This window comes from Ruegeria sp. BB1 (assembly GCF_056539465.1).
On record NZ_JBQFVB010000003.1, the window covers coordinates 1 to 55,560 of the forward strand.

Annotated in this window: 58 protein-coding genes (1 of these 58 only partly in view); 32 read left to right on the plus strand and 26 right to left on the minus strand. The window is 59.2% G+C overall.

Features of this window, described 5'->3' with window-relative positions:
* The first annotated feature begins 436 nt into the window (after positions 1-436).
* The 4 genes from ACR0AL_RS09305 to ACR0AL_RS09320 are packed head-to-tail and all read left to right on the plus strand — an operon-like array spanning position 437 to position 3,935.
* The gene (locus ACR0AL_RS09305) at positions 437-1,087 is read left to right on the plus strand and encodes a histidine phosphatase family protein (protein WP_170360664.1); all 651 of its coding nucleotides are present in this window, start codon (positions 437-439) and stop codon (positions 1,085-1,087) included.
* Positions 1,088-1,104: 17 nt separating this feature from the next.
* Complete coding sequence (locus tag ACR0AL_RS09310) at positions 1,105-1,719, plus strand: glutathione S-transferase family protein (RefSeq protein ID WP_170349853.1); 615 nt, start codon at positions 1,105-1,107, stop codon at positions 1,717-1,719.
* Between the two features lie 14 nt (positions 1,720-1,733).
* Positions 1,734-2,789: a saccharopine dehydrogenase gene (locus tag ACR0AL_RS09315; protein ID WP_170349836.1), complete on the plus strand. Its 1,056-nt coding sequence runs from the start codon at positions 1,734-1,736 to the stop codon at positions 2,787-2,789.
* A gap of 3 nt (positions 2,790-2,792) precedes the next feature.
* Positions 2,793-3,935 (plus strand): saccharopine dehydrogenase family protein, encoded by a 1,143-nt coding sequence (locus tag ACR0AL_RS09320; RefSeq protein WP_480662762.1) that lies wholly within the window; start codon positions 2,793-2,795, stop codon positions 3,933-3,935.
* Between the two features lie 99 nt (positions 3,936-4,034).
* Here the strand turns inward: ACR0AL_RS09320 and ACR0AL_RS09325 are convergent, their stop codons facing one another.
* The 5 genes from ACR0AL_RS09325 to ACR0AL_RS09345 form a co-directional block, all read right to left on the minus strand.
* Positions 4,035-4,235 carry a DUF1127 domain-containing protein gene (locus ACR0AL_RS09325; protein WP_170349834.1) on the minus strand — a complete coding sequence of 67 codons (201 nt, stop codon included), beginning with the start codon at positions 4,233-4,235 and terminating at the stop codon, positions 4,035-4,037.
* Between the two features lie 43 nt (positions 4,236-4,278).
* Positions 4,279-4,515 carry a DUF1127 domain-containing protein gene (locus ACR0AL_RS09330; protein ID WP_170349833.1) on the minus strand — a complete coding sequence of 79 codons (237 nt, stop codon included), beginning with the start codon at positions 4,513-4,515 and terminating at the stop codon, positions 4,279-4,281.
* Positions 4,516-4,674: 159 nt separating this feature from the next.
* A complete protein-coding gene (locus ACR0AL_RS09335; protein ID WP_480662764.1) occupies positions 4,675-5,754 on the minus strand; it encodes a hypothetical protein in 1,080 nt (359 codons plus the stop codon).
* A gap of 115 nt (positions 5,755-5,869) precedes the next feature.
* Positions 5,870-6,187, minus strand: coding sequence for a DUF3775 domain-containing protein (locus tag ACR0AL_RS09340; RefSeq protein WP_170326413.1), 318 nt, complete (start codon positions 6,185-6,187; stop codon positions 5,870-5,872).
* A gap of 86 nt (positions 6,188-6,273) precedes the next feature.
* Positions 6,274-7,047, minus strand: a complete 774-nt coding sequence (locus tag ACR0AL_RS09345; protein ID WP_480662766.1) for a DUF1365 domain-containing protein — start codon at positions 7,045-7,047, stop codon at positions 6,274-6,276.
* 146 nt (positions 7,048-7,193) lie between these two features.
* Between ACR0AL_RS09345 and ACR0AL_RS09350 the strand changes: the two genes are divergently transcribed.
* The 3 genes from ACR0AL_RS09350 to ACR0AL_RS09360 are packed head-to-tail and all read left to right on the plus strand — an operon-like array spanning position 7,194 to position 8,970.
* Entirely contained in the window at positions 7,194-7,850 is a 657-nt protein-coding gene (locus ACR0AL_RS09350) for a sigma-70 family RNA polymerase sigma factor (RefSeq protein ID WP_170349830.1), read from the plus strand.
* A 10-nt stretch (positions 7,851-7,860) separates the two neighbouring features.
* Positions 7,861-8,511, plus strand: a complete 651-nt coding sequence (locus ACR0AL_RS09355; RefSeq protein ID WP_170360681.1) for a ChrR family anti-sigma-E factor — start codon at positions 7,861-7,863, stop codon at positions 8,509-8,511.
* 54 nt (positions 8,512-8,565) lie between these two features.
* Complete coding sequence (locus ACR0AL_RS09360) at positions 8,566-8,970, plus strand: hypothetical protein (protein WP_170360683.1); 405 nt, start codon at positions 8,566-8,568, stop codon at positions 8,968-8,970.
* 3 nt (positions 8,971-8,973) lie between these two features.
* Here the strand turns inward: ACR0AL_RS09360 and ACR0AL_RS09365 are convergent, their stop codons facing one another.
* The 6 genes from ACR0AL_RS09365 to ACR0AL_RS09390 form a co-directional block, all read right to left on the minus strand.
* On the minus strand, positions 8,974-10,203 hold the full coding sequence (locus tag ACR0AL_RS09365; RefSeq protein ID WP_170349827.1) for a DNA recombination protein RmuC: 1,230 nt from the start codon (positions 10,201-10,203) through the stop codon (positions 8,974-8,976).
* A gap of 52 nt (positions 10,204-10,255) precedes the next feature.
* Entirely contained in the window at positions 10,256-12,115 is a 1,860-nt protein-coding gene (mutL, locus tag ACR0AL_RS09370; protein ID WP_480662768.1) for a DNA mismatch repair endonuclease MutL, read from the minus strand.
* 283 nt (positions 12,116-12,398) lie between these two features.
* A complete protein-coding gene (locus ACR0AL_RS09375) occupies positions 12,399-13,328 on the minus strand; it encodes a metal ABC transporter permease (protein WP_170349825.1) in 930 nt (309 codons plus the stop codon).
* Entirely contained in the window at positions 13,325-14,530 is a 1,206-nt protein-coding gene (locus ACR0AL_RS09380) for a metal ABC transporter permease (RefSeq protein WP_480662770.1), read from the minus strand. Before ACR0AL_RS09380 ends, ACR0AL_RS09375 begins: the two co-directional genes overlap by 4 nt.
* Positions 14,531-14,533: 3 nt before the next feature.
* On the minus strand, positions 14,534-15,337 hold the full coding sequence (locus ACR0AL_RS09385; RefSeq protein ID WP_170349852.1) for a metal ABC transporter ATP-binding protein: 804 nt from the start codon (positions 15,335-15,337) through the stop codon (positions 14,534-14,536).
* Positions 15,338-15,340: 3 nt separating this feature from the next.
* Positions 15,341-16,294 carry a metal ABC transporter solute-binding protein, Zn/Mn family gene (locus ACR0AL_RS09390; RefSeq protein ID WP_170410674.1) on the minus strand — a complete coding sequence of 318 codons (954 nt, stop codon included), beginning with the start codon at positions 16,292-16,294 and terminating at the stop codon, positions 15,341-15,343.
* Positions 16,295-16,494: 200 nt separating this feature from the next.
* On the opposite strand from ACR0AL_RS09390, the gene deoC reads away from it, so the two are divergent.
* From deoC to ACR0AL_RS09405, 3 genes are read left to right on the plus strand one after another with little or no spacing between them, the layout of a single operon-like run.
* Positions 16,495-17,493 (plus strand): deoxyribose-phosphate aldolase, encoded by a 999-nt coding sequence (gene deoC / locus ACR0AL_RS09395; RefSeq protein ID WP_170533106.1) that lies wholly within the window; start codon positions 16,495-16,497, stop codon positions 17,491-17,493.
* 10 nt (positions 17,494-17,503) lie between these two features.
* Entirely contained in the window at positions 17,504-19,837 is a 2,334-nt protein-coding gene (locus tag ACR0AL_RS09400; RefSeq protein ID WP_480662773.1) for an aldehyde dehydrogenase family protein, read from the plus strand.
* Between the two features lie 24 nt (positions 19,838-19,861).
* A complete protein-coding gene (locus ACR0AL_RS09405; RefSeq protein ID WP_170515957.1) occupies positions 19,862-20,677 on the plus strand; it encodes an SDR family oxidoreductase in 816 nt (271 codons plus the stop codon).
* Positions 20,678-20,698: 21 nt separating this feature from the next.
* Here the strand turns inward: ACR0AL_RS09405 and ACR0AL_RS09410 are convergent, their stop codons facing one another.
* From ACR0AL_RS09410 to ACR0AL_RS09440, 7 genes are all read right to left on the minus strand, one after another.
* Entirely contained in the window at positions 20,699-22,009 is a 1,311-nt protein-coding gene (locus ACR0AL_RS09410) for a M16 family metallopeptidase (protein WP_480662775.1), read from the minus strand.
* Positions 22,006-23,346, minus strand: coding sequence for a M16 family metallopeptidase (locus ACR0AL_RS09415; RefSeq protein WP_170349818.1), 1,341 nt, complete (start codon positions 23,344-23,346; stop codon positions 22,006-22,008). The genes ACR0AL_RS09410 and ACR0AL_RS09415 overlap by 4 nt, the downstream gene beginning before the upstream one ends.
* Positions 23,347-23,428: 82 nt before the next feature.
* Entirely contained in the window at positions 23,429-23,947 is a 519-nt protein-coding gene (locus tag ACR0AL_RS09420) for a DUF3035 domain-containing protein (RefSeq protein WP_170349817.1), read from the minus strand.
* Between the two features lie 50 nt (positions 23,948-23,997).
* Entirely contained in the window at positions 23,998-24,468 is a 471-nt protein-coding gene (lspA, locus tag ACR0AL_RS09425; RefSeq protein WP_170349816.1) for a signal peptidase II, read from the minus strand.
* Complete coding sequence (purH, locus tag ACR0AL_RS09430) at positions 24,468-26,057, minus strand: bifunctional phosphoribosylaminoimidazolecarboxamide formyltransferase/IMP cyclohydrolase (protein ID WP_480662778.1); 1,590 nt, start codon at positions 26,055-26,057, stop codon at positions 24,468-24,470. Before purH ends, lspA begins: the two co-directional genes overlap by 1 nt.
* Positions 26,058-26,079: 22 nt before the next feature.
* Complete coding sequence (locus ACR0AL_RS09435; RefSeq protein WP_480662780.1) at positions 26,080-27,819, minus strand: heparinase II/III family protein; 1,740 nt, start codon at positions 27,817-27,819, stop codon at positions 26,080-26,082.
* A 90-nt stretch (positions 27,820-27,909) separates the two neighbouring features.
* Positions 27,910-29,166 (minus strand): RsmB/NOP family class I SAM-dependent RNA methyltransferase, encoded by a 1,257-nt coding sequence (locus tag ACR0AL_RS09440; RefSeq protein ID WP_170349813.1) that lies wholly within the window; start codon positions 29,164-29,166, stop codon positions 27,910-27,912.
* 89 nt (positions 29,167-29,255) lie between these two features.
* On the opposite strand from ACR0AL_RS09440, the gene ACR0AL_RS09445 reads away from it, so the two are divergent.
* A complete protein-coding gene (locus ACR0AL_RS09445) occupies positions 29,256-29,450 on the plus strand; it encodes a DUF1674 domain-containing protein (RefSeq protein ID WP_170349812.1) in 195 nt (64 codons plus the stop codon).
* A 4-nt stretch (positions 29,451-29,454) separates the two neighbouring features.
* Here ACR0AL_RS09445 and ACR0AL_RS09450 read toward each other — a convergent pair whose 3' ends face one another.
* Positions 29,455-30,309, minus strand: coding sequence for a LysR family transcriptional regulator (locus tag ACR0AL_RS09450; RefSeq protein ID WP_170410700.1), 855 nt, complete (start codon positions 30,307-30,309; stop codon positions 29,455-29,457).
* A gap of 98 nt (positions 30,310-30,407) precedes the next feature.
* On the opposite strand from ACR0AL_RS09450, the gene tmpA reads away from it, so the two are divergent.
* From tmpA to ACR0AL_RS09470, 4 genes are all read left to right on the plus strand, one after another.
* On the plus strand, positions 30,408-31,544 hold the full coding sequence (gene tmpA, locus ACR0AL_RS09455) for a 2-trimethylaminoethylphosphonate dioxygenase (protein ID WP_480662782.1): 1,137 nt from the start codon (positions 30,408-30,410) through the stop codon (positions 31,542-31,544).
* Positions 31,541-32,131, plus strand: a complete 591-nt coding sequence (tmpB, locus tag ACR0AL_RS09460; protein WP_170349809.1) for a (R)-1-hydroxy-2-trimethylaminoethylphosphonate oxygenase — start codon at positions 31,541-31,543, stop codon at positions 32,129-32,131. Before tmpA ends, tmpB begins: the two co-directional genes overlap by 4 nt.
* Positions 32,128-32,796, plus strand: coding sequence for an ureidoglycolate lyase (locus ACR0AL_RS09465; protein WP_425081378.1), 669 nt, complete (start codon positions 32,128-32,130; stop codon positions 32,794-32,796). Before tmpB ends, ACR0AL_RS09465 begins: the two co-directional genes overlap by 4 nt.
* Positions 32,797-32,893: 97 nt before the next feature.
* Positions 32,894-33,751, plus strand: a complete 858-nt coding sequence (locus ACR0AL_RS09470; protein WP_170410712.1) for a hypothetical protein — start codon at positions 32,894-32,896, stop codon at positions 33,749-33,751.
* Positions 33,752-33,757: 6 nt separating this feature from the next.
* On the opposite strand, the gene dapB is transcribed toward ACR0AL_RS09470, so the two are convergent.
* The gene (gene dapB / locus ACR0AL_RS09475; RefSeq protein WP_170410715.1) at positions 33,758-34,567 is read right to left on the minus strand and encodes a 4-hydroxy-tetrahydrodipicolinate reductase; all 810 of its coding nucleotides are present in this window, start codon (positions 34,565-34,567) and stop codon (positions 33,758-33,760) included.
* Between the two features lie 91 nt (positions 34,568-34,658).
* Here dapB and rbfA point away from each other — a divergent pair, with 91 nt between their 5' ends.
* The 7 genes from rbfA (at position 34,659) to ACR0AL_RS09510 (ending at position 40,192) form a co-directional block, all read left to right on the plus strand.
* A complete protein-coding gene (gene rbfA, locus ACR0AL_RS09480; protein ID WP_170349805.1) occupies positions 34,659-35,054 on the plus strand; it encodes a 30S ribosome-binding factor RbfA in 396 nt (131 codons plus the stop codon).
* A complete protein-coding gene (locus ACR0AL_RS09485; RefSeq protein WP_170349804.1) occupies positions 35,051-35,794 on the plus strand; it encodes a phosphodiester glycosidase family protein in 744 nt (247 codons plus the stop codon). The genes rbfA and ACR0AL_RS09485 overlap by 4 nt, the downstream gene beginning before the upstream one ends.
* A gap of 54 nt (positions 35,795-35,848) precedes the next feature.
* Positions 35,849-36,754, plus strand: a complete 906-nt coding sequence (gene truB / locus ACR0AL_RS09490; protein WP_480662785.1) for a tRNA pseudouridine(55) synthase TruB — start codon at positions 35,849-35,851, stop codon at positions 36,752-36,754.
* A 21-nt stretch (positions 36,755-36,775) separates the two neighbouring features.
* A complete protein-coding gene (locus ACR0AL_RS09495; protein WP_170360724.1) occupies positions 36,776-37,279 on the plus strand; it encodes a DUF1643 domain-containing protein in 504 nt (167 codons plus the stop codon).
* 94 nt (positions 37,280-37,373) lie between these two features.
* Positions 37,374-38,402: a calcium-binding protein gene (locus ACR0AL_RS09500; protein WP_480662787.1), complete on the plus strand. Its 1,029-nt coding sequence runs from the start codon at positions 37,374-37,376 to the stop codon at positions 38,400-38,402.
* Between the two features lie 144 nt (positions 38,403-38,546).
* Positions 38,547-38,816, plus strand: a complete 270-nt coding sequence (gene rpsO, locus ACR0AL_RS09505) for a 30S ribosomal protein S15 (RefSeq protein WP_008757925.1) — start codon at positions 38,547-38,549, stop codon at positions 38,814-38,816.
* Between the two features lie 254 nt (positions 38,817-39,070).
* A complete protein-coding gene (locus ACR0AL_RS09510) occupies positions 39,071-40,192 on the plus strand; it encodes a Hint domain-containing protein (protein ID WP_480662789.1) in 1,122 nt (373 codons plus the stop codon).
* A gap of 117 nt (positions 40,193-40,309) precedes the next feature.
* On the opposite strand, the gene ACR0AL_RS09515 is transcribed toward ACR0AL_RS09510, so the two are convergent.
* Both ACR0AL_RS09515 and ACR0AL_RS09520 read right to left on the minus strand, forming a co-directional pair.
* Positions 40,310-41,911, minus strand: a complete 1,602-nt coding sequence (locus ACR0AL_RS09515) for a BCCT family transporter (RefSeq protein WP_170349799.1) — start codon at positions 41,909-41,911, stop codon at positions 40,310-40,312.
* A 196-nt stretch (positions 41,912-42,107) separates the two neighbouring features.
* Positions 42,108-42,869, minus strand: coding sequence for a DUF3299 domain-containing protein (locus ACR0AL_RS09520; protein ID WP_170349798.1), 762 nt, complete (start codon positions 42,867-42,869; stop codon positions 42,108-42,110).
* Positions 42,870-43,151: 282 nt separating this feature from the next.
* Between ACR0AL_RS09520 and pnp the strand changes: the two genes are divergently transcribed.
* Together pnp and ACR0AL_RS09530 are read left to right on the plus strand one after the other, a co-directional pair.
* Positions 43,152-45,302: a polyribonucleotide nucleotidyltransferase gene (gene pnp, locus ACR0AL_RS09525; RefSeq protein WP_170349797.1), complete on the plus strand. Its 2,151-nt coding sequence runs from the start codon at positions 43,152-43,154 to the stop codon at positions 45,300-45,302.
* A gap of 124 nt (positions 45,303-45,426) precedes the next feature.
* A complete protein-coding gene (locus tag ACR0AL_RS09530) occupies positions 45,427-45,765 on the plus strand; it encodes an NIPSNAP family protein (protein WP_170349796.1) in 339 nt (112 codons plus the stop codon).
* A 52-nt stretch (positions 45,766-45,817) separates the two neighbouring features.
* Here the strand turns inward: ACR0AL_RS09530 and ACR0AL_RS09535 are convergent, their stop codons facing one another.
* Positions 45,818-46,453 (minus strand): DUF1326 domain-containing protein, encoded by a 636-nt coding sequence (locus tag ACR0AL_RS09535; RefSeq protein ID WP_170349795.1) that lies wholly within the window; start codon positions 46,451-46,453, stop codon positions 45,818-45,820.
* A 252-nt stretch (positions 46,454-46,705) separates the two neighbouring features.
* Here ACR0AL_RS09535 and ACR0AL_RS09540 point away from each other — a divergent pair, with 252 nt between their 5' ends.
* The 4 genes from ACR0AL_RS09540 to ACR0AL_RS09555 all read left to right on the plus strand — a co-directional run bounded on the left by ACR0AL_RS09540 (position 46,706) and on the right by ACR0AL_RS09555 (position 49,153).
* A complete protein-coding gene (locus ACR0AL_RS09540) occupies positions 46,706-46,978 on the plus strand; it encodes a PepSY domain-containing protein (protein WP_170349794.1) in 273 nt (90 codons plus the stop codon).
* Positions 46,979-47,001: 23 nt separating this feature from the next.
* Positions 47,002-47,529, plus strand: coding sequence for a helix-turn-helix transcriptional regulator (locus tag ACR0AL_RS09545; protein WP_170349793.1), 528 nt, complete (start codon positions 47,002-47,004; stop codon positions 47,527-47,529).
* 131 nt (positions 47,530-47,660) lie between these two features.
* Positions 47,661-48,350 carry an outer membrane protein gene (locus tag ACR0AL_RS09550; protein ID WP_480662791.1) on the plus strand — a complete coding sequence of 230 codons (690 nt, stop codon included), beginning with the start codon at positions 47,661-47,663 and terminating at the stop codon, positions 48,348-48,350.
* Between the two features lie 71 nt (positions 48,351-48,421).
* The gene (locus tag ACR0AL_RS09555) at positions 48,422-49,153 is read left to right on the plus strand and encodes a glycosyltransferase family 25 protein (protein ID WP_480662793.1); all 732 of its coding nucleotides are present in this window, start codon (positions 48,422-48,424) and stop codon (positions 49,151-49,153) included.
* Between the two features lie 69 nt (positions 49,154-49,222).
* Here the strand turns inward: ACR0AL_RS09555 and ACR0AL_RS09560 are convergent, their stop codons facing one another.
* A complete protein-coding gene (locus ACR0AL_RS09560; RefSeq protein ID WP_170360748.1) occupies positions 49,223-49,873 on the minus strand; it encodes a peroxiredoxin in 651 nt (216 codons plus the stop codon).
* Positions 49,874-50,056: 183 nt separating this feature from the next.
* Here ACR0AL_RS09560 and ACR0AL_RS09565 point away from each other — a divergent pair, with 183 nt between their 5' ends.
* Entirely contained in the window at positions 50,057-51,496 is a 1,440-nt protein-coding gene (locus ACR0AL_RS09565) for an aldehyde dehydrogenase family protein (RefSeq protein ID WP_480662795.1), read from the plus strand.
* A 52-nt stretch (positions 51,497-51,548) separates the two neighbouring features.
* Here ACR0AL_RS09565 and ACR0AL_RS09570 read toward each other — a convergent pair whose 3' ends face one another.
* The gene (locus ACR0AL_RS09570; RefSeq protein WP_170360752.1) at positions 51,549-52,400 is read right to left on the minus strand and encodes a methylated-DNA--[protein]-cysteine S-methyltransferase; all 852 of its coding nucleotides are present in this window, start codon (positions 52,398-52,400) and stop codon (positions 51,549-51,551) included.
* A 118-nt stretch (positions 52,401-52,518) separates the two neighbouring features.
* Here ACR0AL_RS09570 and nth point away from each other — a divergent pair, with 118 nt between their 5' ends.
* The 3 genes from nth to ACR0AL_RS09585 are packed head-to-tail and all read left to right on the plus strand — an operon-like array spanning position 52,519 to position 55,029.
* Complete coding sequence (gene nth / locus ACR0AL_RS09575; protein ID WP_170349787.1) at positions 52,519-53,163, plus strand: endonuclease III; 645 nt, start codon at positions 52,519-52,521, stop codon at positions 53,161-53,163.
* A complete protein-coding gene (locus ACR0AL_RS09580; RefSeq protein ID WP_170349786.1) occupies positions 53,160-54,149 on the plus strand; it encodes an adenosine kinase in 990 nt (329 codons plus the stop codon). The genes nth and ACR0AL_RS09580 overlap by 4 nt, the downstream gene beginning before the upstream one ends.
* A gap of 28 nt (positions 54,150-54,177) precedes the next feature.
* Positions 54,178-55,029, plus strand: a complete 852-nt coding sequence (locus tag ACR0AL_RS09585) for a glycosyltransferase family 2 protein (RefSeq protein ID WP_480662798.1) — start codon at positions 54,178-54,180, stop codon at positions 55,027-55,029.
* Positions 55,030-55,042: 13 nt separating this feature from the next.
* On the opposite strand, the gene ACR0AL_RS09590 is transcribed toward ACR0AL_RS09585, so the two are convergent.
* A protein-coding gene (locus ACR0AL_RS09590; protein WP_425081364.1) for a DUF547 domain-containing protein crosses the window boundary here: on the minus strand, positions 55,043-55,560 show its 3' portion. 316 nt of this gene lie beyond the right edge of the window; the window shows 518 of its 834 coding nt (coding positions 317-834); the start codon falls outside the window, past its right edge; the stop codon is at positions 55,043-55,045.

Below are 55,560 nucleotides of genomic sequence, written 5' to 3' on the forward strand. Positions count from 1 at the left end.
CCAGCGGATACTGAACAGGCATCTCCCAACCCGCAAAATCAACCAGCTTGCCTCCCAACTCAACATGGAGATCGTAGAGAGGAGTGCGTTTCGGTTCGGTGCTCATAATCCGGGCCTTTCGAATGCCGTTTTGAAAGATCACCGTGCGGTCTGCAATGGCAACCCTTTTACAATCAACACCAAGGTTCCCGGGACGCTATTGCGAGTCAACAGGATTTGCCATGATTGCCGATACAAAGCGTATACAGCCGCATGCAGCGGCTTTGTATCGTATAGGAAACTATTTTCCGTTGGGCAACGATCACATCGCGATATCGCGGGTCTGAAAACGAACACGCAAAACCTTTGACGAAGGTCGGTTTTTGCCCGCCCCCTGGCAAACGCCTCTGGCCCCTATCCAAATCCTGCCCTAAGACTTCGCCCAAGAGGAATTGCAATGTCACATATTACACTGGTGCGTCACGGACAGGCCAACACCACCGCACGGGATGAAGAAAGCTACGACAGGCTCAGCGATCTGGGCCATCAGCAAGCCCGTTGGCTGGGGGCGCATTTGCAGGATACGCGCGCCCATTACCCGCGGGTCTATTGCGGCACGTTGCAGCGACATGTGGAAACTGCGGCCAGCATGGGCTTGCCTGACCCAATCCGGGACGCGCGCCTGAATGAGATCGAGTATTTCACCATCGCGCAGCTATATGAACAGCAGCACGGCGTGGCGATCCCCACCGACCGAGAGGGCTTTGTCGAACATCTGCCCCGCACCTTTGCCGCCTGGGCCAGGGGCGAGATCACGGATACGCCCGAAACCTTTGCGGAGTTCGAGACCCGTGTCTCGGACGCTTTGCGCGAGATTGGAACCGAGGGCGGACCGGCCATCGTTGTGACCTCGGGCGGGTTGATTTCGATGGTGGTACGGCAAGCGATGGGTCTGGATATCCCGGCGATGGCACGGGTGGCGCTGGCCATCATGAACACGTCGCTGCATCGCCTGCACCCGATCGGCGCGCAGCTAAGCCCGGTTCTGTTCAATGCGGTGCCGCACCTGGACTCGCCCGACAGGCAATACGCGCAAACCCACCTTTGACCTCGGAGGCCATTATGATGCAGCTATACTATGCCCCCCGCACAATCTCGGTCGCTGTTGCCATTGCGTTGGAAGAGGCCGGGCTAGAGTATGAAGCGATCCAACTGGATTTCGCTGGGGGAGAACAAACGAAACCAGCTTATAAACAAATCAACCCCAAGGGCCGGGTTCCGGCACTGGTGGTTGATGGCGGTATCCTGACCGAAACCGGCGCTCTGCTGGAATATGTCGCGGCCAAGGCGCCCGAAGCCGAATTGGTGCCCACCGATCCGGTCATGGCCGCCCGGATGCGCGAGGTGATGTATTACCTGGCCTCGACCATGCATGTGAACCACGCGCACAAATTGCGCGGCGCCCGCTGGGCCGACAAGAAATCCAGCTGGAAAGACATGACGGACAAGGTTCCACAGAACATGACCGCGTCCTGCGACTATATCTCTTCCAACGGGTTGCGAGGGCCGTTTGTATTGGGCGAGGCCGTCTCGCTGGCAGATGCTTATCTCTATGTGGTTTGCAGTTGGCTGGAAGTCGACGGCGTCGACGTCTCGGCCTTTCCCAAAATTCTGACCTTCCGCGCGGCGATGGAGGCACGTTCTTCGGTTCAGGCGGTGCGCGCCGCCGGAATGCTCTGACAAAAGGATAACGCATGACACATCTTTGGGTCCGGGCAGAACAACGCCCGAATGAAGAACGGGTCGGGCTGACCTCCGAAGGCGCTGCTGATCTGATCGCAGCCGGCATCCGCGTGACGGTTGAGGAAAGTTCCGTGCGCGCAATCCCGATTGATGGCTACAGAGAGGTCGGATGCGAGATCGCGCCCGAAAACTCCTGGCCCCGGGCACCACTGGATGCGATCATCTTTGGCCTCAAGGAACTGCCCGAAGACGGTACGCCCCTGCCCCACCGCCACATCATGTTCGGCCACGCCTACAAAGGCCAGCATTCAGGTCGTGCGCTGCTTGCGCGGTTCAAGGCCGGCGGCGGAACGCTCTATGATCTGGAATATCTGGTGGACGAAGCCGGCCGCCGCGTCGCCGCCTTCGGCTATTGGGCTGGATATGCGGGCGCTGCTGTGACGCTTAAGACCTGGGCAGCGCAGCAACGAGGTCAGCAATGCCCGCCGGTCGGTGTGTATGCCAGCAAAGACGCGCTGAACGCGGAGTTGCTGACTGAATTGGATGCAACGGGCGCAACTCGCCCCCGCGCCATTGTCATTGGCGCTCTGGGCCGAGTGGGCACCGGGGCTGCAGACTTATGCGAGGCCATGGGGGTCAGCGTTACCAAATGGGACATGGCCGAAACGTCTAGCGGCGGACCGTTCCCGGAAATCCTTGACCACAATCTGTTCCTGAACTGCATCTTTGCGCGCCCCGGCACCCCGGTCTTTGTACCGCGTGAGGCTTTGACCGCGCCGCGCAAGCTGACCGCTATTGGCGATGTGGCCTGCGACCCCGATAGCGATTACAATCCGGTGCCCGTTTATGACCGTGCAACCTCCTGGGACGCCCCTGCCCTGCGTGTGGCGACTGATCCGGTGATGGACGTGATGGCCATCGACAACCTTCCGTCAATGCTGCCGGTCGAAAGCTCGCAAGATTATGCCACGCAATTGCTGCCTTCGTTGCTGACCCTGACCAATCTGAACGCCGGTGTCTGGGGCCGGGCGGCGGCGACCTATAACACTCATATCGAAGGATTCTGAGCGATGACGATTCATTGGTGTGGCACCGGCCTGTCGGCCATCCCCGGCCTGCGCCGCCTTATTGAAGGCGGGCACAAGGTCACCGTCTGGAACCGGACCATCGAAAAAGCCAATGCCGAGGTCGGTGACCTGACCGACGACATCCACGCCTTTGACATCGATGCGCTGGGTGCGGTGCTGAAAAAAGGCGACGTGATCGTCTCGATGCTGCCGGGTGACTGGCACGTGCCGCTGGCCGAACTGGCCATCGCGAAACAGGCCAATTTCGTCTCGTCCTCTTATATCGCGCCCGAGATGTGTGCGCTGGACGACAAGGCCCGCGAAGCCGGTGTGGCACTGGTGAACGAGGTCGGGCTGGACCCAGGCATAGACCACCTGATGGCGCATGCACTGGTCGATGACTACCGCGCCTCGGATGCGTTCGATGCCCAGAACCACCTGAGCTTCATTTCGTATTGCGGTGGCATTCCGAAGAATCCCAACCCGTTCCGTTATAAATTCAGCTGGTCGCCGCTGGGGGTACTCAAGGCGCTGCGTTCGCCGTCCAAGTCGATCCGCGACTATGTTCCGCTGGACGTGGCCCGCCCCTGGGACGCAATCACCAGCTATATCGCGCCGCTGCCGACGCCCGAAAGCTTTGAGGTCTACCCCAATCGCGACTCGATCCCGTTCATGCAGCAGTACCACTTTGAAAAGCACTGGCCGGTCAAGGAATTTGTCCGCGGCACCCTGCGCCTGAACGGCTGGGCCGATGCGTGGTCTGATGTATTCCACGAAATCGAAACCCTGTCCGGCCCCGAAGGTGACGCGCGCTTGAAAGAGATGTCAGACCAGTTCTGGGAAGAAAACGCCTATGACAAGGGCGAACCCGACCGCGTGGTCCTGTGCGTCGGGCTGAAGGCGGAAAAAGACGGCATCCCGGTCTGGCACAAGACCTATGTGATGGACGCCTGGGGTGACGCGCGTGGCACCGCCATGGCGCGACTGGTGTCGATCCCGGTGTCGCTTGCGGTCGAGGCGGTCCTGAACCGCTCCATCCCAGCCGGCGTCCACGCCGCCCCCAGTGACCCGAAACTGGTACAGGACTGGATGGCCGAAATCGACACGCTGACTCAGCATCTTCAGATCGTAGACCAGTTGAAATGAACGGCTGACACCGCCCGTTCGAGAATGGGCCGCTTAAAGGTTAAAAAAGCCATCCCGAAATATCGGAATGGCTTTTGGTTTGTCTTGCATCGCGATCGGTCAGATGTAGCGCTCGATCACGGTGTCGATATCGCTGCGGTTGATGCCCAGTTCGGCGAGTTCGGAATCGTTCAAGCGGTTCAGATCTTGTGCGGCGCGTACGATGCTGGAACTGATCGCCTGCAACCGCATCGCCCGGTCGAACAACAACACGGAACTGGCATTTATCGACTGGTCGCGATTTGGGTTAAAATCAAACATTTTCTCCTCCAAGTAATTTACGATATTCGGCGCGGCCCGTGGATCAGTGTGCGGTGCCCGAGTAAGGCTTCTTGTGATAAACGCTCTCATAGGCGCGTTGCTTGATCTCACTGCGTGGGATGCCGATGTCTGCCAATTGACGGTCACTGAGGTTTTCCAGTGCCCGAACGGATTTGGCAAAGATATCGCGGCGAAAATGTTCGACCCGTGCTTCGGCGTAATTCGAGAACAGACCGAAGAAGAGCCCCTTTTGCGGAGTAACTGTTTGTGCGTATCCCATGACTTTCTCCTTTAACTCTGAATTGCGTTTGTCGTTGAAACAGAGAAAAGGGTTCGGGGTTAAAAGCGTCGGAGGGTTGGATTAAATCCGCTTAATCTTCGCAGGACCAGACGCCGACAACATGGCACGGTCAGGTGTAATCAGCTGAAATAAAATAATTTAATCAAAATCACTAATATCCAGCGCGTTTTGAACCAGAAACAAAACCGCGGCATCAAGGTCTTCACGCGCCAAAACTTGTTTGAACGACGCCGTCAATGCATCCGTTTCCCATGTCCGTACAGACAAGGCGATCCAGCCTGCCAGTTCCGCGCTGCGTTCAAGCTCAAGCTTGTAAATCTCCAGTATTTGTTCTTGCAATTCCGGCCATGTGGAACCGCCAACGGCAAGAACCTGAATTAGCTTCTGCTTATCTTCTGGCGACGAGTTCGCCTGCGCTAACGCCTGCCCAATCGCTTCTACTGCGTCTGCGCCGTCCACCTCGATCCCGGCCAGCGCCCAATCCGCTATGTTCCGGTCACCGGCACGCAACGCGGGCTGATACCGCTGTCGAACGAATGCCTGCGCGGCAGGATCGGATTGCATACCCAACAATCGAATGACAGCCGGCGCATAAGCAAGGCGATTTACATCGCGCAACTCCTGCAACAAAGACGCGGTTGTCACAACGTCCCGCACCTGTCGGGCAGTCGGATACGGTGCGCGATGAACCTCTGCAAGCGCGGCATTGCGCAACAGCCTGTCTTCATGCGTCAGATATTGGCTAAAAAAAGTGACGCGTGCAGGGTTAGCCGTCTTTCCGACGATCCAGTGTTTACCCTGAAAACGCACCGCTTCCAGAAAAGCTGCCCGCTCTTGCGTCATCAGAAAACCTTTTGACCAGGCGCTTGCGAAGCTGCGGCCTGACTTGTCCACAGATCCGCTGCCGTAGATCATCAAAACAACTCTTTCAGGGTCGACGCGGAAGGCTGATCGCGTCACGCTGTCAACCAGGAATGGGATATCCGGCAGGGTCTCTAGCTGCGCGGGCGCGCCTTTCAGCACGGAAACCGAGGCGTACTTAAAGGGATTGGTCGGCGACGGCGCAGCCAGAACAATCACACGCGCAGACAGAATACGGTCTGCAAGAGAGTATTCCGGCAATGTTGTACAAACCGAACAGGCGTTCGAAACGCGCGGAGCGGCCATGCTGGCCACGGCAAACACAAGTCCCACTAGAATACGCCAATCGAGTCGCATGGTTCGAGCATCCACCGGTTTACGGCCCTGCTGCAACTGTTCTTTGCGCCGCCGAATTGGCGGTCGGATTTGATGACCACCAGGCATGGGGAAAAGGCGCTCCGTTCAAACCGGCCTACATCAGATCGTTTTCCACGTCCTCGGCTGAAATCCCCAGCGCATCCAGGCCGTTTTCTAGGTGATCCGACAGGTGTGGTGTGCCGATCAGATAATCGGCGCAGGGGGTCGAGGCCTCGGATTTTGCGGTTGCGATGGCTTCGGCCAGATCCTCGGCGAAAAAGCTTTCACGTCCGATCCACATGACAGCAACCAACTCGGCCTGCTCGTCCTCACCCATACGGTCGATAAAGGCGCGCAGTTCGCCCTCGGCGCGGTTCAATTCACGCCCCATCATGGCGACCTGAGCGATTTTTCTTGCCGAGATTTCCAACATGACCCAACTCCTCGTGTTCGCGGTTTCATCCTAGCACAACCACCCCACGGCGCCTGAGTCTTTGATCTTACGCAAACTATGCCAGCTTAAGGCTCGCGAATGCGGGAAACCGGGTGGTCGGGAATGGGGGCTGTACGAAACGGGCGGAACCGGGCCTTTTTCGCCTTCAACTTCACCGCCTGCCACAGGATCAGGAAAAACGCGCGGCGCGCACCAAAAGGTCGGCGCAGCAAAGACCACAGGATCGTGCGATTGGTCAGCGGAGCCCGCCGTCCGGTCAGGGTTGCAATCAGCCCACCATCGTCGCGCCCGTAATCGATCCAGACACCCACCCGGTCCGGGCGATAGTCAAACCGGAAGGTATAAGACCCTTCGACCTTTTGAAACGGCGAGACATGCATCAGCTTGTCCGCCTCGATCCGGTCCGAGGGTCGGATCGGCGCAAAGTTGGGGGTGTGGCACAGATAGCTGTGGCGCGTGCCATAGGTGTTTGTGACCTCGGCCACCACGGCGTAAAGCTGGCCGTCAACATCAAAGCAAAACCAGAAGCTGACCGGATTGAACACATGGCCGAACACTCGCGGCTGGGTCAGCAATGTCACGTGATCCGGTTGGGTCACGCCCATCTGGTCAAACTGCTCCCGCAGCCAGGCCGCACCGCGCCCCTGCCCTGGCTCACCCCCATGGTCGCGCTCCCGCCAGTTGGTGACATTAGTCCGGTTCAGGGAAAACAGCGCCGGAGTGGCCGGATGGCTTTCCGGATCCAGCAAGATGTAGTCGACGGAATAACGAAAGGCGTTCTGAATCGCGCCCTTACGCCCGTGAAAGGTATGGCCTGCAATATGGTCGACCGTGTTCACGCAGTTTTCTCCGATCTTCGTGTAAACCGTTCCGGCGGCATTCTTTTCCTCATGTGTCTCTATCAGAGAGTACGATATTTGACGTGACCCGGATCAAAAACAGCAAATAAAGTGATCCGTCTTGGGCTGGGCCGCGTAATGTGGTTATGTTTACCGAGATCGATACCGTGACCTTGGATGAACCGGCGGCCGAAAGGCCAGCACTGAAACCTCGGCGCGCAAGCAAACGCATCAGGGGCAAGCCGGTGAACAAAGCGGATGGCAGTTGCGACACCAGAACTGAGTGGGTGAGCCACGTCAGGCGCATTCGGGACGCGCAGGATCAGGCGGCCTTTGCCGAACTGTTCCAACACTTCGCGCCACGCATCAAGGCGTTTCTGATTAAGTCAGGGTCCGACGCCGCGCTGGCCGAGGAATGCGCGCAAGAGGTGATGGCGACCTTATGGCACAAGGCGCATCTTTTCGATCCCACTCGCGCGACCGTGGCCACTTGGGTGTTCACGATTGCAAGGAACAAGCGCATCGATGTCCTGCGCAAACAACGCCGACCCGAACCCGAGGATCTGTGGTGGGGGCCTGAGGCGGAACCAGATCAGGACGACGTGGTCGCGTTGCAACAGGAAACCGCGCAGCTGCGCGACGCTATGGCGGCGTTGCCCGAGGCGCAAAGACAACTGATCGAACAGGCCTATTTTGGTGATCTGAGCCATCGAGAAATCGCATCTCAGACCGGGTTGCCCTTGGGTACGATCAAATCACGGATACGGCTGGCGCTGGACCGCTTGCGCCATGCGATGAATTGAGATGACGAAGATGAGCAACGATATCAAACATCACCTGACAGACGATCTGTTGATGGCCTACGCCGCGGGCAACCTTCCCGAAGCGTTCGACCTGATGGTGGCAACACACCTGTCCCTGTGTGACCACTGCCGCGCCCGGGCCGAAAGTTTTGACGCTGTGGGCGGATGTGTTCTGCAAGAGCAGGACAGCCCTACCAGCATGAGCGATGGGTCTCTAGCCGCAACCATGGCGCTGATCGCTCAGGGAGCCCCGATTGCAAAACCCGCACGTCCGGGATGCACGGTTCTGCCCGCGCCCTTGCAGGATTATGTCGGCGGCGATGTGAATGACATCAAATGGCGATCCATCGGCATGGGTGTAAAACAGGCGATCCTACCCACCACGAGCGAGGCCACCGCCCGCCTGCTATTCATTCCGGCCGGTGCGGCCGTGCCCGATCACAGCCATAACGGCATGGAACTGACGATGGTTCTGCAGGGCGCGTTTTCGGACGAAGTTGACCATTTCGGTCGTGGCGATGTTGAGATTGCCGATGAAAGCCTGCACCACACGCCGACCGCCGATATCACCGAAGATTGCATCTGTCTGGCCGTAACTGACGCGCCCTTGAAGTTTACCAAACTGATGCCGCGCCTGTTCCAGCCCTTCCTGCGCATCTGAAGTTCCGGGAATTTTGTGCTACTCTGACCCTTCAGTCGATTTGGGAGAAGTTTCATGAGAAATCATTTATTTCTAGGTGCGTTAATAACGAGCCTTGCAAGCGCCGTCTGGGCACAGCGTGCAGCGGAAGTGAAATTTGAACCCGGCAATTTCGGCACGATGGTGAATGGGGCAATTACCGGCAACGAGTATTTCGATTACATGTTGGGCGCGCAGGCTGGTCAGGAAATGTTCGCCGATCTTAAGGTCAGCGACACCAATGGCAATGGCGTGATTTACTTCAACATCCTGCCACCCGGCAGTGACGGCGTTGCGATCTATAACGGCTCCATCGATGGCAACACCGCCCGCATCGACCTGCCCGAAGACGGAGATTATACGATCCGCGTCTATCTGATGGGCAATGATCGGGATACTGATAAGACAGTCGGCTACAATTTGGATCTGTCGATCCAGTAAAGCCTAGCCTTCGGATTTGCCCAGCGGTACCACATTATTGTGGTCGTCCGGGGCAAGCTCTTCGAAATCGAAATTGTCCAACCGCTGTGCCCGACGCCCGGCTTTTTCGGCGCTGATCTTGATTTCCGAGATATCCTTGGCCGCCTGTCCGAAATGGCGATCAAGGTTCGAAACACGGTCCCCCAGACGCTCCACATCCTTGTGCAACAGGCCCAGTTCCTTGCGGATTGCCCCCGCCTGTTCTCGCATACGCGCGTCTTTCAAGATCGCTCTCATCGTGTTCAGCGTCGCCATGCAGGTGGTGGGGGAAACGATCCAGACTCGCTTGCTGAAACTCTCCTGCACCAGTTCCGGGAATTTGGCGTGCAACTCGGCATAGACGGCCTCAGACGGCAGGAACATCAGCGCGCCATCGGCGGTTTCGCCGTCCAGAATGTACTTCTCGGCAATATCGTTGATGTGCTTGCGCACCGTACTGCGGAACATCTGCACTGCCGCTTTCAGCTCGGCATCATTGGTCGAAGCGATCAACGCCTCATACGCCTCCAATGGGAATTTGCTGTCGATCACAATCGGTCCGGGAGGGTTTGGCAGGTGGATCAGGCAGTCCGCACGGCGCCCGTTCGACAAAGTCGCCTGCAATTGGAAGCTGTCCGACGGCAATGCCTTCGAGACGATATCGTTCAACTGAATTTCCCCAAACGCGCCGCGTGTCTGCTTGTTCGACAAGATATCCTGCAACGACAGCACATCGCCCGACAGCTTGGTGATATTGTCCTGCGCCTTGTCGATGGCGGCCAGACGTTCCTGCAATTGTGTCAGAGACGTCGCGGTCTGTTTCGACGAGCCATGCAGCGATTCCTTCATTCGCTCCTGCATCTCGGCCAAAGCCCGAGCGGATTTCATCGCATTGTCTGCCAACCGGTCATTCATCTGCTGCTGCACCGACGACAAGCGGGATTCAACCGTCTGGATCACCTGCACCTGCGCATTGGCTTGCGTGTCCGAAACATGTTGTAGGCCCCCGCGCAGTTGTTCCTGACCCTGCCCCAATTGCTGCACGTGCTGGCCCAGATGCGCCATCTGCCGCGCCAGTGGTTCTGCCATTCGGGCGGAACGGTTGGCTGCCCGCAAGGACAGGAATAGCAGCAGCAGAATCAATGCCACCACTCCACCCGCGATCAGCACCACAGGGTCGTTCAAAGCCATTTCTGTGCCAGCAATCTCGATCATGTCGCCTCGGATGTTCTTGTTTTATTCTTCATAACCCGGCGAAGCGCCGGGATCAACTGCGCCCGAACAGGCGTTCGATGTCGCTCAGCTTCAGTTCCACATAAGTGGGTCGCCCGTGATTGCACTGGCCGGAATGGGGAGTCGCCTCCATCTCGCGCAACAGGGCATTCATTTCCTCGGCCCGCATCCGGCGGCCAGACCGGACCGAGCCATGACAGGCCACCCGGCTGAGGATTGCTTCGATCCGCGCCTGCACCGTTTGGCTTTCGCCCTGATCGGCCAGTTCATCCAGAATATCCAGGATCATTGCACGGGCATCCACTTCGCCCAGAATGGCAGGTGTTTCGCGCACGGCGATGGCGCCGCCGCCAAAGGGTTCCAACGTCAGCCCAAGGCGCGACAGGTCATCCGCAACAGCCATCAGACGCGCGCAGTCGCCTTCGGACAGCTCGACGATTTCCGGGATTAGCAATGCCTGCGCGGCGACGCCGTTTTCGGTCATCTGGGTTTTTAGCTTTTCATAAACCAGCCGTTCATGCGCGGCGTGCTGATCGACAATCACCATACCATCAGCGGTCTGGCTAATGATGTAGTTCTCATGTACTTGCCCGCGCGCCGCACCCAAGGGCAGGTCCTGCATCGGGGGCTCTTCTTCTGTGGTCGAAACTGGCGGAGCCGCCTCCACGATGCTACCGCTATAATCGCGGGACAGTTCGGCAAAACCCGGCGCCTGCGCGTGAAACGCGGCCAGCCGGGCTGCGGGCGAAGGACGATCCATCTGATACACCCGGGCGGGAGTGGGCTGTGCCGGTTCGGGCCGCATCGCGCCCAGCGTTGCATTTGCCACGGTCGAGGACGCTCGGTGCCCCGCCTCGGCCAACGCATGCCGCAAGGCCGAGACGATTAGCCCCCGCGCCACGCCGGGATCGCGGAACCGAACCTCAGACTTTGCCGGGTGAACATTTACATCCACCAGCATCGGGTCACAGTCGATAAACAATGCGGCCGCCGGATGCCGGTCACGGCTGAGGAAATCGAAATAGGCCGCCCGCAGCGCACCGGTCAGCATCTTGTCACGCACGGGACGGCCGTTGACGAAGAGATACTGCGCCACCGCTGCGCCACGCGAATAGGTCGGCAAGGCAGCATAGCCATACAAGCGAATACCCTCACGAGTCGCATCGATCTGCAGTGCGTTCTCGGCAAACTCGCGCCCGATCACGCGGGCCAGACGGGCGTGCAACGCATCGAACAGATCGCCATTTTCGCGATCAGCGCGAAAGGTCACGCGACCTTCACCCCCGCCCGAGACATCGCGCAGCGTAAAAGTGATGGCGGGCTCGGCCATGGCCAGACGTTTGACCGTATCAGTGATCGCCTGCGCCTCGGCCCGGTCGGTGCGCATGAATTTCAGCCGAGCGGGCGTGGCAAAGAACAGATCCCTCAGCTCGACCACCGTGCCTGCACGCAAGGCGGCGGGTTTCACCGCCTCCATCTTGCCACCAGATACAGATATCTGGGCCGCATCTGACCCCGGCACCCGACTGGTTATGTTCAGCCGCCCAACCGCACCCAGCGACGGCAGCGCCTCGCCCCGGAAGCCGAACGTGTGAATGTTCAGCAGATCCGACCCGTCGATCTTGGATGTCGCGTGGCGCGAAAGGGCCAGTGGCAGATCGTCCGCCGAAATCCCGCACCCATCATCCGTGACGCGAATCAACGTCTTGCCACCATCAGCGATATCGATGGCGATCCGGGTCGATCCGGCGTCGATGGCGTTTTCCACCAGTTCTTTGACAGCCGAGGAGGGACGTTCCACCACCTCACCCGCAGCGATGCGGTTGATTGCGGCATCGTCAAGTTGACGGATTACGGGGCGGATTTCGCTGATATTGGGGTTTGCCTGCACCATACCACCAGACCTAGCATATGCGCGCACGATTCTGCCACTGATTTGGCAGTCCTATTTTTAGGAGGGAGGGGGCGTTCGAACAATCGCGCTGTGCCGATGTCAACAGACGGCAAACCTTGCCACGATTGTCCGAACGATCCAAGTGAGTGGTGGTCATTCAGAAATTTATTGCGGCGGGCCTAACACGAAACGCGGCGCGACAATCATTAACTCTGTCCTCGCTGGGCGTCTGGGCGAATTTCAGCCGACCCCTCGCATTGACCAACAGCGGGAAAGCGCCGTGTCAAGTGGCTTGGGGCGCTCCGGCACGGGAGCGGCACGGGCCCCACAATGCGGCGCAGGCCAGGATCAGGCCGGACATGGTTGCGATCATCCCTGCCGCGCTGACCGCATCCGTACTGCCCAACCAAAGCGGCCCGTAGCCCGCCAGCACATAGCCCGATATTGCCGACACGCTGGCGAAAATGACGCTCCAGGCGATTTGGGTTTCCAGCCGATTTGTCATCATCCGCGCCGCCGCCGGGGGGCAAATGAACATGGCGATCACGATAATTGACCCCACTGCATCAAACGCGGCCACGGCCGATATTGCAGCCACGATCACCAACGCCATACCCAGCGCGCCGGTGCGAATGCCGATGGTGCGTGCGAAGCCTTCGTCGAAGGTCGAAATTTTCAACGGACGCCAGAACAGCCAGATGAACAGGACCACCCCGACCAGCGTCAGCGCAATCCGCGGCAGCTCCGGCGGCAGCCCGGCCAAAGCCGTCAGGTCCAACAGCGATGACCAGCCCACAGCATCCAGCCAGATCAGGCTTTCCAGATTGCCATACAGCGCATGTTCCACGTCCAGATGCACGGTCGAGGTATCGGTCTGCTCCAGCAGCAGCACACCGCCTGCGAACATGGTGGTGAACACCACGCCCATCGCAGCACCGGGTTCAATCTGGCCCAGCCGCCGGATCGCCTCGATCATCACAACGGCAACAATGGCTGCACCCGCCGCGCCCAGCATCATGGGCCAGGTCGAGATCGCTCCGGTCAGCAGAAAGGCCACAACGATGCCGGGCAGCACCACGTGGCTGATTGCGTCCCCAATTAGGGCTTGTTTGCGAAGTACAAGAAAATTCCCCGGCAGGGCGCAGGCGATGGCGGCGAAGATCCCGATCAACAGAGGCGTCAGGGACAGGGGGACAAATTCTTCACCGCTCATGGCTGGACCTCCTGCGGACCACCGATCAGGCAGTCGATATCCGCGATCTGATCGCGGGTCAGCACCGTTTCGATATCGCGCAGCCCGTCATAAAGCGCCGCCGTCGCCTCATGCGCCTGATCCGCGCGTACGATTTCCCACCGTTTTTCGTCGCGCAGCGCCTTGGCGGCACGGGCTTTACCAGCCTCGGTAGCAACGCCATCGGCGCGGGCAAAGCCAGCGCGTTTCAACAAGCGCAGAGTCAGCGGTTCATAGATTTTCTGACCTTGCGCCAGCGCCAGCAATCCTTGGCGGATATGCACCCGACGCTGGAATCTCAGATGTTGCAACACCGCCGCCAGAACACCGCGAACAGGTGCAAACAGTAGGGACAGCGCGAAAAAGCCAAAACTGACCAGCACAATGATCGGACCGGTTGGCAAGTTCGGCGCCGAGGCCGACAGGGCCGCGCCCAGATACCCGGCCAACCCACCCGCCAAACCAGCGAGCAAAACAACTCGGTCCGAGCGGTCGGTCCAGAACCGCGCGGTCACGGGCGGTATGATCAGCAATGCCACAATCAGGATCAGCCCGACGATCTTCAACCCGACAACGGTGACGGCCATCACCAATCCCATCATCGCCAGATCAATCCGATGCACAGGCAGACCCCGTGCGGCGGCATATTCCGGGTCAAACGCCACCATGGTCATCGGTCGGCGGATGATCATCACCAGAACAAGCGTAGCGGCCCCGCCAATCGCAATGATCAGCGCATCCGCCCACAACATCCCGGCAGTGGAGCCCAGCAAGAACCCTTCGAGCCCCGCCTGACGACCAACGCCCATGGTTTGAATCACGGTCAGCAGTACGATGCCAAATCCGAAGAAAACGGACAGCACCGCGCCGATGGCAGCATCTTCGGCCAGCCGCGTGCCCCGGGTCAGCCAATTCATACACAGCAGACCAATCCAGGCCGAGATCGCCGATCCGGCAAGCAGACCGATCAGATTGCGTCCATCGCCGCCAAAAGCGACCAGCACCATGAAGGCCAGGCACACGCCGGGCAGGGTCGCATGGCTGATCGCATCGCTGACCAGCGCGCGTTTGCGCAGAAACAGGAAAGTGCCGGTCACCCCGGCGGATACGCCCAGCAAGGTCGCACCAATAGCAACCAGCGTGGCGTTATAGCCAAGCTGCAGGCTCAGAGCATCCCAAAGCATGATTTACCCCAGCGCGCGTGAGATCTGGTCGATCTGCGCGGTGGCCAGACGGCCCCCATAGGCCGATTGCAGGGTTTCGGCGGTAAAGGCCTCGGCCACTGTTCCCTCGGCCACCTTACGGGTGTTGATCAGGAAGACGTGGTCGAAATAATCGGTAACGGTGGCCAGATCGTGATGCACGACAACGACGGTCTTGCCCGCCTCTTTCAGCGATTTCAAAACCGCGATGATGGCCTTTTCTGTGGCCGCATCGACCCCGGCAAAAGGTTCGTCCAACAGGTAAAGATCAGCCTCTTGCGCCAATGCGCGGGCTAGAAAAACCCGTTGCTGCTGACCGCCGGAAAGCTGGCCAATCTGACGATCCGCGAAGTCGCGCATGCCAACCCGGTTCAGGCAATCCATGGCCTGCGACATATGTCGGGCTCGAATGCGGCCCAACAGGCCCAACTGCCGCGACAGGCCCATCAGAACCACGTCGATCACGCGAGTCGGGAAATCCCAGTCCACACTGGCGCGCTGCGGGACATAGGCGATGCGGGCACGCTGCTGCTCCAGCGGTTTGCCAAAGACAGTGACCTGCCCGGAGAGCGGCGATACGATCCCCAATGCGGCTTTGAGAAGGGTCGATTTCCCCGCGCCATTAGGTCCGATGATCGCCGTCATCGCACCGGTCTGCACGGTCATATCCACCGAGAACACCGCAGGTTTCTGGCCATAGGAAACGGTCAATCCGCGAATGGCCAGAGGGCTCTCGTCCAAACTGTGCCCGGTAATTGAAACACCCTGATCAGCGGCCAGTTCCAGCATCATTCAAAACCCCGCCGATAGTTTGCCGTTCATACCCCGATCAGGCACATCCGCGCCCAGCGCCCCGGCGATGACAGTGATGTTGTGATCCAACATGCCAACATAAGTGCCTTCATACGTGCCAGGCTCTCCCATGGCGTCGGAATACAGCTCGCCGCCCACACCCACGTCGTGACCTTTGGCAGCAGCTCCTTCGATCAGCGCCCGCATCGACCGGTCAGAGACCGAGCTTTCAACGAACACCGCTGTCAGCTGCTGATCGACCAACGTATCCACCAGCTCTCCGATCCGGTTCAGCCCGGCCTCAGATTGGGTCGAGATGCCCTGAATGCCCATCACCTCATAGCCGTAAGCCGCGCCGAAATAGCCAAAGGCGTCATGCGCGGTGACCAGCACGCGGTTGTTTTCGGGAACAGCTGCAAGCGCCTGATTGGCATAGGTGGTCAGCGCATCAAGCTCGGCCAAATGCGCTTCCGCATTAGCGGCAAAAATATCCGCCGTTTCGGGGCGCGCTGCGGTCAGGGCCTCTTGCACCTCAACCACCACATCACGCCACAGGGCCGGGCTCATCCACACATGCGGGTCGTATTTGTCGGCATAATCGTCATGCCCACGCAGTTTGGACTTGTCGATCCCTTCAGCCACGGCCACCACAGTGCGTTTGCGGCCGAGGTCATGGAAGAAATCTTCCATCTGCGCTTCCAGATACAGACCGTGCCACAGGATCAGGTCCGCACGGGTCATCGCAACGATATCACTGCGGGTCTGGCGATAGGCATGCGGATCGACTCCTGGACCCATCAGGCCCTTCACCTCGACGTGGTCCCCGCCCACCTGACGCGCGGCGTCAGCAATCATACCAGTAGTTGCAACCACTTTCAGTGGTGTCTCGGCCCAAGCCGTCAGAGGCAAAGCAGCCGCAAATGCCAGCGCTGCAAGAAAGCTGCGACGAATCATAGTCAGATCCCGATTTGGTGTCCTGTTGAGAATGAATATGCGAACCATTCGCAACTAAGTCAACGCTATTGCGAATTATTCGCAAGAAAATGCCTATTTTTGTCCATTTGGTCAAAAAATTTGCAGATCGAACCTTGCTGCACCTTCCCTTTACGTGCGGCTCGTGCGATTTTGGCGCAAACCTCCCAAAGGACGTGACTATGGATACGCAGAGCTCAGAAAGCCCCGTGCGCACCGCGCATCTGCCGCAAGTGACCGAACCCAGAAACCCCGGCATGGATCTTGATCTGGATTGGGTACGCGCCGTGCAGGCCAATACCTCGGCCATCGAACGCCGGGCCGCGACGCTGCCCGGTCGCCGCTCGGTTAAAAAAGAGTATCAGGCCGCGTGGCTGTTGAAGGCGATCACCATGATCGACCTGACCACCTTGTCCGGCGATGACACCGTGGGCCGGGTGCGGCGCCTGTGCGCCAAGGCGCGTCAACCGGTGGCACCTTCGGTATTGCAGGCGCTGGACATGCCGCCGATCACCACCGGGGCTGTCTGCGTCTACCACGACATGATCGGCACGGCGGTTGAGGCGCTGAAAGGCACCGGCATTCCTGTTGCGGCTGTGTCAACCGGTTTCCCGGCGGGCCTTTCGCCGTTCCACTTGCGTGTAGCCGAAATCGAAGAAAGCGTAAAAGCTGGCGCCGAAGAGATCGACATCGTCATCTCGCGCCGCCACGTGTTGTCCGGAGATTGGCAGGCGCTGTATGATGAGATGAAAGCCTTTCGCGTGGCTTGCGGTGATGCGCATGTAAAGGCCATCCTTGCCACCGGAGAGCTGGGCAGCCTGCGCAACGTCGCGCGCGCCTCGCTGGTCTGCATGATGGCCGGGGCGGACTTCATCAAGACCTCGACCGGCAAGGAAAGCGTCAACGCCACCCTGCCCGTGTCGCTGGTGATGATCCGCGCGATCCGCGACTATTATGACCGCACCGGGTATCGCGTTGGCTATAAGCCTGCGGGTGGCATCTCGAAAGCAAAGGACGCGCTGGTTTACCTGTCGCTGATCAAGGATGAGCTGGGCGACCGCTGGTTGCAACCGGACCTGTACCGCTTTGGCGCGTCGTCCTTGTTGGGCGATATCGAACGGCAATTGGAACACTATGTGACCGGAGCCTATTCGGCCGGTTACCGTCACTCGATGGGCTGAGGACAGAACAATGACAGTCAAAGAGATTTTCGAGACCATGGACTACGGCCCCGCCCCCGAAAGCGCCGCCGAGGCACTGGCCTGGCTGGTCGATCAGGGTGATAAGTTCGGTCACTATATCGACGGTGCATTCACCAAGCCCGGCAAAGGGTTCGAAAGCCGCAACCCCGCGACCGGAGAGGTGCTGGCCAAGCTGACCCAAGCCAAACAGGCCGATGTGGACGCAGCCGTTGCCGCCGCCCGCAAGGCGCAACCGAAATGGGAAAAGCTGGGCGGTGCGGGCCGTGCGCGATACCTCTATGCCATTGCGCGGCTGTTGCAGAAACACGCGCGCCTGTTTGCCGTGCTGGAAAGCCTCGACAACGGCAAGCCGATCCGGGAATCGCGCGACATCGACATCCCGTTGGCGCAGCGGCACTTCTACTACCACGCGGGCATGGCGCAGCTGATGGAAAGCGAGTTGCCCGATGCGCAGGCGTTGGGTGTGTGCGGGCAGATCATTCCGTGGAACTTCCCGCTGCTGATGTTGGCATGGAAAATCGCCCCTGCGATCGCGATGGGCAACACCGTGGTTCTGAAACCGGCTGAATACACCTCGCTGACCGCGCTGCTGTTCGCTGATATCTGCTCCCAGGCCGGTTTGCCGAAAGGCGTGGTCAACATCGTCACCGGCGACGGTGCCGTGGGCGAAATGATCGTTTCCGCAGACGTGGACAAGATCGCCTTTACCGGCTCGACCGTTGTGGGCCGTCGCATCCGCGAAGCCACTGCGGGCTCAGGCAAAGAACTGACTCTGGAGCTGGGTGGCAAGTCTGCTTACGTCGTCTTTGACGACGCCGATATCGATTCAGCCATTGAAGGTCTGGTCGACGCGATCTGGTTCAACCAAGGCCAAGTCTGCTGCGCAGGCTCGCGCCTGTTGGTGCAGGAAGGCATCGCCGACCGCTTCCACGAGAAACTGCGCGCGCGGATGGACAAGCTGCGCATTGGCGACCCGCTAGACAAATGTATCGACGTGGGCGCGGTGGTGGACCCGGTTCAGTTGCAGACCATCAAGAGCATGGTCGAAAGCAACACCGCCGGTCACGTTCATCAGGCGGCCTGCGACCTGCCCGCCAATGGGTGCTATTACCCGCCGACGCTGATCTCGGGGCTCGAAACCTCGGACCCGCTGATGCAGGAAGAAATCTTTGGCCCGGTACTGGTATCGTCCACCTTCCGCACTCCGGAAGAGGCGGTCGAGCTGGCCAACAACACCCGCTACGGGCTGGCCGCGACGGTCTGGACCGAGAATGTGAACCTTGCACTGGATATTGCGCCCAAACTGGTCGCGGGCGTGGTCTGGGTCAATGCCACCAACCTGTTCGATGCTGCCGCCGGATTCGGCGGTGTGCGCGAAAGCGGCTTTGGCCGTGAAGGCGGTTGGGAAGGTCTGGCGGCCTATACCAAGCCCAAGGGCAAGGTCAAACCGCTGGCCAAGGTTGAGGCGACCCTGGGCGAAGGTGCTCCGGTTGATCCCATCGACCGCACCGCCAAGATGTATGTCGGCGGCAAGCAGGCAAGACCCGATAGTGGCTATTCCAAGCCTGTCTGGGGTAAATCCGGCCTGTTGGGCCATGTGGGCCTGGCCAACCGCAAAGACGTCCGCAACGCGGTTGAGGCTGCGGCGGGCGCCAAGGGCTGGTCTAAAACCACCGGCCATCTGCGGGCGCAGATCTTGTATTTTATTGGTGAAAACCTGTCGGCTCGTGCTGATGAATTCGCGGCTCGTCTCGATGCCATGACCGGTAAGAAGGACGGTGCGAAAGATGTCGAGGCCTCGATCCAGCGCCTGTTCACCGCTGCCGCCTGGGCGGACAAATATGACGGTCAAGTGCATGGCGTTCCGATCCGGGGCGTTGCCATTGCCATGAAAGAGTCCGTTGGTGTCATCGGCGCGCTGTGCGCGGATGAGGCACCTTTGCTGGGTCTGGTCTCGGCCATGGCCCCGGCGATCGCTATGGGTAACCGGACAGTTCTGGTTGCGTCCGAGCCCTATCCGCTGGCAGCAACCGACTTCTACCAGATTCTTGAGACGTCCGACGTGCCCGCAGGTGTGGTCAACATCCTGACCGGCAGCCACGTGGAACTGGCGAAACCGCTGGCCTCACACCTGAACGTCGATGCGGTCTGGTCGTTCTCGTCCACTGATCTTTCACAAGAGATCGAGGTCGTTTCGGCCGGAAATTTGAAACGGACCTGGGTCAATAACGCGACGGCATTTGATTGGGGCGTGGACCATTCGCGCCGCTTCCTGCAGGCTGCAACCGAAGTGAAAAACATCTGGGTGCCCTACGGCGAGTAGGGCTCCCGTTTTAGGGAGGCCTACATGGATTTTTCAGGACAGACCGTCATTGTCATTGGCGGCACCAGCGGCATCAACCGCGGCATTGCCGAGGCGTTTGCGGCCTCGGGGGCCAAACTGGCCGTTGCCAGCCGGTCGCAGGACAAGGTCGATGACACGCTTGCCGCGCTAAAAGAGGCCGGCGCAGCCGAAGTAGTTGGCGCAGCCTTTGATGTGCGCGATGCGCAGGCAGTGGCGGACGGGCTGAAACAATTCCATGACGCCTTGGGTGATTTCGACGTTCTGGTCTCTGGCGCGGCGGGGAATTTCCCGGCCCTGACCTCCGAGATGTCGGTCAATGCGTTCAAGACCGTGGTGGATATCGACCTGATGGGCACCGTTCATGTGATGAAGGGGGCCTATCCTTACCTCAAACGCCCCGGCGCCAGCATCATCAATATCTCGGCCCCACAGGCGTTTCTGCCCTACGAAGGGCAAGCCCATGTTTGCGCGGCCAAAGCCGGGGTCGATCAGATCACTCGCACCCTGTCGATGGAATGGGGGGTCGAAGGCATCCGCGTGAACTCGGTGGTGCCAGGATTTATTGAAGGAACTGAAGGCGCACGGCGTCTGGCACCAACGGAAAACGCCCACGAGGAACTGCGCCGCGATGTGCCGCTGGGGCGTTGGGGAAATACACAGGATGTAGCCAATGCCTGCCTGTTCCTCAGCTCGGACATGGCCAGCTATATCAGTGGCACAGTTCTGTCCGTTGATGGCGCGCTGTATCAGCGCGGGTCCGGCAAGTTCGGGCAGATGATGGGGCAGATGCTGCGCAGCGCAGCGGGGAAAAAGGGCTGAGCGTTGCTCAGCCCCCTTTGATCAGTTTGTGGTTTCCAAACCTTCGGGTTTGCCGACAACAGTGAAATGTAGCCCCTCGGGGTCCAGCAATTCACTGGCCACGCGGTTCACCTCGTCCAACGTCACCGCGTTCACCTTGTCGTTGCGGGTGGCGATATAGTCGATGGGCAGGTTTTCCATCTGCATACCGACCATGATCCCGGCGATCGGGCCATTGCCATCAAACCGTAACGGATAGGCTCCGGTCAAATAGGTCTTGGCGTCGTCCAACTCTTTTTGAGTCACACCTTCGGTCGCGGCACGCGCCCACTGGTCGCGGATCACCTCGACCGCTTCGGCGATGCGGTCATTGGCCGAGGACACCGAGCCCAGATAGACCGAAGCCAGATCCTTGGGTACCAGATAGGTCGCGACGCCATAGGTCAGGCCACGCTTTTCGCGCACTTCCTGCATCAGGCGGCTCTCAAAACCACCGCCACCCAGAATGTGGTTCAGAACAAAAGCGGCAAAGAAATCCGGATCGTCCCGGTCGATCCCCGCGTGGCCGAACAGGGCCACGGATTGCGGCGTATCGAACTCGACCACGCTGACGCCACCGGGGATGTCCACGTCAGCACGGCCCGGAATGGGTTTGCCCGCCTCGGGCAGATCCGCCAGCATCGTGTCCAGTAACGCGCCCAGCTCATCGGGGGTGATATCGCCCACCGCACCTACATAGAGCCGGTCCTTGGCGAACACATTGTCATAGGCGGTGACCACATCATCACGGTTCAATGCGCTGACGCTTTCGATCGTGCCTTTGCCCTCGGACCCATAGGGGTGATCGCCATATGCCATCTGTGCAAAATTGCGCCCGGCAATGTCATTGGGGTCAGTCTGGTCCGAGCGCAGCCCGGACAGAATCTGCGCCTTCACCCGCTCAACCGCGTCTTCATCGAACCGAGGCTCGTGGATCGTGGTGCGTAACAGGTCGATGACTTCGCCCCGGTTCTCAGTCAGAAATTGCGCCGAAATCGAAACGGAATCATCCGACGCATTGTACCGGAACGAGGCCGCTAGTGATTCCAACTCGCGCGCATAGGTGCGGGCGTCCATGTCACCTGCGCCTTCCTCGATCAGACCGCTCATCAGATAGATGGCGCCGCGTTTGCCGGGCTCATCCAGCGAGGTACCACCGCGAAAACGTAGTTCCAGCGCGGTGAAGGGGATCGAGTGATCCTCGACCAGCCATGCGGTGATACCGCCGGGTGAGGTGACCTCTTCGATCTCGATCTCGGCCCATGCGGGCAGCGCGATGACAACGGCGATCAGGGTTGCAAAAATCCGTTTCATTGCGTCACCTCATCGTCGCGCATCAGCCATCCGGTGACCGACGCCTCGGGCTGTAGAACCTCACGGGCGGCGGCGATGATTTCTTCCCCGGTCACGGCCTGCAGGATATCGGGCCACGCCTGTACATCCTCGACCGTCAAGCCGCTGGTCAGGGCGCGGCCATAGCGGTTGCCGATCCCGTCCACATTATCGCGCGCATAAGTCTGGGCGGCGCGCAGCTGCATCTTGATCCGGTCAAGGTCTTCTTCGTTCACACCTTCAGCGATGAAGTCGGCGACGGCTTGATCCATGGCTTCTTCGGCTTCTTGCAGCGACACGCCTTGGGCCGGGACGACCAGCAGATCAAAGGTCGTGTCGTCCAGCGAGACGCCGCGATAGAAGGCACCCGTGTAAACGACCTTTTGCTGTTCGAATTGCAGTTTTTCGTTCAGGTAGGACGTGGTGCTGCCCCCCAGCAATTCGGCCAGCAGGAACAGCGCGGCGGCTTTTTCCTGCGCACCGGCATCCCGTTCGGGCGCGAGATAGCTGCGCTGGACATAAGGCTGCGAAACACGCGCGTCCTTGAAGGTCAGGCGACGTTCGGCCGATTGTGGCGGTTCCTGCGAACGTACGCGTTCAGGCAAGTCCGGGTTGGCGGGGATAACGCCATAATACTGTTCGGCCAGAGTTTTGACCTCATCCGGCTCCACATCGCCGGTCACCACCAGAATGGCGTTATTGGGCGCGTAATGGGTCTGATAGAAGGACAGCGCATCCTCCATGTCCAGCGTCTCCATCTCGTGCTTCCAGCCGATGATCGGCACGCCGTAACGATGGTTAAGGTACTGAGACGCGCTCATCTGCTCGCCAAAAAGCGCCCGCGGGCTGTTTTCGGTACGCTGGTTGCGTTCTTCAAGGATCACGTCACGCTCGGTTGCGATATCCTCTTCGCTCAGGCGGATATTGCGCATCCGGTCCGCCTCCATCCGCATCATCAACTCCAACCGGTCGGCAGCTACGCGCTGAAAATAGGCAGTGTAGTCATAGGAGGTGAAAGCATTGTCATTGCCACCATTGGCGGCGACGGTAGCGGAGAACTCGCCCGGTGCCAGCGTATCGGTGCCCTTGAACAGCAGATGCTCCAGGAAATGCGCCACGCCGGACGAACCAACAGGCTCATCCGCAGATCCGGCGCGATACCAGACCATGTGCTGCACGACCGGGGCGCGGTGATCTTCGATCACAACGACATCCATGCCGTTATCCAGCGTGAAAGTGGTAACCGCCTCGTGCCCTTCCTTGGCAAGCAAAGGGGTGGCGGCGAACAGGGCGGCAGATAATGCCAGGGCCCGAACCATGGGGCGTCCTCCGTTTCGTTTGATGGTGTTCAAACTACGGTTGTGGTGCGCAGGTTCAAGGGTGATGACGGAAAGTTAAGATTTATTCATCAGCCGGTGGGGCCGAAGGAGTCTCAATCCCGGCCTGACGCGCTGCTTCGTTCTGCCGATTGGCATCAAGTGCTTCGCGACTGTAAACCTGCGAATAGCGGTCTATCTTGAACAGGCGCAGACGGGTCAAGCGGCCCTGCTTTCTGCGAAACTCGGCGTCTTCGGTGTCGACGACCTGACGCGTGTTGGATGGCACGCCATAGCGGCTTGAGGCCGTCACCAGCGCGCCATCAGATGCAGGAATTGCGGCATTCGGGTTCAACGCCGCTTCGCTGCCGCCCAGCGCCACCACGGCATCCGCCTTGGGGTTTGGGTCGGTCAGGTTGGAACCGCCCGGTGTGGGCGCAGGCAGGAACTTATAGTCCTTGGGCTGGGTCAGCGGTTTGACCGGCATGACCGAAAACTCATCCGGTCCGTCCCCCGGTGCCTCAAGATGGCGCAAACCGATATCCGAGCACCCGGCAACCGCAAAGGCCAATGTCACAGCAAAAATGGAACGCGGCAACCGCATCAGAGTCTCCAGCCAGTTTCAGGCGCTTTTATCGCATATCACCCGGCGCGTCACGAGGGCTTTTTGCCATCGAACAACACAAGTCCGAAAGCACCCGCAAAGATGAACACATCGGCCAGATTGAAAACAAACGGATTGTTGAGGCCGCAACAGGACATGTTCAGGAAATCCAGAACATAGCCGTACAGCACCCGATCCACCACATTCCCAAGCGCGCCACCAATCAGCAACCCGCCGCAAAACAACATCAGCTTGGACGGGGTTGTCCGCATCAGCCAGATCAGCACGCCAATCGCAACAGCCAGCGAGATGCCGATCAGCACCCAACGGGCGGTGTCGCTGTCGCCTTGGAACAGGCCGAAATTGATGCCCCGATTCTCACCGTATTTGAACACCAAGAGCGGCGGCAGCACGTCGATATTGCCCTCGGCCACACGCATCACGTGAACGACCAGATACTTACTGATCTGGTCGATCGCAAACGCGGCCAGCGCGGCCCAGAGCAGAATACGAGAACGCATCAGTGGCGGAAGTGGCGCATGCCGGTGAAGACCATGGCCAATCCGGCCTCATCCGCGGCCGCGATCACCTCGTCATCACGCATTGAACCGCCCGGCTGGATGACACAGGTCGCACCAGCCTCAGCGGCTTCCATCAGCCCGTCAGGGAAGGGGAAGAATGCATCAGACGCAACGGCCGAGCCGATGGTGAGCGGCTGCGGCAAGCCGAGCGCGTCGGCCATGCGTTCGGCCTTCTTGGCGGCAATCATGGCAGAGTCCAAGCGGCTCATCTGGCCTGCACCAACGCCAACAGTCGCACCGTCCTTCACGTAAACGATTGCGTTGGATTTAACGTGTTTCGCCACTTTCCAGGCAAACAGCAGGTCGCGCATCTGCTCTTCGGTCGGCGCCTTTTTGGTGACGACCTTCAGATCGTCCATGCCGACAAAACCATTGTCCTTGTCCTGCACCAACAGGCCACCCGCTACCTGACGCACGGTCTTGCCGCCTGCGGTCACGTCCGGCAGGGCTTCGGTAGTTAGAAGGCGCAGGTTCTTCTTGGCCGCGAAGATTGCTTTGGCCTCATCCGATGCACCGGGGGCGATCACGACTTCGGTGAAAATCCCGGTGATTTCCTGTGCGGTTTCCGCGTCGAGCGGTTGGTTCAGTGCCACGATCCCACCAAAGGCCGAAGTACGATCGCAATCGAACGCCGACTTATACGCGTCCAGCAAGGTCGCGCCTGTGGCAACACCGCAAGGGTTGGCGTGTTTGATGATCGCACATGCCGCACCTTTTGTAGGATCGAACTCGGCCACCAGTTCAAACGCTGCGTCGGTGTCGTTGATGTTGTTATAGCTCAGCTCCTTGCCCTGGTGCTGAACGGCGGTCGCCACACCCGGACGGTTGGTTCCATCAGTGTAGAAAGCCGCCTGTTGATGACTGTTCTCACCATAGCGCAGGGTCTGTTTCAGTTCACCGGCAAAGGCGCGGCGCTTGGGCGCATCAAGCTGCAGTGCGTCGGCCATCCAATTCGAAACCGCGGTGTCGTACGCTGCGGTCCGGGCGTAAGCCTTTTGCGCCAGCCACTGGCGGAAACCGTAGGATGTCTTGCCGTAATTCTCTTCCAACTGATCCAGGAGCGAAGAGTAATCCTCGACATCCACAACTACGTTCACAAAGGCATGGTTCTTCGAGGCCGCACGGATCATCGCAGGGCCGCCAATATCGATGTTCTCGATGCACTCGTCATAACCTGCGCCTTTGGCCACCGTCGCCTCGAACGGATAGAGGTTCACAACCAGCAAGTCGATCGCGCTAATACCATGTTCATTCATCGCAGCCACGTGGCCGTCGTTGTCGCGCAGCGCCAGCAGGCCGCCATGCACCATCGGGTGCAGAGTCTTGACCCGACCATCCATCATTTCGGGGAAACCGGTGATCTCGCTGACATCCTTCACCTCAAGCCCTGCATCACGCAGCGCCTTGGCTGTACCGCCGGTCGACAGGAGCTCGACCCCGCGCTCGGCCAGCGCCTTACCCAGCTCGATCAGCCCGGTCTTGTCGGAAACGGAAAGCAACGCGCGGCGCACGGGGTGAAGATCGGTCATGGGTCCAAAGGTCCTTTTGGCGTCAGTCAAACTCGGGCTCGTCCCGGTGCAGATCGCGCACGGCATAGGCTGTATCCTGAGCCTTACTCAGCGTCCACCGGGTGCGGGTCGCATACTCCATTGCGCGCCCGGATAGAACGATCTGTTTTGTCGCGCGTGGCTTTAAACGGCCTTTTTCAAGGTAAACGCTTGGTTCAACAGATAATTTTCCAACGCCATCATGGCGGAAAATCCAAATTTCACCGCTTTTGAGCGCCATCGACACCGCCGCGCCGCCCAAATCAATGGCCGCATCCACGTCTGGATGCAGGTGAAACCGGATATCAAACCCGATCCCGTTCAGGCCCGAAGCGTCCAGCGCCCGGTCAAACTGCCGCTTGGCCTTGTCGGTAGCAGTCAGCAGAATATCCTCGCCCGTCAGTTCTCGCCCATCAAATCGCAGCTCGAACGTACGCGCATGGGTCAGACCGAACACTTTGGTATAGCCGTCATGCCCGACCATAAAGCGGGTGCCTTCGAATGCCTCTTCGAAATCAATCGGCACGTCTTGCGGTGCATCGACCAATGCCTCTCGTTCACCTCCATTCCCCGCTGGTGCCAAACGCGCGCTAGAATAGCCATCCAGGCACAGGGTCGAATGCGAAGGTGTTGCGCGCCCAGCTCGCCGCCATTCCGTTCCGAAACTTTCGCCTGATCCGCAGTTCACAATCAGTGGGCGCCGCCCCGAAGTTAGCTCAAACGCTAGTGTCGAGGCATGGGCATTATAAGATGCAGCCCCCTTGGGCGGCACGTTAGCATCGACGATCACGCTGGTCCGGGCCGCGTAAAGCCGTGCAAACCCCATCGCCAACCCAGTTGCGTGTTGCGGGCGAACCCCGCTTTGAGCCAACGCCTGATCCAGCCGCCCTTCGATCCCGCGCCCGCCGCCATGAAAGCGGGCCAATGCGCCGTCTGAATGGCGCAGGCTGCGCAGGGTCGGCGCCATACGTTTGATCGCATCGGCCTGCGCGCCGGGGGTGCCCCGCCCCTGATCGCTCAGCGCGGCCGAGGTCCAGGACAGCAGGGTAAACACCTCAAGCAACTCTTCAGGGTTGCGGGTGGAAATACCGCCCTGCGCGTCGATCTGCCGTTCGCATTCCTTTGCCAGCGCACGTAGCGCTGGATCGGCCATCTGCTCCAACCCTTTCAGCGCCAGTCCGGCCTGAACCAGACCGGCCAGAGCCTCGAACCGGGGCAGGCCCGGTGTGGCCGCTTTCCAGCGTTTGGACAGGAACCAGGTTTGCTGCGCCAGTGCGCGAAAGAACACAGCGCTCTGCTGGTCATCCATTCCACGCAGAAGGAAGACGGCGTGGTTGATCCAGCGCATCACCCGCCGCCCGGTCAGATCGGGTGCCCAGCCAGGCCCTTGCCCGCGGCCATGCGCGTCGATCCAACCCCACACCCAACGCTGCGCCTTTTCCCGCGCCCGCATATCGCCGACGGCGGCCAGATCATCCAGCCAGGCAAAACCGTGGCGCTCATTGTCAAAGCCGGTGCTGGGCGCGGTCACGTCCCACAAGCCGGTATCCTGTGCCTCGACCAGAAACCCGGCAAACAGCAGATTTCCGGCGACCAGCTGCCGCCCCCGGGCAAATGAACCTACGGTGCGCGGTTCAGGCTCGGTGACGAAGCCGGCAGCGGCCTTGCGCCGCTGACTGAGCCGCGCATACAGACGGTTCTGAAACCGCGTCCACCGATTTGTCATGGTATCTGAGTTTGACATGACGCTCGTTACTCTGCCTCTCACGCTCTGCTGGCGCCTGAGACCCAACGATAGACCGGTGTGATCGTCAAGTCATCGAAAAGCGTGCCATCAGGCGGATTTGTTCAGGCAGGCGATATAGAACCCGTCCATGCCACCGCGATCCGCCCAATAATCGGGCCGCAGACGCAGGCCACCTTCTTCGGTGATCCAGCTTTGATCCACCCCGGTCACGTCCAGCGCGGTGCGGTCGATGCTCATGTCAGGATATTGTTCCAGCGCCTCTTCGATCTGCACCTCGCCTTCGTCAGGCAACAGGGAGCAGGTGCAATAGACCAACCGTCCGCCGGGTTTCAGCAGGGTCCAGGCATGGGCCAGCATCTGCGCCTGCAATTCAATCAACCCGCCGAAGTCCGAGCCGTCCTTGGCAAAGGGCAGGTCCGGGTGGCGCCGAATGGTTCCGGTGGCCGAACAGGGTGCGTCCAACAGGATCGCGTCATACTGGCCCTGATGCTCCAACGCGTCACCAGCGATGACTTGCGCTTGTAAGCCAGTGCGTTTGAGGTTCTCGCGTACTCGCTCCAGTCGGGGCTCCGAAATATCCAGAGCCGTCACCTTGGCCCCGGCTGCCGCCATTTGCAGCGTCTTGCCGCCGGGTGCAGCACACAGATCCAGCACGGATTCCCCGGGCTTTGGTGCCAATACACACACCGGCAAAGCCGCCGCCGCGTCCTGCACCCACCAGTCGCCCCGATCAAACCCCGGCAGGTTTGAGACCTGCCCCGCATCCTGCATACGCATCGACCCGGTCGGTAGTGCCTCACCCGGTCCAGTGGCCCCCGGTTTCAGTGAGAGGTCCAGCGGTGCGCCAGTGAAATGCGCCTGCTCCATGCCTGCAACGGCATCAGTGCCCCAGGCCATGATCAGCGGCTCGCGCAGCCAGTCCGGCAGGCGCGGCACCCGCATCTTGGGCCAGGCTTCCGGCCCTTCGGCGGCAACCTTGCGCAGCACAGCGTTGACCAACCCCTTGAGTCGGCCATGTTTGCGCGACCGCCCCACAATTTCGACCATCGAGTTCACGACACCATGCGCGGCCTCACCCTGGCACAGCTCAACCGCGCCCAGGCGCAGCGCGTTATTGACGGTCAGAGCAGGCGTCCTGTTAAGGTGATTGTCCAGAAGACGGTCAGCTCGTTCCAAACCGCGCAGGGTTTGCAAGGTCAAACGCTGCGCCCGCGCGCGATCCTCGGGGGCCAGTCGATCCAACGCGCCTGCGGCCAGGCATTCGGACAACAGCCGCCCCTCACCCAATATCTGATCCAACAGATAGATCGCGCTGCGTCGCGCCGCTGTTGCGTTGTCGGACATGAAACCGCCTTTGATGTGACTCTCGTCCGCATTGCCAAAGGCGGACGGGGGCGTATATCAAGCCCGTGCCCGGAAAGGAACCCGATGTCATGCCCGACACCACGAATGACGACCACAAAGACCTGCCCCCAGCCGCCCAGCGCGCCCTGGCCGAGGCGGAAGAACGCCGCAGCAAGGCCGAGGCAGAAGCAAAAGAGATGCCCAAGGAACTGGGCGGGCGCGACGGCCCTGATCCGGCCCGCTATGGCGATTGGGAAAAAAAGGGCATCGCCGTCGATTTCTGATTGATCAGCCCTGAAGTGCCTGCAGAAAATCGGCAATCAGGGCACGCTGCTTTTTCGATTTGACCCGCTCTTCGGGCCAAGTCAGCCAATAGCCGTCTTTGGTCTGCAAATCGGGCAGATCCAGCCGACACAGCCGACCGGCCTGCAAATCCGCGCTGGCCAGAGGCACCGAGCCCAGCACCACCCCAATCCCCTGCCGGGCCGCCGAAATGGCATGTTCCATCGAATCGAAACTGATCTGTGACGGCGGCATCTCGCCATGCCCCGTCTTACGCGCCCAGTCCCGCCACGCCGGGCGCTCGCCACGCAGCTCAATCAGCGGCACCCCCCATTTTACACCGGGCGCGGCCATCGGCACCAGAACCTCGCGGGCGATCAGGGCCGCATCCCGACCGGGCCAGGCCCCACGCCCATAGCGGATTTGCAACCAGGTCCGCTCCTCATCCAAGGACGACCGGCGCGCCACCGAGTCGGTCATCACCCGCACATTGGGTCGCGTTTCCTGAAACCGAGCAAGCCCAGGCAGAACCAGAGCGTGGATGTTCGAAGACAGGCCCGCGACGCGCAGCTCTTGCGGGGATTTGCCGAACAAATCTTCGGTGTTGCGCTCCAACGCCTGCAAACTCTCTTGCACCAGCGGCAGATAGCTTTCGCCTTCAACCGTCAGTGACACGCCTCGTGCCTCGCGCACGAACAGGGACCGGCCCAGCCAAGCCTCCAGGTTACCGATCCGCTGACTGACGGCTGCCTGTGTCAGCCCAAACTCTCGGGCGGCGGCGGAAAAACCACCCAACCGACCGGCGGCCTCGAACACGCGCAGCCAATCCAGCGGCGGCAATCCGATTTTTTTCTTTGCCATAAGATTTTCCAAGCCTCAGCCGAAAGAAGGATTAATTGTGTTAATGCCACAAGAGGCGTATCTGCTCAATCAAAGCCCGCGCTGAACAGGAGACCCCCATGCTGCGCACTGCCAATCACGATACTTCGGTTGTGACTGTTGAATTTGACACCGGAACTCAGGCCCGTTTCCACGCGATCTGGCTGCGCGATAATGCGCTGGATCCGGAGACACGCGCGCCCGGAAACGGTCAGCGTCTGATCACCATCAGCGACATTCCCGTCGATATTTCAGTCAGCTCCGCCGAGATCAGCAATGGCGATCTAACGGTCACTTTCCAGCCCGAAGACAAGACCGTGACCTTCCCCGCCGCTTGGCTGTCCGATCACGTCTATGATTGCGCCCGGTCCTTAGAAACAGGCCGTGTCGCACATGGCATCACCACGTGGGAACGCGGCATCGAAGCGCCAAGTGCTGATTGGAGTGAAGTCCACGCCAATCCCGCCGCCAAGCGCGGCTGGCTGGCTGCGGTGGCTAAGTTCGGTTTTGCCAAGCTGACCGGCGGCCCGACTGAGCCGGAATCACTGCTGAAGGTGGCCGATCTGTTCGGCTACGTCCGCGAAACCAACTATGGCCCCTATTTTGAGGTTCGGACCGAGGTAAACCCGACCAACCTAGCCTATACTGGCCTTGGTCTTCAGGCGCATACCGACAACCCCTATCGTGACCCGGTGCCGACGCTGCAAATCCTCTATTGTCTGGAAAACAGTGCCGAAGGTGGCGATTCCATTGTAGTCGATGGTTTCCGTGCCGCCGAAAAACTGCGCGATCAGAACCCCGAAGGCTTCACCCTGCTGGCAGGCTACCCCGCGCGATTTGAATACAAAGGTTCGGACGGCATCTGCCTGCGGTCTCGCCGCCCAATGATCGAGTTGTCGCCGGACGGTGAGCTAGTCGGCATCCGCTTCAACAATCGGTCTTCCGCCCCGTTTGTTGACGTGCCATTCGATCAGATGGAAGCCTACTATGCTGCCTATCGCCAACTTGGCGAGATCATCGACGATCCGGCCATGGGCGTGTCGTTCAAGCTGGAACCGGGTGAAAGTTTCATCGTCGACAACACCCGCGTCCTACACGCGCGGCTGGGCTATTCCGGCGCAGGATCGCGTTGGCTACAAGGCTGCTATGCCGACAAGGATGGATTGCTGTCGACGCTCGCAGCGATGGACATGGCGCAACCGGAGGCAGCGGAATGAAACCCGATTTCTCAACCCTCAACCGCGACAACATCGTGGCCTTTATCGGGGATATCTTCGACCGTCGTGGTGGCGAGGAATATCTGGGTGAACCGGTCACGATGGCAGAACACATGCTGCAAGGTGCCACAATTGCCGAACAGAACGGCCAGTCCGAGGAAATCATCGTTGGCGCGCTGCTGCACGATATCGGCCATTTCACATCCGAGTTCGGCACCTATCACCCCGACGATACCGAGGATCGCCACCACGAGGATGCGGGGGCCGAAGTTCTGGAACAGTTCTTCCCGTCAGTCATCACCGATTGCTGCCGCTATCATGTGGCGGCCAAACGGTATCTCTGTGCCACCAAGCCTGAATATTTCAACCGCCTATCCACAGCTTCGGTTCACACTTTGGAGCTGCAGGGTGGTCCGATGAGCGCCGAGGAAGTCGCGGAATTCGAGGCCAACCCGAACCTGAAAGAAATCATTCAGGTCCGCTATCTGGACGAGGCAGGCAAGCGTGCGGATATGAAGACGCCGGATTTCACCCATTTCGCGCCGATGGTGCAACGCATGGTCGACAAACATCTGGGGGCGGCATGAACGCCCCCGAATATATCTTTGAGGCCAGTTCAAAGCCGTCCCTGCCCTGGCATGAGGTACCCCTGATCCGGGCCACAGACGCGTCGGTCAAGGGCTATGGCTGTCTGGTCGATGACCCGGACGGCTTCGAGATCGAAATCTCTCGCTGGCCCCAACAGGGCTGGCGCCCCATCGACGAAGGCACCGGCGATGAAGGTGGCTGGGTTGAGGGTACGTTTAAATGCGACTGGCAGGGCGACGTGCTGTATGGTGAGAACGAGGCGGTAAAAGGCCACTATGTTCTGGGCTGGTCCGTCGACCCGCAACAGGCACAGACCGACCAGAAAACCGCGCCGCGTGATCAGGTGCTGCTGTGGCATATGAACTATCACCCAGACGGCGGACAGATGTTCTGGCCGTTGGACAACAAGCCCTTCATCGTTCCCGCTGCGCTGCCCGGGGACAATTTGACCCCCGAAAAGGTGGTCGCGTTCTGGTGTGACGGCTCGCGAGGCCTCTATATCCACCCCGGCATCTGGCATGAGGGGATTTTCCCCGTCGAAGACAATCAACGGTTCCTCGACCGCCAGGGCCGGGTCCACGCCCGTGTCAGCGCCGATATTGGCAAAGAATTCGGCGTTTATCTGGCCTGCCCGCTGCGTGATGAAAAGGTGAAGGATCTGTAACTGCACCTCAGGAAGCCTGTCTTCAGAAACCCTTAACCCTTAGCCGAAACATCTGTGATACTCTGATGCCACGTCCAACAGGCACGGGAGGTATCCGATGGGATGGAACAGGCGCAAAGTTGTCCAGCTGGGAACCGCAGCAACGGTCGGAACCTTGTTGCCGCGCGTGGCAACAGCAGCGGAAGACCAGAATGCGGCGTTCGAACAGGAATTCAGCACGACGCTCGATCATCTGAGAAAAACATTCTTGGGGCTTGGGTTCAACGAAGCGGCGCCACTGTCCATTGCTTCCGGGCGCGATGACTATAACGAGGGGCTGCGGCACGATTTTGACCAATCCGCGCTCCCCTCGAACGCTTTTGTCATTCAACCGTTGGCTCGGGTTGCCGATGTCAGTGAGAAATCTCGTGCGGACGTGTTGCCACTATTTCATGAGGTCGGCTGCCATCCCGCAGACGCAGACGGTCAAGCCACGACGCGTCTGATGATGCGCATTTTGACCGAAGCCTTCGATCTTGACCCCGCCCGCATTGCCTTTGTCAGCGTGCCGCAGTCCGAGGATATGCGCACGGTGCTGGACGAGATGGCCCTGCCCTTTACCGAAAAAGTGCTGCTGCGCGATGAGGTTGAGGCCCTGGCCGCCCGCGATGCCTCGGGCTTTTTCTTTCCTGATCCGTTTGGCGATGCCTACATCGTGACGATGGGCGTCTATTACCGCGTCGGTGATACGGATGAACTCGCCCCCACGGCCTATCCCCCGTCCGCCAACTGGACCGAGATCGGCGAAATCGTGATCGGAGGTGAGGCCGCGCCCCTTGGCATTTCCATCGGGGCCGAGCGCCTGACCTATGCCCGGACCGGCCGGTACCCGACATGGGATCAACGATTGGGGCTGCTCTTTGCAACGGCAGAACAGGATGGTGCAGAACCGCCCGGTCTGGCCGCATTCCGCTAAACGGGGTTACAACCCCAGCACATCCACCATGTCATACTGGCCGGGGGCCTTGCCCTGCCCCCATAGCGCTGCCTTTAGGGCACCGCGAGCAAAGATGACGCGGTCGGTGGCCAGATGGCGCAGAACGATGCGTTCTCCGGGGGCGGCGAACAGCACGTCATGCTCGCCGACGATGTCGCCACCGCGAATGGCGTGGAATCCGATGTCTCCGCGTTTACGGGCCCCAGTGATCCCGTCGCGGCCCCGGTCGGACACGTCGGCCAGATTGACACCGCGCCCTTCGGCGGCGGCCTCACCCAGCATCAGCGCAGTGCCCGAGGGCGCATCGACCTTGTGGTGATGGTGCCCTTCAATCACTTCGATGTCGAAATCCTCATCCAGCGCGGCGGCAACTTTCTTGGTCAGTTGCACCAGCAAATTGACCCCAAGGCTCATGTTCCCGGCCCGCACGATAACGGCATGGCGCGAAGCTGGCTCCAGCGCTGCGATCTGCTCATCCGACATGCCGGTGGTGCCGATCACGTGCACGCAGCGCGCCTGCGCGGCCAGCGCCGCAAATTCCAGCGTCGCTTCGGGTGCTGTGAAATCGATCACCGCCTGCGCCTGCGCAAACGCCTCAAGCGGGTCATCGGTCACGGTGACGCCCAGCGCTTGACCGCCCATGGCCGTGCCCACGTCCTGACCGATCCAATCATGGCCTGTACGCTCGACCACACCGACCAAACGCGCCTGATCGCTGTCGGTGACGGTCTTGATCAGCATCTGCCCCATACGGCCCGAAGCCCCTGTGATGACGATCCCCGGAATATGGGTCATTGCGCTGGTCCCTTTCATAAAGTCGGCTCAAAGCCTCCTACCCCGTTCGCGCCCGCTTGGCAAAGCCCTGCTTTGGGCTTAGATCGGGGATATGGCAAAGAACAAATTTCACGATGGCCCCGGCCCCTCCCAACGACAGCTGCGCGTCGGCGAACTGATCCGACGCACCCTGTCCGAGGTTCTGGCGCGCGGAGATGTCCACGACCCCGACCTGAACCGCATGTCGATCACTGTAGGTGAGGTGCGCACCTCGCCCGATCTGAAGATCGCCACCGCCTATGTGCTGCCCCTTGGAGGCAAAGGGCAGGAAGATGTGATCGAACTGCTCGCTCGCAACAAGGGCGAGTTGCGGCGCGTGATCGGCAAAAAGCTCAACCTTAAGTTTTCGCCCGATCTGCGGTTCCGTCTGGATGATACTTTCGATCGTCTGGACGACACCCGCCGCATGTTCAATCAGGACGCGGTGCGCCGCGATCTGGACGAGTGATCCGCACACTGGTCACGTTGGGCGCGGTTTTCTGGGCCGCGCAGGCCGGCGCGGTCACCTGCGAAAAGCTGACCCACGAGAATAAGCGGTATACTGTTTGCGAGGTGGACGCCGCCAATGAAGACCTGCGCCTGTTTCTGAACGACGAAAATGACGACCTGCTGGGGCATTTCTCATCGGTGAACGAGGCGCTTGAACCCAGTGGAAAGCGTCTGGCCTTTGGGATGAACGCCGGTATGTATCACGACGACCGCTCGCCCGTCGGCCACTATGTCGAAGAGGGCGAAGAGGTCATGCGCGTGATCCCGAATCCCGGCCCCGGCAATTTCGGCCTGCTGCCCAACGGCGTGTTCTGCATCCGCGACGGTCGTGCCGATGTGTTCGAGACGTTGGATTTCGTCGAACAGGCCCCCGACTGCCGGTTTGCCACCCAATCCGGCCCGATGCTGGTGATCGACGGAGAGCTGCATCCGCGCTTTCTGCCTGACTCGACCTCGCTCTATGTGCGCAACGGGGTGGGCACTAGCGCCGATGGCACGCGGGCGGTGTTCGCAATCTCGGATGACTACGTCACTTTTCATGAATTCGGCAGCCTTTTCCGCAACGTGCTGGAAACGCCGAATGCGCTGTTCTTCGATGGCAATATCTCACGCATGTACGACCGGGCCAGCAACCGCTCGGATGTTGGCTTTTCGCTGGGGCCAATCGTGGGTGTGGTCGAAGACACACCGGGAAATTGACAGGACCCGGGTGATCCGTTAGGTCGCGCGCCTCAGCAAAGGGCAAGGTGCAAGATGGGACGTAAACGCAAGGGTCGAGACATTTCCGGCTGGCTGGTGGTGGACAAACCCGCGGGCATGACCTCGACCGCGGTGGTCAACAAGGTACGCTGGGCGATGGACGCGAAAAAAGCGGGCCATGCAGGCACGCTGGACCCCGAAGCGACCGGTGTTCTGGCCGTGGCATTGGGGGAGGCGACCAAGACCGTTCCCTACATCACCGACGCGCTGAAAGCCTACACATTCACTGTGCGTCTGGGTCAGGCCACCAATACCGACGATGCCGAGGGCGAAGTGATTGCACAAAGCGATGCGCGCCCCTCGGATGAGGATATCAAACAGGCGCTGGCCCCTTTTTTGGGTGAGATCATGCAGGTTCCGCCCAAGTTCTCGGCAGTGAAAATTGACGGCCAGCGCGCTTATAAGCTGGCCCGCGATGGCGAGGACGTGGAACTGACCGCCCGCCCCCTATGGGTTGAGGAACTGGTCCTCGTCGACCGTCCCGATGAAGATCACGTCGTACTGGAAATGACCTGTGGCAAAGGCGGTTATGTCCGCTCGATCGCCCGCGATCTGGGGGCGGCACTGGGATGCCACGGCCACGTCAAGGTCCTCCGCCGCATCTGGTCCGGCCCGTTTGAGGCCGAGGACGGTTTGAGCATCGAACAGATCGACGAAATGGCCAAGACAACCGCGTTGGACGAGTATCTGCATCCGCTGGAAACCGGTCTGTCGGATCTGCCCGAACTGAAATGTACCCCCGAAGGGGCCAATCGCCTGCGCAACGGCAACCCGGGTATGGTGCTGGCCTCGGACGTGGAATACGGCGACGAGGCCTGGGCCTCGCTGGACGGCAAGGCCGTTGCTGTAGGTATCTACAAATCCGGCGAATTGCATCCCAACCGGGTGTTCGTCGATTAAACGGCGTGTTAGGCGAATGGCATGATCACCCGAACGCATACCAAGGGCGATGCGCCCTCGACCGCCATTTATTCCGATTGCGAGAAGTATCGCTATAGCCTGACCCGCATCTGGGACCCGGAGGGATGCAAGGCGCTGTTCGTGATGCTGAACCCCTCAACCGCGACCGAGGTGCAGAACGACCCCACCGTCGAACGCTGTGAACGGCGGGCGCGGGCGTTGGGGTTCGGGGCGTTTCAGGTCACCAACATCTTTGCCTGGCGCGACACCGACCCGCGCAAGATGCGCGCCGCCACCGATCCAGTGGGGCCTGCGAATGACGCGGCGATTCTGGACGGCGTCGAATGGGCCGATCAGGTCATTGCCGCCTGGGGCACCCATGGTGCGCATCTGGATCGCGGCCCGGCGGTGGAAACCTTGCTGCGCGGCACCGGCCAACCACTGTTTCACCTGGGGCTGACCAAGGGCGGACACCCGAAACACCCGCTCTATATCGCCTATACTCAACAACCCGAACCGTGGTGACAAAAGGTTAACCACGAGATCAGCTTGGCTTTGACCAAGTGCTTGACCGCATGAGACATTTACCCTCGGGGCAGTACGTTTACGGAGGGTTCCCATGTTTCTGATCGGATTTCTAAGTCTGGCCGCTGTCGGTGGCGCAGCCTTTGCCATGAGCGACGCGTTTGTCCCCGAAGACACGCCCGAAGATGATGACAGCATTGACGATCAGCCTGATGAGGTCTCTGACGGCCAGTACCTTGAGATCAATGAAACCGACGAAGACCCGACCACGTCCCAAGACACCGCGGAAGAACAGGAACCATCGACCGGAACCATCCTGTCCGAATTTGAAGGCGATCTGGTCATTGCCGGAACCGAAGAGGCGGATGTGCTGACCGGTCAGGACGGGGACGACCAAGTCAATGGATATAGTGGGGATGACACCATCGACGGTGGTGAAGGCGATGACGTGCTGTTCGCCGGTGAAGGGGCGGATTTCGTGTCAGGAGGCGCGGGCGACGATATTCTGCATGGCGAGGATGAGGATGACCTGCTGACCGGGGGTGAAGACGATGACATGCTTTATGGTCATTCCGGCGCAGATCAGCTGGAGGGGGGCGAGGGTGAAGATGCGCTCTATGGCGGGCAGGACGATGACACGTTGGACGGTGGTGAAGGCGATGATGCACTGCACGGCGGGTATGGCGACGACATACTGGACGGCGGCACGGGTGAGGATGTTCTTTTTGGCGGCGACGGCGACGACATATTGAACGGCGAAGAAGAAGTAGACGCTGTCGATTTCCTGAACGGCGGCGCTGGCGAGGATACGATTCTGGCCGATAGCGGCGACATCGTCACCGGCGGCGACGGCGCGGATGAGATTATCCTGACCCCCGAAGCCGAGGATGAAGCGGTGACCGTGATGGATTTCCAACCCGGTCAGGACAAGCTGTTTGTATCATGGGATGGTCAGGAAGACCCCGACATTCAGATCGAAACTGACGCTGAAAACGAGAATCTCACACATGTGCTGATCGACGGGCAGGATGTGGCGCAGCTGCTGGGGGCCGAAGGGTTGACGGCCGACGACATTCAGCTGATCTCTGAGATCGATCTGGCACAGCTGGTCGCATTGGGCTGAGCCCGAAGAATCCTTTTGCCATTCGCCAAAATTACGCTTATACGCGCGCATCCGCATCGGAATCGGTGCGGTCTTCTCCATGGGCCTGTGCTGGACGACATCCCGGCCTGCGCCATCAACTCTAACCTTTTAAAGGAGACCCCGATGTCGATTACTGCCGCTGAAAAAGCACGCGTTATGAAAGAATTCGCAACCAAGGACGGCGACACCGGTTCGCCAGAAGTCCAAGTTGCCATCCTGACCTCGCGCATCACCACCCTGACCGAGCACTTCAAGACCCATAAGAAAGACAACCACGGTCGTCGCGGTCTGCTGAAAATGGTCGCCCAGCGCCGTAAGCTGTTGGACTACCTGAAGGGCAAGGAAGAAGCACGCTATCAGGACCTGATCAAAAAGCTGGGCATCCGCCGTTAAGATCGGACTGTACAGCTGGTACAATTCAGACGCCCGCCTTTTTGGCGGGCGTTTTTTTGTTTTACTCTTGCCAGTGATGGTAAAGCGCATGAATCGCGAACGTGCTGAAACGAATACAGTTTTTCTTTACACTTCGCCAACCTTAGCGTCGGAACACACTTTCCCGATGCCGCGAAATGACCTAATTGCGGCCTTGATTGAACCCCCGCACATGGATTTTGTGTCCGCGTAAGATTTGGGACCGAAGAAATTAAATGACAGACTTCAGCATCAGTGGTGGTGGCTCCACCGACTTTACAGATACGTCCCCTGGTGGCGGATTCGTTATTGACTTCGATAGTCTGGACAACAGTTTCAGTCTTCAGATCAATGACGTCGATCTGTTTGTCGGCGGGCCTGCCGGAGCCCCAAATGAGCTTCAATTTCAGATACCTGGAACCGCGGGCCAAACGGTTCAGTTTGCTGACGGTGACAGGTATGAGATCGACACACCTGCCGTTTGGCAGCTGGGAAACACGAATGGGGAGCCCGTCGTCCGGTTAGAGGTAAATCCGGACGGAACCATCGCGCTGTTTGGTGTGAAGGTGAACAATGGGCCGCTGGAACCGCTGGCGCTGTTCAATGGATTGACCGTAAACACCGATGCAATTGCTGCGGCTTGGAATGATAGCGGGCAAAACGAAATTGACATCAACCAGTCACAAACGGGCCCAACAAACGCAAGCGGCGAGTTTGTGGACGTGCTATGCTTTGCGTCCGGAACCCTTATTGAAACGCTTCAGGGTCCAAGGCGGGTCGAGGACCTGCAAGTGTCAGATCAGGTTCTGACTTATGATCATGGCCATAAACCTATCCGATGGATCGGGTCACGCTGTCTCAGCAACGCTGAACTGGAGGCCCAGCCGAGACTTAAACCGATTCTGATCCGCGCCGGTGCCTTGGGGGCAGGATACCCCAAGCAGGATCTTGTCGTCTCACCACAGCATCGTGTTCTTGTTTCCTCAACGGTCGCTCTGCGCATGTTTGATTGTAAGGATATCTTGATCCCGGCGAACAAGCTTCTTCCGCTTGACGGCGTTGAGACACTGGAAAACACATCAGACGGGGTGGTGTATTTCCATCTTCTGTTCGATACGCATGAAATCATCTGGTCCAACGGCACACCAACGGAAAGCCTTTTTACAGGGCCAGAAGCCATAAAATCAGTCTCGGAAGAGGCCCGGCAAGAGATAATGGATTTGTTTCCCGGATGCGGCGACCCGCAGGTTCGGGCGCTGTCGGCACGTTATATTCCCCAAAAGGGCAAACAAATGCGAAAGCTTGTCCAGCGGCATCAGAGCAATCAAAAACCTCTGTTCGGCGAATTCCCCGCTTAGAATTCTTCTGTTTGATAGCAAAACAAAGCTTTAAGATTTTAGGCCGAGGACCGACCTAAGGCGCAACAAAAAAACGCCCGCCTGATGGCGAGCGCTTCCGTTGTGTCAGGGATTACCTCACATCTTCGCCTTCTCTGATTTCAGTGCCAGCCATAGGCAATAGCACATGATCAGAACCACCAGCGTGAAGGGGATACCTGTCGACACCGCCGCGCCTTGCAAGGCGGCAAGGCCACCGCCCAGCAGCAATGCGATGGCGACCAGACCTTCGAGCGTACACCAGAACACACGCTGGATGACGGGGGCGTCCATCTTGCCGCCCGCCGTGATAGTGTCGATCACCAGCGAACCCGAGTCCGACGAGGTCACAAAGAACACCACGATCAGGACCAGCGCAATTGGGGCCACGATGCTATACAGTGGCAGCTCTTTCAGGAAGCCGAACAGCGCGCCTTCGGGGGCATAACTGTCGATCACCGTGGCACGAACACCTTCCGCTCCGCCCGCATTCAGCATATCGATGGCTGCACCGCCAAATGTCGACATCCACAGGGCGCAAACCGCTGTCGGCGCAAGCAGGGCGCAGATGACGAATTCTCGTACCGTGCGGCCCTTCGAGATACGGGCAATAAACATGCCCACAAACGGTGACCATGCGATCCACCACGCCCAGTAGAAGGTGGTCCAGCCATGGAAGTAGCTGGTATCCTCACGTCCGAATGGGTTGGACAGCGCTGGCAGGTGCAGCACATAATCCGTCATCACGTTGAAATACCGTGAGATGGCTGTGCCAATTCCGGTGACAACAATGACGAAAATGAACAGCCCTACGGCCATGATCATGTTGATCTCACTCAGCCGTTTGACGCCTGCATCCATACCCATCAGGACCGAGCCCAGTGCAATCATGGTGATGCCAATAATAAGCAGGACAACGACGGTCGGGCTGGATTCGATGCCGAACACTTCGTACAGCCCCGCCGCAACCTGCTGCGCGCCCAGACCCAATGATGTGGTCAGGCCGAAAAGGGTGGCAAAGACGGCCAACGTATCGATGAAATGGCCCCACCAGCCCCAGACTCGCTCACCCAGGATCGGGTAGAACGCAGACCGAAGGGTCAACGGTAGGCCCAAATTGTAACTGAAGATTGCAAGGCTAAGGCCAACCGCGGCGTACACCGCCCAACCTTCAAGGCCCCAGTGGTGGATGGTGCCGACGATACCGGCATATTCGTTGCCCGGCACTGCGATATCAATGCCTAGTGGCACGGCATTACCGTCCTCGGCAAAGTTGTAATAGACCGGCTCCATCACTCCAAAGAACAGCAGACCGATGCCGATGCCGGCGGCGAACATCATCGCGATCCAGCCTGCGTAGGAATAATCGGGCTTGGCGTCTTTGCCGCCAATCCGAACCTTGCCCACGGGCAGGATGATCAGCACCAGGCAGAACAGCGTGATCGCATCCACGGACAGGACCAGGAACCAATCAAACGTGCTTGTCAGCCAGGGCCGGAGCCAGCCAAAGAACGTCGCTGCGGCCTCTTGGTTGGCTAAGGCGATCAGAACAAAGGCAAAGATCAGGATACTAGAGATCAGAAAGACCGGGTTGTGGATATCCAGCCCGAAAGGCCTGACATTATCCTGGCCCAGCTCATATTCGGTCTCAAAATCATAGATCCGTGGATCTGGATCCAGCATTTTCTTGGTTTGTGCCATTCGACTTTCCCTCAGTTTGCTGCGTGCAAACGCCAAGGTCTTCGGTCGGTGGACGGCAAGTTTTCTGGTTTTCCCTTGGCGCGTTTCCCGTCATGTCGACCGCGAGTCTTCTGGTAAGAGCTTACACGATCATCAAAATTTCGCAAAATCCGCGCAATTTTCGGGGTTTTACTGCCAAAAACGGAAAAACGGGTAATTAATCCTGTAACGGCGCCCCACGGGTTTTACGACTGCCCGCCGCGCGCAACCGGTCCCTTAGGGATGGCGTCCAGGTGGATTGACCCTCTTGATTTTCCAGCGTCTCGACAAGGTCGACATCCATTCGGAATGTGGCACGCATCGGCATTAGCCCGTCAACGACGTTCATCTCATGGTCCGAAGGATCGATTAACAGTTGCCCAGTCAGGCGCACCGGCTCATGCGTATAGGCCGGTGTCCAGCCGTTGCGCAATTTCAACCGGATCATCTGGTTCGGCGCGGGTGGTGGCAGGTGACTGCACATGCCGGGCATAGGCACCAGATAAGCCACCGATTGGCCATCTTCATCCGATGGCGCAGGAATGGCATAACCCATCAGGGTCACCGTCTGACCGTCAAGACCGGGATTGCCGCTTGTGTTGGCCCTGTTTCGGCGCTCGGACACGTATTCGCGCTGGGACAGCAGCCAGTCGACGTCAATCTGGTCGGCGGCAAGGGCATCTTCGGTTTCCATCAGAAGTGATTGCCATTTCTGGCGGTCTTCCGCGCTGCCGACGTCTTGCTGCAATCTGCTGCGCAGGCGGACCGCGAATAACAGATCATCAAATTGCTCGGGGGTAAGCGCGCGAAAAGGGTCGTCATAGGTCTGGACCGACGGGTCCGGCAGCGCGGCCCAATCTAACGCAGCACCTGGCGCGGCCGAAACCGGGCCGATGAAACCCAGCAATGCCAGCGGTATAATCCTTAGCCAGGCCGTCATCTGCATTCTCCGCCCGAAACCCGAAATGCCCCCGTACCTTAGCGGCCTGTACCACCCCAGGTCCATGCCGGCATCATCACGAATTCAGCAGGGCGGCAGACCGCCAACCCGGTTCGGTTTCGCTTTCCTTTGAGCGCAATCTCATGTATGCGCGCGATATCTGAGACGTTGTGCCCTGACCCTGGCACTCAGACGAAAGTTAAAATGGGGTCGGCGGCAATGGGGCCGCCATGCAAACGGGAGACCCGGAGGGCCGGGAGCGCTCCCATCTAGGATACGCATATGTTTGATGTAACAAAGAAATCTATGCAGTGGGGCGAAGAGACGCTGACACTGGAAACCGGCAAAGTTGCCCGTCAGGCGGACGGCAGCGTGATTGCCACGCTGGGCGAAACCAGCGTCATGGCAAACGTGACCTTTGCGCGGGCACAAAAACCCGGTCAGGACTTTTTCCCGCTGACCGTGCATTATCAGGAAAAATACTATGCCGCCGGTAAGGTTCCGGGTGGCTTCTTCAAGCGCGAGGCGCGCCCGACCGAGAAAGAGACGCTGACCGCGCGTCTGATCGACCGTCCGATCCGCCCGCTGTTCGTTGACGGCTTCAAGAACGAAGTTCTGGTGATGTGTACCGTCCTCAGCCACGATCTCGTCAACGACCCCGACATCGTCGCGATGATCGCTGCGTCGGCTGCGTTGACCATTTCCGGTGCGCCGTTCCGTGGCCCGATCGCCGGTGCCCGTGTTGGGTTTGAGGATGGCGAATACGTCCTGAACCCGACCGTCGACGATATGCAGGACCTGCGCCTGAACCCCGAACAGCGTCTGGATCTGGTTGTTGCTGGCACCAAAGACGCCGTGATGATGGTGGAATCGGAAGCCTACGAGCTGTCCGAGGCGGAAATGCTGGGCGCGGTCAACTTTGCGCATGAGCAGATTCAGCCGGTCATCGACCTGATCATCTCGCTGGCCGAAGAAGCCGCGAAAGAGCCGTTCGATTTCCAGGCGCCGGATTACTCCGAACTGTCAGCTGCCGTTAAGGCCGCCGGTGAAGAGCAGATGCGCGCCGCCTTCGCAATCACCGACAAGCAGGAGCGCACCGCCGCTGTTGCCGCTGCCCGTGAAGCGATCAAGGAAGCGTTGACCGAAGAGCAGTTGGAAGACGGCAACCTCGGTTCGGCAATGAAAAAGCTGGAAGCAGGTATTCTGCGCGGCGACGTCGTCAAAGGCGGCAAGCGGATCGATGGTCGCTCGACCACCGATATCCGCTCGATCGTTGCAGAAACCTCGATGCTGCCGCGTACGCACGGTTCCGCGCTGTTCACCCGTGGTGAAACACAGGCGCTGGCCGTGACCACACTGGGCACCGGCGACGACGAACAGTTCATCGACGCGCTGCACGGCAACTTCAAATCGAACTTCCTGCTGCACTACAACTTTCCTCCGTATTCGGTAGGTGAAGTTGGCCGCGTTGGTGGCCCCGGCCGTCGTGAGATTGGCCACGGCAAGCTGGCATGGCGCGCTTTGCAGGCGGTTCTGCCTGCGGCGACCGACTTCCCCTACACGATCCGCATCGTGTCGGAGATCACCGAATCCAACGGCTCCAGCTCGATGGCGTCGGTCTGCGGCGGCTCGCTGTCGATGATGGATGCGGGCGTTCCGCTGAAAGCACCGGTTGCCGGTGTGGCCATGGGTCTGATCCTGGAAGATGACGGCAACTATGCCATCCTGTCGGACATTCTGGGTGACGAAGACCACCTGGGCGACATGGACTTCAAAGTGGCGGGTACCGAAAACGGCATCACCTCGCTGCAGATGGACATCAAGGTTGCGGGCATCACACCCGAGATCATGGAAAAAGCCCTGGCGCAAGCCAAGGACGGCCGGATGCACATCCTGGGCGAGATGGGCAAAGCCCTGTCCGAAACCAACGAATTCTCGGTCCACGCACCGCGCATCGAGACCATGAACATCCCGACCGACAAGATCCGTGAAGTGATCGGCTCGGGCGGTAAGGTCATCCGCGAAATCGTCGAAGTGTCGGGTGCTAAGGTCGACATCAACGACGACGGCGTGATCAAGATCGCCTCGCCCGACGGTGAATCGATCAAGAAGGCCTATGAGATGATCCACTCGATCGTCGCAGAACCCGAAGAGGGCCAGATCTATACCGGTAAAGTGGTCAAGATCGTCGACTTCGGTGCCTTTGTGAATTTCTTTGGCAAGCGCGACGGTCTGGTCCACGTGTCCCAAATCGAAAACCGCCGCCTGAACCATCCGTCAGATGTTCTGAAGGAAGGTCAGGAAGTGAAAGTCAAGCTGCTGGGCTTTGACGATCGCGGCAAGGTGCGCCTGTCGATGAAAGTGGTCGATCAGGAAACCGGTGAAGAGATCGTTCCCGAGAAGAAAGAAAAGAAAGAGGAAAGCGCAGAGTAATCTGCCTTTCTATTTCGAACAGGAAAGACCCCGGTTTCAGCCGGGGTCTTTTTTTGTTTGGGCTGCCCTTGAAACGTCCTCGAACCATGGCGACAGTTAAAGAGTTCTTCTGTGAGGCAATGCAATGATCCTGGAAATTCGTCATTACACGCTGAAACCCGGCCTCCGGGAGGAATTTATTGCGTTTTTTGAAAAGCATAACCGCTCTGCTCTGCGCGATGCAGGCATGCTTGTTTTTGGGCCACTCCGCGATCTGGAGGATGCCAACAAAGTACACTGGATGCGCGCTTTCCCCTCTTTGGAAGCAAGAGAGCGGTTAAAGAATGACTTCTACGAAGGGCCAGTCTGGCACGAGCAGATCGAGCCCATCGCAATGTCAATGATTGCCCATTACGAGGCAGAACTGACCGAGACAACCAACGGGTTCGAGACATTCAAAGGCGCTCGAACACTCGATATGTAGTGGGAACTGCGCCGCAATTCGGGTTTTGGACAAATGCGGCGCTGCTCAACAATCAGTGCGCCACCCCTGACGGCCCGTGCTTCATGATATGCCATTGGCCGTAGCTGTCGTTCAGGTCCAGTTTGATCGCCGCGTCTGCCTTGGTCGACGCGCTGCCGATCTCGGCCAGGGTGAATTCGATACCGCCGGGGATATCGATCCGTACGCGATGCGGGCCACCGCCATGCGGTGCCTGAATCGGTTCGCCGGTAGATTTCAGCACATCCCCGATGGTGACCTGGGCCGTACGCCCGTCCATGTCCATCTCAAAATCAATCGGCACATACAGAGTCTCATGAACGTTGTCGCACATCGTACGGAAAACATGCCAGTGGGTCGCCATTTCCTCGGTCTCTTCGCCGTGAAAGACCTTTTCCAATGCGGCGCGTTGGGCGTCCGAGGCACTTGGATCGATGATCACCTGCATCTCACCGCCGCCCTCGAAAATGGGACCCGGCCAGGCATAGATAAGAGCAGCCTTCGTACCACTTAGATCCGTGTCGCCAAAATGCCCCTTTGAAACTTCCAACACTTCAAACCCGCGGCAATGGCCATGGGTTGGCAATTCTTCGAACTGGCAAGGGCATGCATACCCGCAGTTGCAGTTCCCAAAAGCATCGCCTTCAATGTACCAATCAGTAAAACCCATCGTCTTCTCCTGTTATGCACAGTCTGAAAATCCCGACGTCGTTGGTCGCATGCCTGTAGATTATTCCCCCGACAACACCCTACCACAAATTGGTTGCGTTCAGAACCGTAAGGCCTAAATGCCCCTGTTTCGTTGAAATTGCGGCGTAAACCTTGGTTTAAACCCGCCAGTTTCAACCAAAATCCAATCGCAGCAGCCGGGGGCCATCCCCAGTTCGATCGCATCGACGCAATGCACAAAAGGAGATGCGATATGGAAACCTTCAAGATGCTGACACTGACCGGCCTGATCGTAACTGCCCCGGCCCTGGCTCTGGCCAACGTAGGGCTTGGCGACAAACTGGGAACCAGCGAGGCCGAAATCCGGTCGACCCTAGAGGCGCAGGGGTACCAGATCGAAGAGATCGAATTCGAAGATGGTGAGATCGAGGTTGAACTCAGCAAGGATGGCGTGGAAACTGAACTGGTCCTGACCGAAACGGATGGCGAGGTGACCGCCATCGAAATCGAAAAAGACGACGACTGACCGCGCGATATCAAAGGAGCGCCATGAAGCTCTCACAGACGTCTTTACTCTGGCTCCTTCTGGTGGTGCAGGCCCTCTGCGCCGCCTTTTTCTTGACCGACGCAGTCCTGGATTGGACCGGAGGCGAAAGTGCCGGGTTCCGCCATCTGCACGGGTTTGAACTGGTCCTGTCGCTGGCGCTGATGGGGGGACTGGCCGCAACCATTACCCTGATACGCACGCAAAATCGGCGCGTGCGCGAAATGCAGCGTCAGCTTGGCGTGGCGCAGGGTGCCTTTGCCCAAATCATCGACAACCAGTTCAGCGAATGGCAACTCAGCGACGCTGAACGTGATGTCGCGCTGCTGTCCATCAAAGGGCTGTCCATCGCAGAAATCGCCGAACTCAGGCAGACCAAAGAAGGGACGATCAAGGCACAAAGCGCAGCGATTTATCGTAAGGCAGATGTCACGGGGCGGCTTCAACTGCTCAGTTTCTTTGTCGAAGAGCTTTTGACCGCCCCCCTGATGAACGAGGCCAAAGCGCCCAAGCCCAGAAAAGATCAAATCTGAAATTCAAGGCGGATTTATTCACTCACACCGTGCAAATAACCTGTGACTCAACGTGAAGGTCCCGCGCCTTCTTTTCGCGTCTCAATTGCCCACATGTGCCTTGTACCCAATTCGGAACAAAGGACATGGTTATGGTTTCTCGTCTCATTCTCGCCTCGGCGGCCCTGACGGTCAGCGCGTCGGCACTGGCTGCCCAAAGCCTGACTGATGGCCTTTATATTCAAGGCTTCGCAGGCTACAGCCAATTGCAAGACAGCGACTTCGGCGGCACGGTCAACGGATCGGCACAATCCGTGGACACCGATTTTGACGCGGGCTATGGGTTGGGTATCGCCGTTGGCAAGGAAATTCCACAATGGTCTAATGACCGCATCGGCACCCGGGTCGAACTGGAATTGTCCTACCGCGACAACGACGTGGACGGCGTCAACTTCTCGGGCAACGGCCCCGGAAATGAGGGGAATACATCGGGCGATATCACGCAGACCTCGCTGTTTGGCAATGTGCTATTCGACATCAAGCAAAGCAGCGCTTTCACACCCTATGTGGGTCTGGGTCTTGGCGTAACCTATTCCGATATCGACATCTCTTACGGGCCGGGCGTGCGGCTGGACGACAGTGAGACGAACTTTGCAGCCCAAGTCATCGCCGGCGTGGCTTATGAGGTCAACGAAACCACTGCATTAACCCTCGATACCCGCTATTCTCGCGCCTTCGACGTCTCAACCAACCGCGTGGCACCCAACGGAGCCTCCACCGGCTCTGTCGAAGACGATATCGACACGTTCAGTGTCAATGTCGGCCTGCGTTACGGGTTCTGAGTGCGCACGGGGGCAGAGTTTCTATCCGGTTCCTCTTCCCCCGCATGGTCCCGTGTTCTATGCACGGGATCATGCGATCTTTTATCATCCATATGTCCTCTAGCACCGCCCGGCGACCCAATGCCGACAAGCTGTGCGCCGATCTGCCAAATGCCGAACTGTTCGAGGCCGTGAATGGCCGTGATCCTGACCAGATCGCCGGTGTTCAGCTTCATCCCGGCAATCTGCACCGCCCGCATTACCCCTTTGCTTTGCGTCCGGCTGAAATCGGCGTGTTCGAAAGCCATCGCCGCATCTGGCGCAAGCTGGTCGATGAAGAAATTGATCTGGCCATCATCACCGAAGATGACCTACGTATCGACCCCGCCCGCATGGCCGAGACGCTCAAGGTTTTGGCCCCGATCGCCACACCCGACCATTATATCCGCATTCCGGTAAAGCAGCGCGAGGTCCCGGTTCAGACTCTGGCCGAACAGAACGGGCTTCGGCTGATCCTGCCCAAGGTGATCGGGTTGCAATGCGTCTGTCAGATGGTGGGTCGGCACGCGGCCAAACGATTGCTTGCCGCCACCGAACAGATTGACCGCCCGGTAGATACCTTCATGCAAATGCACTGGCTGACCGGCCAACCCATCCACGCCCTGCTGGGCAGTGGTAATCAAGAGGTGGCGCGCGAAATCGGTGGGTCGACCATCCAAACCAAACCACCGCTGTCGGATAAACTGACCCGCGAATTCAAACGCGCAGCTTATCGGGCAAAGCTGCACCTGCACCCGCAGCGCCCGCGTACTTCATCTGGCTGAAGATACCTTCGGGAGAAGTACGCCGTTAGGCGCGAGGGGGGCAGACAGCCCCCCGGACCCGGTGCCGCCTTACGACGGTGCCTTGGTCTTGCGCAGATAGGGAAAGATCGTTTCGAACTCACCGAACTTTTCTTTCGCTTCGTCGTTGGACACGGCAGGCGGGATGATCACGTCTTCACCCGGCACCCAGTTGGCAGGCGTCGCAACGCCCTTGGCCGACATCTGCAATCCGTCCAGCGCGCGCAGAATCTCGGCAAAGTTCCGGCCCACGGTCATCGGATAGGTCATCGAAAGTTTCAGCTGCTTGTCCGGCCCGATTATAAAGACCGAGCGCACCGTGGCGCTGTCTGCAGGCGTGCGACCGTCGGGCAGATACGCCTCGGCTGGCAGCATGTCGAACGCCTTGGACACCGCCAGCCCGTCATCGGCGATGATCGGAAAGCCGGGGTTGGCGTTGCCGTAAGCCTCGATGTCTTTTTTCCACTTCTTGTGATCCTCCACCCCGTCGACCGACACGCCCAGAACCTTGGTATTGCGGGCCGCCCATTCGTCATTCAGCTGCGCCACAGCCGAAAACTCGGTGGTGCAAACAGGAGTAAAATCTTTGGGGTGCGAAAACAGGATCGCCCAGCTGTCACCGATCCAATCATGGAACTGAATGGTGCCCTGATCCGTCTCTGCAGTGAAGTTCGGAACCGTATCATTGATGCGCAAACCCATGGCGAATCTCCTTTATTGTGAAAAACCCGAGTCGGTTGCCGTAAACCTAAACACTTTGCGCGATTGTTAAACCACATAAGGGCGTCAAATAATTTGATCAAATTTTTCCTTGCCGTGCCCTTGCCCCGGTGACAGAGTGGCCGCGATTCCCGGCTTCGGGCTGTTGGCACAGGAGGATGCGCCATGATCGAAAAACGCGATTTCTATATCAACGGTCAGTGGGTCGCCCCCTCGGCGGCCAATGACTTTCACGTGATCAACCCCTCGTCAGAGGAACCCTGCGCGGTGATCTCGTTGGGCGCGCAGGCCGATACGGATGCCGCCGTCGCTGCGGCCAAGGCGGCTCTGCCCAGCTGGATGGCCACTCCGGTTGCGGAACGGATCGCGCTGATGGAGAAGCTCGTTGAGGTCTACCAGACCCGCTCGGAAGATCTGGCGCAGGCTATGTCGCTTGAGATGGGCGCGCCGCTGGATATGTCACGCAGTTCGCAAGCGGGTGCGGGCATCTATCACCTCAAGAACTTCATCCGCGCCGCAAAGGATTTCCCGTTCGAACGCCCGTTGGGCGATCATGCCCCCAATGACCGCATCATTCACGAGGCCGTCGGCGTTGCGGCCCTGATCACACCGTGGAACTGGCCGATGAACCAGATCACGCTCAAAGTCGGTGCTGCGGCGATTGCGGGTTGCACAATGGTGCTGAAGCCATCCGAGCAAAGCCCGCTGAACGCGATGATCTTTGCCGAGATGATGGACGCCGCAGGCTTTCCGCCCGGCGTGTTCAACCTGGTGAACGGCGATGGGGTGGGCGTGGGCTCGCAACTTTCGGCACACCCAGATGTGGATATGGTCAGCTTTACCGGATCGACCCGTGCCGGAACCGCGATTTCCAAGGCTGCGGCCGAAACGCTGAAGAAAGTGCATCTGGAACTGGGCGGCAAAGGCGCGAACGTGATCTTTGCCGATGCCGATGAAAAGGCCGTTAAACGCGGTGTGCTGCACATGATGAACAACACCGGCCAAAGCTGCAACGCGCCCAGCCGCATGCTGGTCCAGCGCCCGATCTATGATCAGGCGGTGGAGATTGCGGCAGAGGTAGCCAACAAAGTCACCGTTGGTCCCGCGCTTGAGGAAGGTCGCCATATCGGCCCTGTGGTGAACGAGGTGCAATGGACCAAGATCCAGGACCTGATCCAACAGGGCATTGATGAGGGCGCGCGTCTGGTTGCTGGCGGCACCGGACGGCCCGAGGGTTTGAACAAGGGCTACTATGTCCGCCCCACCGTCTTTGCCGACGCCAATAATCAGATGACTATCGCGCGTGAAGAAATCTTTGGCCCGGTCCTGACCATGATGCCCTTCGACACCGAAGAAGATGCCGTCGAGATCGCCAATGACACGCCTTATGGTCTGACCAACTATGTCCAGACACAAGACCCCGCGCGCGCCAATCGTATGGCGCGGGTGCTGCGGTCGGGCATGGTTGAAATGAATGGCCAGTCACGCGGTGCCGGATCACCGTTTGGTGGGATGAAGCAATCCGGCAACGGACGCGAAGGCGGCGTTTGGGGCTTGGAGGACTTTTTGGAAGTCAAATCCGTCGGTGGCTGGGCCGCAGAGTAATCAAGTTTGATTAATCCAATTGTGAGGCACCTTACGGTGCCTCGCTCTGTTATCAGGCTTCCGCCTGTGCAGCTTCATAGGCCAGCATGGCGCGTTTGACCGGCAGGCCCCAATGGTAGCCGCCCAAACCGCCAGATTTCCGCAGCGCCCGGTGGCAGGGGATCAGCCAGCTGACCGGGTTGCGCCCGACAGCCGTGCCAACCGCACGCACCGCTTGCGGGGACCCTACCCGCTGCGCGATCTCGGAATAAGTGGTGACCTGGCCCGAGGGTATATGCATCAGTGCCTCCCACACCTTGATCTGCAGGGGTGAGCCGATCAGGTATAGGGGCGTCGGCTCCAAGCGGTCGCTGACCGACCCAAACGCGCTCAGCACCCACGGGCGCAGGCGCATCGGGTCCTCGACAAAGTCCGCCTGCGGCCAGCGCGACAGCATATCCTCCATCGCGTCTTCTTCACCGGTCTCGGCGCCGAAGGCCATGCCGCAGATACCTTTGTCGGTACCCATCACCAACGCCGGGCCAAAGGGGCTTTCGAACCAGCCCCAATAAATCGTCAGCCCTGCGCCTTTGCGGGCGTATTCGCCGGGGCTCATGGATTCCCATTTCAGGAACAAATCGTGCAGGCGGCCAGAGCCGGACAGGCCCACATTGTGGGCGGTCTCCAGCGTCGTGAACCGTTCGCGCAACAGAGCCTTAGCGTGACCCAAAGTCAGGTATTGCTGGTACCGTTTCGGTGACACGCCGGTCCAGCGCGAGAACAGGCGCTGGAAATGCGCTGGGCTCATGTCCATTTGGCGGGCCAACTCATCCAGGCTGAGGGGCTCACCGCCCTGATCAATCAACTCGATCGCGCGTCGCATGACGTTGTAGTGATAGCCGCTTTCAGGAGTCTGGACGTTCATGTCTTTCACCTCATTATCTGGGATAAACCATAGCGCGCAGGCCACGTCCAAGCGACCCGGAACTTGCGCATTGGCTTTGGGCTTGTGTCACGGGCCAGCGGGCGGCATTAAGGCCCGGATGGCAAAACAACTCGACTATCACACGATCCGCGAGATCTTTACGCGTTTCCATGACGCCGACCCCGAACCCAAGGGCGAGCTGGAGCATGTGAACGTCTACACCTTGGTCGTGGCCGTAGCGCTGTCTGCGCAGGCGACGGACGCGGGCGTCAACAAAGCCACACGCGCGTTGTTCAAGGTTGCCGACACCCCGCAAAAGATGCTGGATCTGGGCGAAGACGGCCTGATCGAACACATCAAAACCATCGGTCTTTTTCGACAAAAGGCCAAGAACGTCATCAAGCTCAGCCGTATTCTGGTCGAAGACTATGGCGGCGAAGTACCCAATTCCCGTGCGGCACTGCAATCGCTGCCGGGGGTGGGGCGCAAGACGGCGAATGTGGTGCTGAACATGTGGTGGCGCTATCCGGCGCAGGCGGTGGACACCCATATCTTTCGTGTCGGCAATCGCAGCGGCATCTGCCCGGGCAAAAACGTGGACGCGGTCGAGCGTGCCATCGAAGACAACATTCCAACCGATTTCCAGCTGCATGCACATCACTGGCTGATCCTGCATGGCCGCTATCACTGTAAGGCGCGCAAACCCATGTGCGGCACCTGTATCATCCGCGATCTCTGCGAATTTGAGGACAAGAACCTATGAAAACCTACCAGCTTGTTGGCATCGGAAACGCCGTTGTGGACGTGATTTCCCAGGCCGATGACAGTTTCCTGGAACTGATGGGCATCGAAAAAGGCATCATGCAGCTGATCGAACAGGAACGCGGCGAGGTGCTGTATGCCTCGATGGAAGGTCGGGTTCAGACGCCGGGCGGGTCTGTGGCAAATACCATCGCCGGGGCCGGCGCACTGGGGCTGGATGCCGCGTTTATCGGGCGGGTGCATGATGACGCGCTGGGCCGGTTCTATGCAGATGCGATGAACGAGGATGGCGTAGATTTCGTGAACCCACCGGTGCCGGGTGGCGAACTGCCGACCTCGCGCTCAATGATCTTTGTCTCGCCCGATGGGGAACGGTCGATGAACACCTATTTGGGGATTTCGTCCGAGTTGTCCTCGGCGGACGTCTCTGCTGACGTGGCAGGCAACAGCCAGCTTATGTTCCTTGAGGGGTATCTGTTCGACAAGGAAAAGGGCAAGGCGGCGTTTCTTGAGGCTGCGCGAAACTGTCACAAAGGCGGCGGAATGGCGGGCATCGCTATTTCGGACCCGTTCTGCGTGGAACGTCACCGCGTCGATTTCCTGCTGCTGATCGAGAACGAGCTGGATTTCGTCATCGGCAACGAGGCCGAGATCAAGTCGCTGTTCGAAACCGACGATCTGGAAGAGGCGCTGGCAAAGACCGCCGCGATCTGCCCTCTGGTCGTGTGTACCCGGTCGGGTGACGGGGTAACGGTTCTGTATGACGGCCAACGCACCGATGTTCCGGTGGAAAAGGTGGTGCCGGTGGACGCGACCGGCGCGGGCGACCAGTTTGCCGCCGGATTCCTGTATGGCATGGCCACCGGTCGCGATTATGAGACCTGCGCCCGCATCGGCAATGTCTGCGCCCGTGAAGTGATCAGCCATATCGGCCCAAGGCCCGAAGCAAATATGCAGGAACTGCTGCGCGCCGCAGGCTTGCTGTAAAAAGTCAGGGCCGGACAGAGGGCATCGCATGAAAATAGCTGCGCTGACGATGGTGTACCGCGACTATGAAATGCTGGCGCGCTGGTGCGATTATTACGGCGACATGCTGGGCCGCGAAAACCTTTTTATCGTCTCTCATGGTGCCGACCCACGGCACCGTGAGATTGCCCAAGGGTGCAACTGCATCACTGTCCCAAGGGAGCCCGTTGCGAATTTCGACACGTGGCGGTTCGAAATGCTGCATCGCTTCGTTCAATTCCTGTCCAGTTCCTATGAATGGGTCATTCGCACGGATTCGGATGAGTTCATTGTCGCGGACAGGACATATGGAACCGTGCCCGAGATCCTGCAGCGTCAGGAGGTTCCGTTCGCCTTTGCCCTCGGTCTTGAGGTTTTCCAACACGAAAGCGAAAAGGAACTGACGCCAGACCCTATCACCACCCAGCGGCGCTATGGTCTGGTTCTTGCCAGGTATTCCAAGGCGTTTGCGGTACGAAATGGCATGCGGCTGGAAAACCATGGGGTTCACATAAACCCTCAAGGGTCATCTTCCTACACTGTAAACATGCCTGAAGGGCTGTATCTGCTGCACATGCGGATGTGTTCGAACGCCGTGCATCAGGCCCATCGTGACCGAAAGATCATGATGAAGAACGCGCCGCGCTCGTGGAAGAATCTGGACAAGTGGGAACGGATTATTCTTGACCACATTGCTTTGGGTCAGGTCGATGATAGCGATGCTCATCTAAGTCACGTCCGGAACGTTCAAAGCAATCGCCACAGACCGGCCTGGTATCGGCGCGGTATCCTTGTGCCTGTTGCGACACCCGACATGAACCGCGTCGTGGAACTCCCGCGGGGTATTCTCGGCCAGGTGTGATCGGAAGATCGTGCTATGAACCGGCCGCGTCGTTCAGCCGCCAATCGTAATCATACGCCCTGACCCGCTGTGTTTGCTGCAATCGGGCCCGCAAGTCGGGATCGGCGGCCGTTCGAATATAGGACAGCACGGCCTGTTCATTTGGTCCAAAATCTTCGCGGAACCAGATGTAGATTTTTGACAGGACAGGCCTCCCGTGATCATTGAACCGCACCCCGCGCGGATCATTGACATAGGCACGCTCGGCCGCGGCAAAGTCCTGCTCCAAGGTCTCGGCCTGCCAAGCGCGGCTCATCAGATTGGGACAACCCACGGCCGCGCAGTTCAACGCATAGTGGATGCGGGGCTCATCATATGTGGGTCGGATGATGCGATGCTCGATATCGTTCAGGGTTAGCGTCTGCCCCGCCACCTCAACCAGAGGCCGGTTCCAGGGGCCGATCGACAGCGGCCCGTCTTTGATGTCGCGGATCGAGGCGACGGGATAGTTATCAAGAACCACATCCACCGTCACCGCATTATAGAGATTGA

Coding starts and splice junctions, on each gene's coding strand:
- ACR0AL_RS09390 (WP_170410674.1), bottom strand. CDS start 16,294: ATGATTCGTCGCAGCTTTCTTGCAGCGCTGGCATTTGCGGCTGCTTTG.
- ACR0AL_RS09420 (WP_170349817.1), bottom strand. CDS start 23,947: ATGCGGTTGCCGCGTTCCATTTTTGCTGTGACATTGGCCTTTGCGGTT.
- ACR0AL_RS09445 (WP_170349812.1), top strand. CDS start 29,256: ATGCCCGACACCACGAATGACGACCACAAAGACCTGCCCCCAGCCGCC.
- ACR0AL_RS09310 (WP_170349853.1), top strand. CDS start 1,105: ATGCAGCTATACTATGCCCCCCGCACAATCTCGGTCGCTGTTGCCATT.
- ACR0AL_RS09380 (WP_480662770.1), bottom strand. CDS start 14,530: ATGCTTTGGGATGCTCTGAGCCTGCAGCTTGGCTATAACGCCACGCTG.
- ACR0AL_RS09410 (WP_480662775.1), bottom strand. CDS start 22,009: ATGAAACGGATTTTTGCAACCCTGATCGCCGTTGTCATCGCGCTGCCC.
- ACR0AL_RS09365 (WP_170349827.1), bottom strand. CDS start 10,203: ATGATCGAGATTGCTGGCACAGAAATGGCTTTGAACGACCCTGTGGTG.
- ACR0AL_RS09335 (WP_480662764.1), bottom strand. CDS start 5,754: ATGCGACTCGATTGGCGTATTCTAGTGGGACTTGTGTTTGCCGTGGCC.
- rpsO (WP_008757925.1), top strand. CDS start 38,547: ATGTCGATTACTGCCGCTGAAAAAGCACGCGTTATGAAAGAATTCGCA.
- tmpB (WP_170349809.1), top strand. CDS start 31,541: ATGAAACCCGATTTCTCAACCCTCAACCGCGACAACATCGTGGCCTTT.
- ACR0AL_RS09585 (WP_480662798.1), top strand. CDS start 54,178: ATGAAAATAGCTGCGCTGACGATGGTGTACCGCGACTATGAAATGCTG.
- ACR0AL_RS09555 (WP_480662793.1), top strand. CDS start 48,422: ATGCGATCTTTTATCATCCATATGTCCTCTAGCACCGCCCGGCGACCC.
- ACR0AL_RS09550 (WP_480662791.1), top strand. CDS start 47,661: ATGGTTTCTCGTCTCATTCTCGCCTCGGCGGCCCTGACGGTCAGCGCG.
- ACR0AL_RS09375 (WP_170349825.1), bottom strand. CDS start 13,328: ATGAGCGGTGAAGAATTTGTCCCCCTGTCCCTGACGCCTCTGTTGATC.
- ACR0AL_RS09450 (WP_170410700.1), bottom strand. CDS start 30,309: ATGGCAAAGAAAAAAATCGGATTGCCGCCGCTGGATTGGCTGCGCGTG.
- purH (WP_480662778.1), bottom strand. CDS start 26,057: ATGACCGATCTTCACCCCGTGCGCCGCGCGTTGCTTTCCGTTTCCGAC.
- ACR0AL_RS09495 (WP_170360724.1), top strand. CDS start 36,776: ATGATCACCCGAACGCATACCAAGGGCGATGCGCCCTCGACCGCCATT.
- ACR0AL_RS09565 (WP_480662795.1), top strand. CDS start 50,057: ATGATCGAAAAACGCGATTTCTATATCAACGGTCAGTGGGTCGCCCCC.
- ACR0AL_RS09305 (WP_170360664.1), top strand. CDS start 437: ATGTCACATATTACACTGGTGCGTCACGGACAGGCCAACACCACCGCA.
- ACR0AL_RS09320 (WP_480662762.1), top strand. CDS start 2,793: ATGACGATTCATTGGTGTGGCACCGGCCTGTCGGCCATCCCCGGCCTG.
- ACR0AL_RS09470 (WP_170410712.1), top strand. CDS start 32,894: ATGGGATGGAACAGGCGCAAAGTTGTCCAGCTGGGAACCGCAGCAACG.
- ACR0AL_RS09405 (WP_170515957.1), top strand. CDS start 19,862: ATGGATTTTTCAGGACAGACCGTCATTGTCATTGGCGGCACCAGCGGC.
- ACR0AL_RS09315 (WP_170349836.1), top strand. CDS start 1,734: ATGACACATCTTTGGGTCCGGGCAGAACAACGCCCGAATGAAGAACGG.
- ACR0AL_RS09350 (WP_170349830.1), top strand. CDS start 7,194: ATGTTTACCGAGATCGATACCGTGACCTTGGATGAACCGGCGGCCGAA.
- mutL (WP_480662768.1), bottom strand. CDS start 12,115: ATGGTGCAGGCAAACCCCAATATCAGCGAAATCCGCCCCGTAATCCGT.
- ACR0AL_RS09385 (WP_170349852.1), bottom strand. CDS start 15,337: ATGCTGGAACTGGCCGCTGATCAGGGTGTTTCAATTACCGGGCACAGT.
- ACR0AL_RS09580 (WP_170349786.1), top strand. CDS start 53,160: ATGAAAACCTACCAGCTTGTTGGCATCGGAAACGCCGTTGTGGACGTG.
- ACR0AL_RS09500 (WP_480662787.1), top strand. CDS start 37,374: ATGTTTCTGATCGGATTTCTAAGTCTGGCCGCTGTCGGTGGCGCAGCC.
- ACR0AL_RS09530 (WP_170349796.1), top strand. CDS start 45,427: ATGATCCTGGAAATTCGTCATTACACGCTGAAACCCGGCCTCCGGGAG.
- ACR0AL_RS09415 (WP_170349818.1), bottom strand. CDS start 23,346: ATGGTTCGGGCCCTGGCATTATCTGCCGCCCTGTTCGCCGCCACCCCT.
- dapB (WP_170410715.1), bottom strand. CDS start 34,567: ATGACCCATATTCCGGGGATCGTCATCACAGGGGCTTCGGGCCGTATG.
- ACR0AL_RS09545 (WP_170349793.1), top strand. CDS start 47,002: ATGAAGCTCTCACAGACGTCTTTACTCTGGCTCCTTCTGGTGGTGCAG.
- ACR0AL_RS09440 (WP_170349813.1), bottom strand. CDS start 29,166: ATGTCCGACAACGCAACAGCGGCGCGACGCAGCGCGATCTATCTGTTG.
- ACR0AL_RS09510 (WP_480662789.1), top strand. CDS start 39,071: ATGACAGACTTCAGCATCAGTGGTGGTGGCTCCACCGACTTTACAGAT.
- ACR0AL_RS09535 (WP_170349795.1), bottom strand. CDS start 46,453: ATGGGTTTTACTGATTGGTACATTGAAGGCGATGCTTTTGGGAACTGC.
- ACR0AL_RS09360 (WP_170360683.1), top strand. CDS start 8,566: ATGAGAAATCATTTATTTCTAGGTGCGTTAATAACGAGCCTTGCAAGC.
- nth (WP_170349787.1), top strand. CDS start 52,519: ATGGCAAAACAACTCGACTATCACACGATCCGCGAGATCTTTACGCGT.
- pnp (WP_170349797.1), top strand. CDS start 43,152: ATGTTTGATGTAACAAAGAAATCTATGCAGTGGGGCGAAGAGACGCTG.
- rbfA (WP_170349805.1), top strand. CDS start 34,659: ATGGCAAAGAACAAATTTCACGATGGCCCCGGCCCCTCCCAACGACAG.
- tmpA (WP_480662782.1), top strand. CDS start 30,408: ATGCTGCGCACTGCCAATCACGATACTTCGGTTGTGACTGTTGAATTT.
- ACR0AL_RS09340 (WP_170326413.1), bottom strand. CDS start 6,187: ATGTTGGAAATCTCGGCAAGAAAAATCGCTCAGGTCGCCATGATGGGG.
- truB (WP_480662785.1), top strand. CDS start 35,849: ATGGGACGTAAACGCAAGGGTCGAGACATTTCCGGCTGGCTGGTGGTG.
- ACR0AL_RS09400 (WP_480662773.1), top strand. CDS start 17,504: ATGACAGTCAAAGAGATTTTCGAGACCATGGACTACGGCCCCGCCCCC.
- ACR0AL_RS09435 (WP_480662780.1), bottom strand. CDS start 27,819: ATGTCAAACTCAGATACCATGACAAATCGGTGGACGCGGTTTCAGAAC.
- lspA (WP_170349816.1), bottom strand. CDS start 24,468: ATGCGTTCTCGTATTCTGCTCTGGGCCGCGCTGGCCGCGTTTGCGATC.
- ACR0AL_RS09560 (WP_170360748.1), bottom strand. CDS start 49,873: ATGGGTTTGCGCATCAATGATACGGTTCCGAACTTCACTGCAGAGACG.
- ACR0AL_RS09570 (WP_170360752.1), bottom strand. CDS start 52,400: ATGAACGTCCAGACTCCTGAAAGCGGCTATCACTACAACGTCATGCGA.
- ACR0AL_RS09330 (WP_170349833.1), bottom strand. CDS start 4,515: ATGGGATACGCACAAACAGTTACTCCGCAAAAGGGGCTCTTCTTCGGT.
- deoC (WP_170533106.1), top strand. CDS start 16,495: ATGGATACGCAGAGCTCAGAAAGCCCCGTGCGCACCGCGCATCTGCCG.
- ACR0AL_RS09355 (WP_170360681.1), top strand. CDS start 7,861: ATGAGCAACGATATCAAACATCACCTGACAGACGATCTGTTGATGGCC.
- ACR0AL_RS09520 (WP_170349798.1), bottom strand. CDS start 42,869: ATGACGGCCTGGCTAAGGATTATACCGCTGGCATTGCTGGGTTTCATC.
- ACR0AL_RS09325 (WP_170349834.1), bottom strand. CDS start 4,235: ATGTTTGATTTTAACCCAAATCGCGACCAGTCGATAAATGCCAGTTCC.
- ACR0AL_RS09515 (WP_170349799.1), bottom strand. CDS start 41,911: ATGGCACAAACCAAGAAAATGCTGGATCCAGATCCACGGATCTATGAT.
- ACR0AL_RS09540 (WP_170349794.1), top strand. CDS start 46,706: ATGGAAACCTTCAAGATGCTGACACTGACCGGCCTGATCGTAACTGCC.
- ACR0AL_RS09465 (WP_425081378.1), top strand. CDS start 32,128: ATGAACGCCCCCGAATATATCTTTGAGGCCAGTTCAAAGCCGTCCCTG.